The organism is Brevibacterium sanguinis, assembly GCF_039528855.1.
In the GTDB taxonomy this organism is placed as follows: Bacteria; Actinomycetota; Actinomycetes; order Actinomycetales; family Brevibacteriaceae; genus Brevibacterium; species Brevibacterium sanguinis.
Genome location: NZ_BAAAMB010000006.1, coordinates 114,304 through 155,590 on the forward strand (window position 1 = coordinate 114,304; position 41,287 = coordinate 155,590).

The 41,287-nt window shown below is 68.4% G+C and carries 35 protein-coding genes, 1 pseudogene and 1 riboswitch; of the genes and pseudogenes, 27 read left to right on the top strand and 9 right to left on the bottom strand.

Annotated elements, in window-relative coordinates; all coding sequences use genetic code 11:
* Positions 1–92 precede the first annotated feature (92 nt).
* The 3 genes from ABD154_RS07350 to ABD154_RS07360 are packed head-to-tail and all read left to right on the top strand — an operon-like array spanning position 93 to position 2,879.
* Entirely contained in the window at positions 93–1,034 is a 942-nt protein-coding gene (locus ABD154_RS07350; RefSeq protein ID WP_198500869.1) for an ABC transporter permease, read from the top strand.
* Position 1,035: 1 nt separating this feature from the next.
* Positions 1,036–2,127 (top strand): iron chelate uptake ABC transporter family permease subunit, encoded by a 1,092-nt coding sequence (locus tag ABD154_RS07355; RefSeq protein WP_232623817.1) that lies wholly within the window; start codon positions 1,036–1,038, stop codon positions 2,125–2,127.
* The gene (locus tag ABD154_RS07360; protein ID WP_198500370.1) at positions 2,124–2,879 is read left to right on the top strand and encodes an iron ABC transporter ATP-binding protein; all 756 of its coding nucleotides are present in this window, start codon (positions 2,124–2,126) and stop codon (positions 2,877–2,879) included. The genes ABD154_RS07355 and ABD154_RS07360 overlap by 4 nt, the downstream gene beginning before the upstream one ends.
* 15 nt (positions 2,880–2,894) lie before the next feature.
* On the opposite strand, the gene ABD154_RS07365 is transcribed toward ABD154_RS07360, so the two are convergent.
* Together ABD154_RS07365 and ABD154_RS07370 are read right to left on the bottom strand one after the other, a co-directional pair.
* Positions 2,895–3,398, bottom strand: coding sequence for a hypothetical protein (locus tag ABD154_RS07365; RefSeq protein ID WP_198500371.1), 504 nt, complete (start codon positions 3,396–3,398; stop codon positions 2,895–2,897).
* A 71-nt stretch (positions 3,399–3,469) separates the two neighbouring features.
* The gene (locus ABD154_RS07370; RefSeq protein WP_344250851.1) at positions 3,470–4,357 is read right to left on the bottom strand and encodes a CPBP family intramembrane glutamic endopeptidase; all 888 of its coding nucleotides are present in this window, start codon (positions 4,355–4,357) and stop codon (positions 3,470–3,472) included.
* A 22-nt stretch (positions 4,358–4,379) separates the two neighbouring features.
* On the opposite strand from ABD154_RS07370, the gene ABD154_RS07375 reads away from it, so the two are divergent.
* On the top strand, positions 4,380–6,188 hold the full coding sequence (locus tag ABD154_RS07375) for an amidohydrolase (RefSeq protein ID WP_344250853.1): 1,809 nt from the start codon (positions 4,380–4,382) through the stop codon (positions 6,186–6,188).
* A 155-nt stretch (positions 6,189–6,343) separates the two neighbouring features.
* On the opposite strand, the gene ABD154_RS07380 is transcribed toward ABD154_RS07375, so the two are convergent.
* Together ABD154_RS07380 and ABD154_RS07385 are read right to left on the bottom strand one after the other, a co-directional pair.
* On the bottom strand, positions 6,344–6,829 hold the full coding sequence (locus ABD154_RS07380) for a DUF1990 family protein (protein WP_211978294.1): 486 nt from the start codon (positions 6,827–6,829) through the stop codon (positions 6,344–6,346).
* A complete protein-coding gene (locus ABD154_RS07385) occupies positions 6,826–7,422 on the bottom strand; it encodes a TetR/AcrR family transcriptional regulator (RefSeq protein WP_211978293.1) in 597 nt (198 codons plus the stop codon). The genes ABD154_RS07380 and ABD154_RS07385 overlap by 4 nt, the downstream gene beginning before the upstream one ends.
* A gap of 257 nt (positions 7,423–7,679) precedes the next feature.
* On the opposite strand from ABD154_RS07385, the gene ABD154_RS07390 reads away from it, so the two are divergent.
* From ABD154_RS07390 to ABD154_RS07470, 17 genes and pseudogenes are all read left to right on the top strand, one after another.
* Positions 7,680–9,596 carry a class I adenylate-forming enzyme family protein gene (locus ABD154_RS07390; protein ID WP_198500376.1) on the top strand — a complete coding sequence of 639 codons (1,917 nt, stop codon included), beginning with the start codon at positions 7,680–7,682 and terminating at the stop codon, positions 9,594–9,596.
* Positions 9,593–10,372: an SDR family oxidoreductase gene (locus ABD154_RS07395; protein ID WP_344250856.1), complete on the top strand. Its 780-nt coding sequence runs from the start codon at positions 9,593–9,595 to the stop codon at positions 10,370–10,372. The genes ABD154_RS07390 and ABD154_RS07395 overlap by 4 nt, the downstream gene beginning before the upstream one ends.
* The gene (locus ABD154_RS07400; RefSeq protein WP_198500378.1) at positions 10,369–11,727 is read left to right on the top strand and encodes an acyl-CoA dehydrogenase family protein; all 1,359 of its coding nucleotides are present in this window, start codon (positions 10,369–10,371) and stop codon (positions 11,725–11,727) included. The genes ABD154_RS07395 and ABD154_RS07400 overlap by 4 nt, the downstream gene beginning before the upstream one ends.
* Positions 11,724–12,806: a phosphotransferase family protein gene (locus tag ABD154_RS07405; protein WP_198500379.1), complete on the top strand. Its 1,083-nt coding sequence runs from the start codon at positions 11,724–11,726 to the stop codon at positions 12,804–12,806. The genes ABD154_RS07400 and ABD154_RS07405 overlap by 4 nt, the downstream gene beginning before the upstream one ends.
* Positions 12,807–13,043: 237 nt before the next feature.
* Positions 13,044–14,396: an MFS transporter gene (locus ABD154_RS07410; RefSeq protein ID WP_344250859.1), complete on the top strand. Its 1,353-nt coding sequence runs from the start codon at positions 13,044–13,046 to the stop codon at positions 14,394–14,396.
* Positions 14,397–14,595: 199 nt separating this feature from the next.
* Positions 14,596–14,705: riboswitch (glycine riboswitch) on the top strand.
* 142 nt (positions 14,706–14,847) lie between these two features.
* Positions 14,848–17,781: an aminomethyl-transferring glycine dehydrogenase gene (gene gcvP, locus ABD154_RS07415; protein WP_344250861.1), complete on the top strand. Its 2,934-nt coding sequence runs from the start codon at positions 14,848–14,850 to the stop codon at positions 17,779–17,781.
* The gene (gene gcvT, locus ABD154_RS07420; protein WP_344250863.1) at positions 17,781–19,010 is read left to right on the top strand and encodes a glycine cleavage system aminomethyltransferase GcvT; all 1,230 of its coding nucleotides are present in this window, start codon (positions 17,781–17,783) and stop codon (positions 19,008–19,010) included. Before gcvP ends, gcvT begins: the two co-directional genes overlap by 1 nt.
* A 101-nt stretch (positions 19,011–19,111) precedes the next feature.
* Positions 19,112–19,501, top strand: a complete 390-nt coding sequence (gcvH, locus tag ABD154_RS07425; protein ID WP_137826247.1) for a glycine cleavage system protein GcvH — start codon at positions 19,112–19,114, stop codon at positions 19,499–19,501.
* Positions 19,502–19,710: 209 nt separating this feature from the next.
* Positions 19,711–21,312, top strand: coding sequence for an L-serine ammonia-lyase (locus ABD154_RS07430; protein WP_344250865.1), 1,602 nt, complete (start codon positions 19,711–19,713; stop codon positions 21,310–21,312).
* 261 nt (positions 21,313–21,573) lie between these two features.
* The gene (locus ABD154_RS07435; protein ID WP_211978286.1) at positions 21,574–22,812 is read left to right on the top strand and encodes an MFS transporter; all 1,239 of its coding nucleotides are present in this window, start codon (positions 21,574–21,576) and stop codon (positions 22,810–22,812) included.
* Positions 22,813–22,814: 2 nt separating this feature from the next.
* Complete coding sequence (locus tag ABD154_RS07440; RefSeq protein WP_198500384.1) at positions 22,815–23,597, top strand: cyclase family protein; 783 nt, start codon at positions 22,815–22,817, stop codon at positions 23,595–23,597.
* Complete coding sequence (locus ABD154_RS07445; RefSeq protein ID WP_344250868.1) at positions 23,594–24,595, top strand: fumarylacetoacetate hydrolase family protein; 1,002 nt, start codon at positions 23,594–23,596, stop codon at positions 24,593–24,595. The genes ABD154_RS07440 and ABD154_RS07445 overlap by 4 nt, the downstream gene beginning before the upstream one ends.
* Positions 24,596–24,720: 125 nt before the next feature.
* A complete protein-coding gene (locus tag ABD154_RS07450; protein WP_198500385.1) occupies positions 24,721–25,332 on the top strand; it encodes a TetR/AcrR family transcriptional regulator in 612 nt (203 codons plus the stop codon).
* Between the two features lie 438 nt (positions 25,333–25,770).
* Positions 25,771–25,878 (top strand): annotated as a pseudogene (locus ABD154_RS07455) (L-serine ammonia-lyase, iron-sulfur-dependent, subunit alpha); the annotation flags it as partial.
* A 376-nt stretch (positions 25,879–26,254) separates the two neighbouring features.
* Positions 26,255–26,749, top strand: coding sequence for a diaminobutyrate acetyltransferase (gene ectA, locus ABD154_RS07460; RefSeq protein ID WP_282959862.1), 495 nt, complete (start codon positions 26,255–26,257; stop codon positions 26,747–26,749).
* Between the two features lie 200 nt (positions 26,750–26,949).
* Complete coding sequence (gene ectB, locus ABD154_RS07465; RefSeq protein ID WP_344250871.1) at positions 26,950–28,239, top strand: diaminobutyrate--2-oxoglutarate transaminase; 1,290 nt, start codon at positions 26,950–26,952, stop codon at positions 28,237–28,239.
* A gap of 133 nt (positions 28,240–28,372) precedes the next feature.
* Positions 28,373–28,774 carry an ectoine synthase gene (locus tag ABD154_RS07470; protein ID WP_198500388.1) on the top strand — a complete coding sequence of 134 codons (402 nt, stop codon included), beginning with the start codon at positions 28,373–28,375 and terminating at the stop codon, positions 28,772–28,774.
* 360 nt (positions 28,775–29,134) lie between these two features.
* On the opposite strand, the gene ABD154_RS07475 is transcribed toward ABD154_RS07470, so the two are convergent.
* Positions 29,135–30,622: an alanine/glycine:cation symporter family protein gene (locus tag ABD154_RS07475; protein ID WP_198500389.1), complete on the bottom strand. Its 1,488-nt coding sequence runs from the start codon at positions 30,620–30,622 to the stop codon at positions 29,135–29,137.
* Positions 30,623–31,248: 626 nt separating this feature from the next.
* Between ABD154_RS07475 and ABD154_RS07480 the strand changes: the two genes are divergently transcribed.
* Positions 31,249–32,064: a glycerophosphodiester phosphodiesterase gene (locus ABD154_RS07480; RefSeq protein ID WP_198500390.1), complete on the top strand. Its 816-nt coding sequence runs from the start codon at positions 31,249–31,251 to the stop codon at positions 32,062–32,064.
* A gap of 52 nt (positions 32,065–32,116) precedes the next feature.
* Here the strand turns inward: ABD154_RS07480 and ABD154_RS07485 are convergent, their stop codons facing one another.
* Together ABD154_RS07485 and ABD154_RS07490 are read right to left on the bottom strand one after the other, a co-directional pair.
* On the bottom strand, positions 32,117–33,010 hold the full coding sequence (locus ABD154_RS07485) for a hypothetical protein (RefSeq protein ID WP_198500391.1): 894 nt from the start codon (positions 33,008–33,010) through the stop codon (positions 32,117–32,119).
* A gap of 49 nt (positions 33,011–33,059) precedes the next feature.
* On the bottom strand, positions 33,060–33,560 hold the full coding sequence (locus ABD154_RS07490; protein ID WP_344250874.1) for a DUF2000 family protein: 501 nt from the start codon (positions 33,558–33,560) through the stop codon (positions 33,060–33,062).
* 49 nt (positions 33,561–33,609) lie between these two features.
* On the opposite strand from ABD154_RS07490, the gene ABD154_RS07495 reads away from it, so the two are divergent.
* Entirely contained in the window at positions 33,610–34,386 is a 777-nt protein-coding gene (locus ABD154_RS07495) for a helix-turn-helix transcriptional regulator (protein WP_344250876.1), read from the top strand.
* 12 nt (positions 34,387–34,398) lie between these two features.
* Here ABD154_RS07495 and ABD154_RS07500 read toward each other — a convergent pair whose 3' ends face one another.
* The gene (locus ABD154_RS07500) at positions 34,399–34,869 is read right to left on the bottom strand and encodes a pyridoxamine 5'-phosphate oxidase family protein (protein ID WP_344250878.1); all 471 of its coding nucleotides are present in this window, start codon (positions 34,867–34,869) and stop codon (positions 34,399–34,401) included.
* A 177-nt stretch (positions 34,870–35,046) separates the two neighbouring features.
* On the opposite strand from ABD154_RS07500, the gene ABD154_RS07505 reads away from it, so the two are divergent.
* The gene (locus ABD154_RS07505) at positions 35,047–37,446 is read left to right on the top strand and encodes a thioredoxin domain-containing protein (protein ID WP_344250880.1); all 2,400 of its coding nucleotides are present in this window, start codon (positions 35,047–35,049) and stop codon (positions 37,444–37,446) included.
* 21 nt (positions 37,447–37,467) lie between these two features.
* On the opposite strand, the gene ABD154_RS07510 is transcribed toward ABD154_RS07505, so the two are convergent.
* Entirely contained in the window at positions 37,468–39,171 is a 1,704-nt protein-coding gene (locus ABD154_RS07510) for an ABC-ATPase domain-containing protein (protein ID WP_344250882.1), read from the bottom strand.
* A 96-nt stretch (positions 39,172–39,267) separates the two neighbouring features.
* Here ABD154_RS07510 and ABD154_RS07515 point away from each other — a divergent pair, with 96 nt between their 5' ends.
* The 3 genes from ABD154_RS07515 to ABD154_RS07525 all read left to right on the top strand — a co-directional run.
* Entirely contained in the window at positions 39,268–39,777 is a 510-nt protein-coding gene (locus ABD154_RS07515) for a toxin-antitoxin system HicB family antitoxin (RefSeq protein WP_344250884.1), read from the top strand.
* Positions 39,765–40,613, top strand: coding sequence for a DUF4097 family beta strand repeat-containing protein (locus tag ABD154_RS07520; RefSeq protein WP_344250886.1), 849 nt, complete (start codon positions 39,765–39,767; stop codon positions 40,611–40,613). Before ABD154_RS07515 ends, ABD154_RS07520 begins: the two co-directional genes overlap by 13 nt.
* 156 nt (positions 40,614–40,769) lie before the next feature.
* Positions 40,770–41,287: ABC transporter ATP-binding protein (locus ABD154_RS07525; RefSeq protein WP_344250888.1), on the top strand; the 518-nt coding region annotated here is incomplete at its 3' end.

A 41,287-nucleotide genomic window follows, 5' to 3' on the forward strand; every position in this document is an offset into this window, starting at 1 on the left:
CCCCCGCCGAGGCGGTCGCCGCCGTCGCCGGTCCACGCCCTACCCGATCAGCCGGGTCAGCCGGGTCGGCCGGCACCGCGGGCGGGAATCGGCTGCTGAGCTGGAAGCTCGTGCTCGCGACGATCGGGGTGCTCGGGCTCATCGCCGCCTCCCTGCTCACCGGGGTCTACGACATCTTCGGCGCCGCCGACGGTGCGGAGATGTTCCAGATCACCCGGGTGCCGCGCACGATCGCGCTCATCCTCGCGGGCGCGGCGATGGCGATGTGCGGACTCGTCATGCAGCTGCTCACGCAGAACCGCTTCGTCGAACCGACGACGACGGGCACGACCGAGTGGGCGGGCCTCGGTCTCATGCTCACCGTCATCATCTACCCCGACGCGACGATCGTGCAGCGGATGATCGGCGCGATCCTCGCCGCATTCATCGGCACGATCGTCTTCTTCCTCTTCCTCCGCCGCGTCTCGCTCAAGTCCTCCCTCATCGTCCCGATCGTCGGGATCATGCTCGGGGCAGTCGTCGGCGCGGTCTCGACGTTCATCGCGGTGCGCACCGACATGCTCCAGAGCCTCGGCATCTGGTTCGCCGGCAGCTTCACCTCGATCCTCCGCGGCCAGTACGAAGTCCTCTGGGTCGTCGCCCTCGTCGTCGTCGCCGTCTTCATCACCGCCGACCGCTTCACCGTCGCGGGCCTCGGCAAGGACATCTCGACGAGCATCGGACTCAAGTACAACCAGGTCATCCTCATCGGCACGATCCTCGTCGCGATCGCCACCGGCGTCGTCACCGTCGTCGTCGGCTACCTGCCGTTCCTCGGCCTCATCGTCCCCAACGTCGTCTCGATGGTCCGCGGCGACGATCTGCGCTCGAACCTGCCGTGGGTGTGCCTGCTCGGCATCGCGATCGTCACCGTCTGCGACCTCATCGGCCGGGTCATCATCGCCCCGTTCGAGGTCCCGGTCTCACTCATCCTCGGCATCGTCGGCGCGGCCGTCTTCATCGCCCTCCTCCTGCGTCAGAGGAGGCGCGGCTGAAATGAGAGACACGAGCATGAACGCCCCCGACCCCCGTCCCCGACTCAGCGCGGGACCGGTCCCGGGCCCCGCCTCGGCGGCGAGGACGACCCCCCGGCACTCCGGTGCGCTGACGACCCCACGGGCCCGCCGCCGGTACTGGACGATCATCGCAGTCCTCGCCGTCGCCGCGATCGCGATCGCCTTCGGACTCCTCGCATGGGACAACCCGCTGCCGATCACCGACGAGGGATTCTGGCTCATCGCGGGCCTGCGGGGGCGCAGCCTCGTCGTCCTCATCATCGTCGCCCTCTGCCAGGCCTTCGCCACCGTCGCCTTCCAGACGGTGACGAACAACCGGATCATCACGCCCTCGATCATGGGATTCGAGTCGCTCTACGTCGCGATCCAGACCTCGGCGATGTACTTCTTCGGGGTCACCGCCATCGTCGAACTCCGCGGCCTCGTGCCCTTCACCGTCCAGCTCGTCGTCATGGTCGGGCTCTCGCTCGCCCTCTACGGCTGGCTGCTGTCGGGGAAGTACGCGAACGTCGAGGTCATGCTCCTCGTCGGCGTCGTCATCGGCGGCGGCCTGGGATCGGTGGCGACGTTCATGCAGCGGACCCTGACGCCGAGCGAATTCGACGTCCTCTCCGCCCGCCTCTTCGGGTCGATCGCGAACTCCGACGCCTCGTACCTGCCCGTCGCGATCCCGCTGTGCCTGCTCGCGTGCGCGGCGATCTACCTCCGCTCCTCGCGCCTCAACGTCCTCGCCCTCGGGAAGTCCGTGACCGGCAACCTCGGGCTCAGCCATTCCCGCGAGACCATCACGATCCTCTTCTTCGTCTCGATCCTCATGGCCGTGTCCGTGTCGATGATCGGGCCGATGATCTTCCTCGGGTTCCTCGTCGCGATGCTCGCCTACCAGCTCTCCGACACCTACGACCACCGGTACGTCCTGCCGATGGCGGCCCTGCTCGGGTTCGTCATCCTCGGCGGCGCGTACTTCATCCTCAAGAACATCTTCTACGCCGAGGGTGTCGTGTCCATCATCATCGAAGTCATCGGCGGAGGCGTGTTCCTCTTCGTCATCATGCGGAAGGGTCGACTGTGATCACACTGTCCGGCGTTGCCAAGAACTACAGCGAAGCCACGCAGATCGGCCCCGTCGACCTGCAGATCCCCGCCGGCGGAGTGACCGCCCTCGTCGGACCGAACGGGGCGGGGAAGTCGACGCTGCTGACGATGATCGGGCGCCTCCTCGGCCTCGACGCCGGAGCCATCGAGGTCGCCGGCTACGACGTCGCGGCGACGAAGTCGAAGGATCTTGCGAAGATCGTCTCGATCCTGCGCCAGGAGAACCACTTCATCACCCGGCTGACGATCCGCCAGCTCGTCGGCTTCGGCCGCTTCCCGTACTCGAAGGGCCGGCTCACCGTCGCCGACGAGGAGATCGTGTCCCGGGCAATCGACTTCCTCGAGCTCGGCGAGCTCGAGGACCGGTTCATCGACGAGCTCTCCGGCGGCCAGCGGCAGCGCGCGTACGTCGCGATGGTGCTCGCCCAGGACACCGACTACGTCCTCCTCGACGAACCGCTCAACAACCTCGACATGAAGCACTCGGTGCAGATGATGCAGCACCTGCGCCGGGCGGCCACGGAGATGGGGCGCACGATCGTCATCGTCATCCACGACATCAACTTCGCCGGCCACTATGCCGACCACATCTGCGCGGTGAAGAACGGCGCGGTCGTCGAGTTCGGAACGCCGGAGGAGATCATGACCACCGAGGTGCTCAGCCGCGTCTTCGACACCCCCGTCGAGGTCGTCGACGGTCCGCGGGGGCCGCTCGCCGTCTACTTCTGACTCAGCGCAGCTGCGTCAGCGGTCGACAGTTGGGGACGGAGCGGTCGCCTCGGCGGGGATCCGGATCGAGGTCCGCACAGCGAGGATGACGAGGGCGATGAGACCTGCGATGAGGAGACCGTCGGCGGCGATGTAGGCGAGGTGGAGTCGTGACCCGCCGTCGTCGACACCGGCGAGGACGGCATCGGTGCGCTCGTTGAGCAGCGGTCTGATGGCAGCGACCTTGACGATGAGGACGCCGATGACAGTGCAGGTGAGCGCCCGGAACGCGGTGCCGACACCGTCTTTGAGGATCGCCCAGAGAAGGACGGCGGCGATGACGATCTCCACCCAGTTCATCGCCGTGAAGACGAGGCGGCCGATGCCGAGCCCGAGCGGGATCGTGATGCCCGGCGCCTGGAACTTCAGCGGCGCCTCGATGAGCGAGATGCCGATGATGAGGCCGAGCCACACGGCCGGCAGCACGACGCGCGCACCCGCGGACAGCCGCGAATCCTGGGGACCGAGAACATTGACCATGCCCTGGATTCTACTCCGCGTAGAAAACTGGTCGACCTGTGTCTCACAGGTCGACGGCGGGGCACGGACGGTCAGTTCGCAGCGGTCGGCGAACCGCCTCGGCGCCGCCAGAGGACGACGCCGAGGATCACTGCACCGAGCGCGAAGAACGGGGTCGACGCGAGATCGGGGAACGAGAGGTTGTCGGGATCGGCGACGTCGCGGAGGCCGAGGCCGCGCTGGCCGACGGCGAAGAAGACGACGTTGTAGCCGCCGTGCACGCCGATCACACCCCACAGGTGTCCCTGGATGATGACGAGGAGGGCGGCGAAGAGCGCGAAGACGATGACGAAGAGCGCATAGAGCGGGGTCATCGTCGGATTGCCGAGGTGGATGGCGACGAAGAAGAGCGCCTGGACGGCGACGGCGGGCCACAGTCCGATCCACCACGCCGTGCCGCGCAGGAGGAAGCCGCGGGAGACGATCTCCTCGCCGGCGCCCTGGAGGACGTAGGTGAGCAGGTAGAGCAGCGCGACGAGGACGAGGGCGGCGCCGCCGGGCATCACCGCCGGCTGGGTGGGACGGACGAGGTCGCTCGACCATGCGATCGCGGTGCCGAGCCCGCTGACCGCCGCCCCGAGGAGGAGGCCGGTGGCGAAGGCGCCCCAGCGCGGTCGGCTCAGACCGATCGACGCGAGCCCGACCCCCAGTCGCGCCCGCAGGTAGATCGCGATGACGGCGACGGTGCCGAGCACGCCGACGAGATAGCCGATGGCGCGGGCGGAGGCGTCGGTGAGCGACCACGGCAGCGGGTCGATGACCCCGGCGGCGAGGAACGGGATGAGGCCGATCGCGTTGAACGCGAAGCCGAAGACGGAGAGGACGGCGGCGATGATGAGGATCTCGGTGACGCCGAGCACGCGGCGGGGGATTCGAGCGTCGGAGGCGGCCGCGGGGATGGGGAGGGGAGGGGCGGTCATCGGCCCATCATAGACTGAGCGCATGCGTCTGTTCTCCCACGCCGTCGTGCGCACTCTCGACCCTCCGGCGCCGACTCCGACCGCACCGGCGGACGCGATTCTCGTCGACGGGGGAACGATCGTCGCGATCGGGACGCGGGACGAGCTGCTCGCCCTTGCGACCGCCTCGGCGGGGACTGCTGCGGAGGTCGAGGAGATCGACTGCGGTGGACGTGTCATCCTCCCCGGCCTCGTCGATGCGCACATGCACTCCGTCTCGTATGCGGCCTCGCTCGTCGACCTCGACCTGTCGGGGACGACATCGCTCACCGAGGCGGTCGCAGCGATCCGCGAACGCGCGCAGACCCTGCCGGTGGGCACCTGGGTGGTCGGCTCCGGCTGGGACCTCAACCGCTGGGCGGACCCGCGGTATCCCGACCGCGCGCTGCTCGACGCCGAGGTGCCCGACCACCCTGTGGCGATGTGGTCGATCGACCTCCACACGGTGTGGGCGAACGGGCACGCGCTCGAGATCGCCGGCATCGACGAGGCGACCCCCGACCCGTCCGGAGGTGAGATCGTCCGTGACGCCGAGGGCATCGCCACGGGCCTCATCAGGGAGGATGCGGCGGATCTGCTCATTCGCTTCATCCCGGAGGTCTCCCGGGAGGAGCAGGTCGAGATGCTCGACCGGACGCAGCGGCTCTTCCTCTCCCTCGGGCTCACCGGGATCCACGACTTCGACGGCATCGCCTCGACGCTGGGGTGGAACGATCTGCGCGAGTCCGGTCGGCAGGACATCCGGGTGACGAAGTTCCTCCGCGGGCCCGAGGTGCCGTGGGCGATCGAGACCGGGTGGCAGACCGGCGGCGGGGACGACTGGCTGCAGCACGGCGGGCTCAAGCTCTTCGCCGACGGGGCGCTCGGCTCGCACACGAGTCACATGTCCTCCCCGTTTCCCGCACCGGAGCCGGCCGGGGTGGGCATCCACGGCGCCGAGGCGAGGGAAGCCGCAGCCGATGCGGCCGTCGCGTCATCCGGTGCGGGGACGGCGGCACCGGTGGCCGAGACCCACCTCAACTACGGCATCGCGCAGATGAGCGAGGACGAGCTCTTCGAGCAGGCGCGGATCGCGACGGAGGCGGGGATCTCCGTGGCGATCCATGCGATCGGCGATCAGGCGAACCATCATGTGCTCGGTGTCTTCGAGCGGCTGCGGCCGATCACGCTCTCAGTCGAGGAGCGTCTGGGCAGGCGCCTGCGGCACCGGGTCGAGCACGCGCAGTTCATCCAGCCGGCTGATGTCGCGCGGTTCGCCGCGCTCGACGTCACCGCGTCGATGCAGCCGCGCCACTGCATCTCCGACCTCCACCTCCTCCACCTCATCGACGAGTCCGCGCAGCTTGCCGCGTATGCGTGGCCGGATCTCGTGCGGGCCGATGCCGCGGTGATCTTCGGCTCCGACGGGCCGGTCGAGCACGCGAATCCGTTCGCGGCGATCTACGCGGCGATGACGCGGGCCGACATCGGCGGCGATCCGACGACGACGTTCCAGCCCGAGCGGCGGATGTCGGCCGTCGAAGCGCTGCGCCTTCACACCCGGGCACCGGCGGTCGCCGCCGGCTTGGGCGAGCGGCGGGGACGGCTGGCACCGGGCATGGATGCCGACTTCATCGTCGTCGACACCGATCCGTATGTCGCCGACGGCCTCATCGACGCCGAGGCGCCGGCCGGTCCCGTCGGGCTGCTCGGCTATGTCTCGGAGGCCGCGCTCTTCGCCCACGCCGAGGCGATCCGCGACACCCGTGTCACCCTCACCGTCGTCGGCGGCGAGGTCAAATACTCCGCGTGAGGCGCGGTGGCGCGTGAGGCGCGTCGCCACGCCGGCTCATGTCGGCCAAAAGTGAAATTGCCACTCGACTGGTCGAGCGCATTTGCACTTCTGGCCGACAGACACCGCGTGTCGCGCCGCGCCGCCGCTCATGGTTCGTCACCGACCGCCGCCGCTCACCCCGCCGCCCGCTCCACCAGCCGCTCGAGGGCGGCGGCGTAGCGGGCGGCCATCATCTTCTGGGAGGCCACCGACACGGGTTCGACCGCCTTGAGCAGCGGGTTGCCGGGCACCGACCGTGCGGTGATCGAGGCGATGAGGCGCTCGTCGTCATCGATCGAGACGAGGAACGTCTCCACGCCCGTCTCGAGATGACCGGGCAGCGTGCGGTAGACGAAACCCGCCTGCCGGTCGGTGTCGATGACGTCCTCGACGATGCACGAGCCGACCGGCACGATGAGGTCCTCACCGCGCAGCCGCCTCGGCGGGGCGGGCCAGAGCGGATTGAGCCAGAGGTCGACGATCATCCCCTGACGCACGGGCCGCTGCGGGCGGACGATGACGCCGGCACCGGCCTGCAGCTGCCACGAGAGGATCGCCTCGCGCGCGATCGGGAAGCCTGCGGCCGGGCCGATGTCGCGGATGTGCTCGAGAGCGTTCACGGCGCCACCCCGGCCGCGTCGCGGCAGATGTCGCCGTAGCGGGCGGCGACCCCCTCGGCGTCGAGTTCCCCGCCCGGGCGATACCACTGCGCGACACCCGTGCAGATCGTCGTGATCGCCCGCGCGGCATCCCGCGGGAACGGCGTCGTGAACACGCCCGCGGCCACGCAGGCGGCTACGGCATCGTCGAGGAGCTTCTGCTGGCGGTCGCGGGCGGCGATGTGGGACTCCCTGGCATCGGCGGGCAGGCTGCGGATCTCACTGAACGCGATGAACGCGATGTCGGCCTGGTGGGCGTGGAAGAGGAGGAGGTTCTCGACGAGGCGGTCGAACCGCGAGAGCGGATCCTGCGGGCCGTCCGCGAGCGCCGCAGTGCTCCGCGCCCACAGATCGGACATGGCCAGGCGGTCGATCTCCGTCAGGATCGCCTGCTTCGAGGCGAAGTGATGGTAGAGACCGGGCACCGAGAGGCCCGCGGCCTGCGCGACCTGGCGGATCGAGGTGCCGTGGAAGCCGCCGCGGACGAAGCAGTCGAGAGCAGCGGTGAGGAGGGGAGGGAAGAGGGGAGTGTCGTAGGTTCTCCAGGCGGCCACGTCGTCATCCTTGTCTTGAGCCGGCGGGTGGGGCGCCGGCGAGCGTGCGCGAAGCAGCCCGAAGCCGGTGCTGCCTCCGACACCAATCTACGTCCCCGGTGCCCGGTCGGCGGGGTAGGGGACCAGGAATGTCGCCGAGGCGGTCCGGCGGATCCGAGACCGACCCTTGTGCCGGACCGGAATGTGACCTAAGCTACATCAGTAACCGAGCGAGCGCTCGGTCGGGCATTCGCCCGAGACTGCGAAGTGGAAGTTCGATGACGAGTCAGCACAGCGGATCAGCCCTCAGCGCTCCCGTGTGGACGCAGCTCTACCCGGATCGCGTCGATATCGACCTCGACGTCCCCTGGGAGTCGGTGGCCCACGCGTGGAACGCCCGGGTCGCCGCCGTCCCCGCCCAGACTGCCGTCCTCTACCGCGGTCGGGCCATGACGACGACGGAGATCGACACCGACGCCGAGGCGCTCGCCACGGGCCTTGTCGACCTCGGCTGCCGGGCCGGGACGATCGTCGGCATCTACCTGCAGAACGTCCCGCAGTTCGCCATCGCGCTGCTCGCGGCGTGGAAGATCGGCGCCGTCCCGCTCGTCCTCAACCCGATGTACCGCGGACGTGAGCTGCGTGCCCTCATCGACGACTCCGGTGCCGCGGGTCTCCTCTGCGACGCCTCCGACGCCGAGGCGGTCACGACGACCCTGTCGGGCAGCTCCGTGTCGTGGGTGCTCACGACGACCGATGACGAGTACGCACAGGCGACTGTCGATGAGAACGCGGCTGCGACCGGGGCCGAAGTCACGCCGCAGGCCGGAGCCCAATCCACGCCAACAGCCGAGCCGGCGACCGCGACGGTGACCGAGGCTGCGATCGCCGCGATCGCCTGGGCGGATCTCCTCGACCGCCACCGCCCCGCCTCGGCGGGCAGCGCTGCCAACCCCGCCACCGCCTCGGCGAACAGCACTGCGGACTCACCCGAGCACCGGGCCGATCTCCTTCCCGGACTCGACGATCCCGCGCTGCTCACCTACACCTCGGGGACGACCGGCCCGGCGAAGGGATCGGTCGCCACCCACTGGAACGTGCTCTCCGTCGCCCTCGGCTACGGGCAGTGGCTGGGCCTCGATGACGGTGACGTCATGCTCGCCGTCGCTCCCCTTTTCCACATCACCGGCGCCGTCGCCTGTGCGGCGACCTCCCTCGTCTTCCCCGTCGCCCTCGACTTCATCGGCCGCCCCGACGCGGAATCGATCGTCTCCGCCGTCCGCGACGACGGCGTCACCGTGACGATCGGATCGATCACCGTCTTCAACGCGCTCCTCGAACACCCGAGCGCTGCCGCAGCCGATTTCGCCTCCGTCCGCTACCTCTACTCCGGCGGGGCACCCGTCCCACCGGCCACGGTCGAGCGGTTCCGAGAGCGGTTCGGGCACTACATCCACAACATCTACGGGATGACAGAGACCGCCTCGGCGGTCATCGGGGTCCCGCCCGACACCGCCGCGCCGGTCGACCCGGCAACGGACACGCTCGCGATCGGGGTGCCGTTCCCGGGCCTGAGCGCCCGCGTCGTCGACGTCGCCACCGGCGCCGTCATCACCGACGGGACCGCCGGCGAACTCGAACTCCGCGGACCCCAGGTCACCCCCGGCTACCTCCACAACCCCGAGGCGAACGCGCGGGCCTTCGACGACGGCTGGCTGCGCACCGGCGACGTCGCCGTCATCGACGACGCCGGGTGGATCTACCTCGTCGACCGGATCAAGGACCAGATCAACGTGTCCGGGTACAAGGTGTGGCCGCGCGAGGTCGAGGACGTCCTCTACGAACATCCCGCCGTACTCGAAGCCGCCGTCGTCGGCCAGCCCGACGACTACCGCGGGGAGACCGTCGTCGCGTTCGTCTCGCTGCGGGCCGGGGAGACGACGACGCCGGCCGACCTCATCGCCTTCGCCAAGGAGCGCCTGGCAGCCTACAAGTATCCGCGCCGCGTCCACATCATCGGCGACCTGCCGAAGACCCACACCGGCAAGATCCAGCGGCGCCTGCTCCGCGATTCCGGCACCGAGGCTGCCCCACCACCGGACACAACCGCAGACCCGGCCGGCTCAGCCGGCCCAGCCGACCCACCGACATCGACTGCAGCGCCATCGACCCCGACGACAGAGGAGACATCATGACCGAACCCACGAGCGGCCGCCGATTCGACGGCGAGGTCGCACTCGTCACCGGAGCCAGCCGCGGCATCGGACTCGGCATCGCGCAGCGCCTGGCCGCCGAAGGCGCCACCGTCGTCCTCACCGCCCGCAAACCCGACCCCCTCGCCGAGGCGGTCGCAGCCTTCCCAGAGGGCACCGCGGTCGGCATCGCCGGGAAGTCCGACGACCCCGCCCACCGCGCAGAGGTCTACGACACGATCGCCGAGCGCTTCGGCCGCCTCGACGTCCTCGTCACCAACGTCGGCATCAACCCCGTCTACGGGCCGACGATCGACATCGACCTCGACGCGGCGCGGAAGATCCTCGACGTCAACGTCATCGGCACCCTGGCCTGGGTGCAGGGCGCCGTCCACCACCCCGGGCTGCGCTTCCGGGAGAACCGGGGACGGATCGTGAGCATCTCGTCGGTCGCCGGAATCGTCCCGAGCCCCGGCATCGGGTTCTACGGGATCTCGAAGGCCGCGGTCTCCCACCTCACGCAGACCCTCGCCGTCGAACTCGGCCCCGACATCCGCGTCAACGCCGTGGCCCCGGCCGTCGTCAAGACCCAGTTCGCCGCCGCCCTCTACGAGGGCCGCGAAGCCGAGGTCGCACAGACCTATCCCGCCGGTCGCCTCGGCACACCCGAGGACATCGGCGCGGCCGTCGCCTACCTCGCCTCCGCCGACGCCGACTGGATCACCGCCCAGGTGCTCACCGCCGACGGCGGACTCGTCACGGCAGGGGGAAGGGCATGACCACGCTGCCCCCGGACGTCGAAGCGCTGCGGGTGCGGACGCGGAACTTCATCCGCGACATCGTCATCCCCGCCGAACCGAGACCCGGCGTCTACCTCGCCGAGGAGGTGCTCTCCGACCTGCAGGCACAGGCCAAGGCCGCCGGTGTCTTCGCCCCGCACGTGCCGACCGAATGGGGCGGCCAGGGGGTGCCGATCGAGCACTGGTCGCCGATCTTCCAGGAAGCCGGCTACTCGCCGATCGGTCCGGCCGTGCTCAACTGCATGGCCCCCGACGAGGGCAACATGCACATGCTCGCCCGCATCGGCACGCCCGCGCAGAAGGAGCGGTACCTGCGTCCGCTCGCGGCCGGGGACATCCGCTCGAGCTTCGCGATGACCGAACCCCATCCCGGTGCCGGGTCCGATCCCTCGGCTCTGGCGACTCGGGCAGTGAGAGACGGTGACGACTGGGTGATCACCGGCGACAAGCGGTTCATCTCCGGCGCCGAGGTGTCCGGCTTCTTCATCGTCATGGCAGCCACCGACCCCGATGCGCCGAATGGAGGCGCCACCGCCGAGGCGGCTGCCGGGTCCGGGTCCGGGTCTGCGCAGGAACGGCGCGGGCAGGCGGCGACGATGTTCCTCGTCGACCGCGACACCCCCGGCGTCGAGGTCAGACGGTCGATCCGCACCGTCGATCGCACGATCGCCGGCGGACACCCCTATGTCCGCTTCGAGGGTGTGCGGGTGCCGTCGTCCGCCGTCCTCGGCGAACCGGGCAAGGGGTTCGCGTACGCGCAGGTCCGGCTCGCCCCGGCGCGTCTGACCCATTGCATGCGCTGGCTGGGCCTGGCCCGGCGCGCCCTCGACATCGCCCTTGACCGGGCGGAGCACCGGGAGGTGTTCGGCGCGGTCCTCGCTCGTCAGGGGCTCGCCCAGGAGCTCATCGCGCAGTCGGTCATCGACATCGAGACCGCGGACGCGATGATCACGAAGACCGCCCTCGTCCTCGAGGGCGACCAGGCCGAAGCGAACTCGCTGTCGTCGATCGCGAAGGTGTACTGCTCCGAAGCCGTCTACCGCGTCATCGATCGGGCCGTGCAGCTGACCGGCGGGGACGGGGTCTCCGACGAGCTCCCGCTCATCCAGTACCTCAACGAGGTGCGGCCGTTCCGGATCTACGACGGGTCGACCGAGACGCACAAGTTCGCGATCTCCCGCCGTGCGTCCTCGCGGCGGCGCCGAGAGGTCGCCGCCGGCGCCCCGCGGCAGGACCTCGTCGCCGGGCCGGGTGGCGCCGGCACTGACGATGGTGGACCTGGCTCGGTCGGGCCGGAGGCCGCTGATCCGGCCACGGCGGAGGTCGCACGATGACCGCGCAGCTCGTCGATGTCGTCGAGACCTCGGCCCAGGCCGCCGAACTCGACGCCCCGCCGCTGCTCGTCCTCGACGCGGTGACCGATCACCTCGATGCGCGCGGCATCGGCACCGGGCCCGTGCGGTGGGAGCGGATCGGGGAGGGCCAGTCGAACGTCACGTTCCGGATCCGCCGCGACGACGTCGACATCGTGCTCCGGCGCGGGCCGCGGCCGCCGATCCCGCGCTCGACCCATGACATGGTCCGCGAGGCGAGGATCCAGACCGTGCTCGGCGGGCAGGGCATCGCGGTGCCGACGATCGTCGACGTCTGTGAGGACGAATCCGTCCTCGGCGTGCCGTTCTACCTCATGGACTTCGTGCCCGGGACTGTCGTCACCGACACCCTGCCGGCAGTCCTCGAGACCCCGGACCGGCGCCGTCGGTTCGGCGAGGCGCTCGTCGACCAGCTGGCGGCCCTCCACGACGTCGACGTCACCGTGCCTGAGGTCGCCGCTCTCGGCCGACCCGAGGGCTACCTCGAGAGACAGGTCGCGCTCTTCTCCTCCCTGTGGGAGAAGAACACCCGGCGTTCGCTGCCTGCGGTCGGCCGCCTCGGCGCCTGGCTCGAGGCGAACCGCCCGGACACGCAGCGTCATTCCGTCGTCCACGGCGACTATCGGGCGGGCAACGCGATGATCGCGGCGCATCCGCCGGTCGCCGTCGCGGCGATCCTCGACTGGGAGATGTCGACGCTCGGGGATCCGCTCGCCGATCTCGGGTACTTCCTCGCGACGTACTCCGACGGGCGGCATCCGCGCACGGTCATGGACCTCACCCCGGTGACCGGGCAGCCCGGCTTCCCCTCGCGGGCCGACCTCACGGCGCGCTACCGGGACCGGACGGGCCTCGATCTGGCGAGCCTGCCGTGGTACCAGGCGCTCGCCCTGTGGAAGGCGGCGATCTTCTCCGAGGCGATCTACACGCGCTGGCTCGCCGGTGAGGCCCCGGCGGCCGGGGACTTCACGGGCACGCTCGAACACGGGGTGCCCGCCCTCCTCGACGCGGCATCGGAGGTGGCGGCGACGCTGAGGTAACCCGCGCACCACCGCACCGTCACCACCTCGGCGCCGCTGCCGCACATCACCACCGCGGTACACCAACACCGCCGGGCACCACCTCGGCGCGCACCACCTCGGCGCGCACCACACCAGCACGACGGCAGCTGCGTCGCGCCCACGCACATCGCATGCACCACCTCCGCGCCCCGAGCACCCCGTGCCCGGGCGGGGACGGCGGCCGACCGAACCGGAACACCCACTGGAAGGACAGACATGACCGCACAGATGGCGGGGACGACGGTGTCCCTGCGCGAGAAGAGGAAATCGGTGGCGGCGAGCACCGTCGGCAACATCCTCGAATGGTACGAGTGGAGCGCCTACGCGGTCTTCACACCGTTCATCGCCGCCGCGATGTTCAACAGCGAGGACAGCGTCTCGGCGGTGCTCGCGACCCTCGGCGTCTTCGCCGTCGGCTTCCTCATGCGACCCCTCGGCGGGATCGTCTTCGGACGCATCGCCGACCGGAAGGGGCGCAAATTCGTCCTCATCACGACGATGCTCATCATGGCAGCGGGATCGCTCATCATCGCGGTCATGCCCGGCTACGCGCAGATCGGCGCCGCAGCCTCCTTCGTCCTCCTCCTCGTGCGCGTCGCCCAGGGCTTCGCCCACGGCGGGGAGTCGGCGACGGCGAACTCCTACATCGCCGAGATCGCGCCGGCCCACCGCCGCGGCCTCTGGGGCAGCATCGTGTTCATCGCGATCTTCGGCGGCTCCGTCCTCGCCTACACCGTCGGCGGGGCCGTGACCAACCTCTTCTCCGCGGACGCCGTGTCCGAGTGGGCGTGGCGGATCCCCTTCGCCCTCGGCGCACTGCTCGCCCTCGTCGCCCTCTACATGCGGCGCGGAATGATCGAAAGCGACGTCTTCGCGGCCGCGGGCGTCGGCGGTCAGGACGGCGCCGCTGCCGCAGTCGGCAGTGCGGGTGCCGGTGACGCCGCTGCCGGTCGTTCCGTCACCGAGGCGGCTCCGCTCGATCGCGGGCGCGTGACCCGGTCGATCATCCTCATCGTCCTCATGACCTCCGGCATCACCGCCGCCCACTACACCTGGTCGTCCTACGCCTCGACGCTCGCGATCACCGAGCGCGGCATGGATCCGCAGGCGGCCTACTGGGCGACGGTCGGGGCGCAGGTCATCGCGCTCATCTCGCTGCCGTTCTGGGGTGCGCTGTCCGACCGGATCGGCAGGCGTCCCGTGCTCATCGGATTCGGGGTCCTCATGGCGGTCCTCCAGTACCCGCTCATGGGCATGATCACCTCGGCGGGATGGACGCTCTTCGCCGCCTCGGCGATCGCCCTGCTCGTCGTGTCGATGGCAGGCGCCCTGCTCTCGGCGGTGCTGTCCGAGGCGTTCCCGACGAAGGTGCGCACGCAGGGGATCGGCTTCGCCTACTCCGTGTCCGTCGCCGTCTTCGGCGGCACCGCGCCCTACCTCAACGGGCTCTTCAACTCCCTCGACCTCCGGTGGCTCTCGAGCGGCTGGGTCATCCTCCTGTGCCTGGCCACGATCATCGCGGTCGCGCTCCTGCCCGAGACGAAGGGCAAGGACCTCGGCGAGATCTGACCCGTCACCACGTGAAGGGTGCTCTGCGCGGCGGTTGCGGCAGAGCACCCTGCGGGGTGCCGGGAGACCCGCGCCGTCACGTGGATGGGTGGCCGTGCGGGACGGCTGCGGCAGGTGCTCGCGTCCGTGAGCGCGCACCCCGGTTGTCGCCGCGTGCTCCGGGTCATACAATGGGTGCGGACAATTTCATACGCCGTTACGACATGACGTGGGAGAGCTGCCGGAGCTCCGCAAGGAACTCGCCAGGGCAGCGCCGTAGGTGCAATTCCCTCCCCGGGAAACTCTCAGGCCCAGTACCACCGAATGCAGGCATATCTGGAGGACTGCCGCACGCCGCCGCGCAACCCGCGACCGCGTCGCTGCAGAGCAGATCCGACAGATCGGGGAGGACTCTGCACCGCTCAGTGCGTCCTCCCACCGGAGGGCGCCGGACCGAAGGACCAGAACGGCAATGACCAGTTCACTCGCCCACACCACGCAGGCCACGGGAGACACGGCGCGACCGTTCTCCGACCGTCACATCGGACCCCGCGCCGACGACACCGCGGAGATGCTCGCCGAACTCGGCTATGACTCCCTCGAAGCACTCTCCGAGGCGGCCGTCCCCGCCTCCATCCAGATCGACGGCCTTGATCTGCCCGGCGGTAAGACCGAGACCGAGGTGCTCGCCGACCTCCGCGACCTCGCCTCCCAGAACGTCATGCGCAAGCAGATGATCGGCCAGGGCTACTACGACACGGTCACCCCCGCCGTCATTCGCCGCAACCTCGTCGAGAACCCCGCCTGGTACACCGCGTACACCCCCTACCAGCCGGAGATCTCCCAGGGCCGCCTCGAAGCGCTGCTCAACTTCCAGCAGGTCGTCGAGGACCTCACCGGCCTCGACATCGCCAACGCCTCCCTCCTCGACGAGGCGACCGCCGTCGTCGAAGCGGTTCTCCTCATGCGCCGGTCCGTGAAGAAGGGCTCGACGGTCGTCCTCGACTCCGAGCTCCACCCGCAGGTCATCGCCAACGTCCACGTCCGCGCCCGCGCGCTCGACTTCAACGTCACGGTCGCCGACCTCTCCCAGGGACTCGTCGGCGAGGACGTCTTCGGCATCGTCTGCGCCCAGCCCGGCACCACCGGCGTCATCCGCGACTTCTCCGCCGCAGTGGCAGGCGCGCACGAGCGCGGCGCCCTCGTCACCTTCGACTCCGACCTCCTCGCCCTCACCCTGCTCAAGGACCCGGCCTCGCAGGGGGCCGACATCTCCGTGGGCTCGGCCCAGCGCTTCGGCGTCCCCCTCTTCTTCGGCGGACCGCACGCGGCGTTCATGGCCGTGAAGTCCTCCCTCCAGCGCCAGCTGCCCGGCCGTCTCGTCGGCGTCTCGAAGGACGCCCAGGGCAAGCCCGGGTACCGCCTGGCCCTGCAGACCCGTGAGCAGCACATCCGCCGTGAGAAGGCGACGAGCAACATCTGCACCGCCCAGGCCCTGCTCGCCAACGTCGCCTCGATGTACGCCGTCTACCACGGCCCCATCGGCCTGACCCGCATCGCCTCCCGCATCCACCGCCTCGCGCAGGCGTTCGCGACCGCCGCCGACACCGCCCCCGGCGCCGAGGTGGTCTCCCGGGAGTTCTTCGACACCGTGGCCCTGCGCGTCGCCGACGCCGAGGCGGCCCGCACCGTCGCCGAGGCCGCGGGCTTCAACATCCGCGTCATCGACCCGACGACGGTCGGCGTCTCCTTCGGCGAATCCCACACCGTCGCCGATGCCAACGGCCTGCTCGAGGCCCTCGGCATCATCGCCCGGATCGATGCCGATGACTACGAGGCCGCCTCGGCGGGAACCTTCGGAGCCAACCAGGTCCCGGCCCCGCAGTTCGCCGCCGACCTCCACCGGGACACCGAGTTCCTCACCCACCCGATCTTCAACACGCACGGCTCCGAGACGTCGATGATGCGCTACCTGCGCACCCTGGCCGACCGCGACCTCGCACTCGACCGGACGATGATCCCGCTCGGCTCGTGCACGATGAAGCTCAACTCGGCCATCGAGATGGAGCCGATCACGTGGCCGGAGTTCGCGACGATCCACCCGTTCGCCCCGATCGAGCAGACCCAGGGATGGCGCACGCTCATCGGCCGCCTCGAGGACTCCCTCGTCGAGGTCACCGGCTACGACCGGGTCTCCCTCCAGCCCAACGCCGGCTCCCAGGGCGAGTTCGCGGGCCTGCTGGCGATCCGCCTCTACCACCGTGAGAGCGGCAACCCGCAGCGCACCGTCTGCCTCATCCCGCAGTCGGCCCACGGGACGAACGCCGCCTCCGCGGTGCTCGCCGGACTCGAGGTCCAGGTCGTCGCGACCGCCGAGGACGGGTCGATCGACCTCGACGACCTCGACGCGAAGATCGAGAAGAACGGCGACCGCCTGGCCGCGATCATGATCACCTACCCGTCGACGCACGGCGTCTTCGAGTCCGAGGTTCGCGAGGTCTGCGACAAGGTCCACGCCGCCGGCGGTCAGGTCTACGTCGACGGGGCGAACCTCAACGCCCTCGTCGGACTGGCCAAGCCCGGCGAGTTCGGCGGCGACGTCTCCCACCTCAACCTCCACAAGACCTTCTGCATCCCGCACGGCGGCGGCGGTCCCGGCGTCGGTCCGGTCGCGGTCCGCGAGCACCTCGCCCCGCACCTGCCCGGCAACCCGGTCAACCCCGACCTCGTCTCCGGGGACATGTCGACGACCGACCTCCCGGTCTCCGGATCGCTCTACGGCTCGGCCGGAGTCCTGCCGATCAGCTTCGCGTACCTCGAGCTCATGGGCGGCGAGGGTCTGCGCGAGGCGACCCGGGCGGCCCTCCTCGGCGCGAACTACATCGCGAAGAAGCTCGGCGACGTCTTCCCGGTCCTCTACTCGGGTGAGAACGGGCTCGTCGGCCACGAGACGATCCTCGACCTCCGGGAGATCACCGCGAAGACCGGTGTGACCGCCGAGGATGTCGCCAAGCGCCTCATCGACTTCGGCTTCCACGCCCCGACGCTCGCGTTCCCCGTGCCCGGCACCCTCATGGTCGAACCGACCGAGTCCGAGGACAAGGTCGAACTCGACCGGTTCATCGAGGCGATGCGGACCATCCGCGCCGAGATCGACGCGATCGGCACCGACTACGCGTACGCGGAGTCACCGCTCAAGGCGGCCCCGCACCCGGCGACCGTCGTCATGGACGACTGGGACGGGAAGTACTCGCGCGAGACCGCGGTCTTCCCCGTGCCCGGCCTGCGCCTGACGAAGTACTTCCCGCCGGTCAGCCGCATCGACGGCGCGTACGGCGACCGCAACCTCGTCTGCTCCTGCCCTCCGCCGGAGGCCTTCGAGACCACCGACACCGAGGAGAAGTGATGACAGAGACCGACACCCAGGCAGCCGGCCAGATCAAGGAGACGCCGCTGCATGATGCGCATGCGGCGCTCGGGGCGAGCTTCACCGACTTCGGCGGCTGGGACATGCCCCTGAAGTACGGCTCCGAACTCGCCGAACACCGCGCCGTGCGCGAAGCGGCCGGCATCTTCGACCTCTCCCACATGGGCGAGGTGCGGGTCACTGGCGCCGGTGCCGCGGCCTTCCTCGACTACGCGCTCGTCGCGAAGTACTCGACGATGAAGGTCGGCAAGGCGAAATACGGGGTCATCGTCAACGCCGAGGGCTACCTCCTCGACGACCTCATCACCTACCGGATCGGTGAGGAGGAGTTCCTCATCGTCCCCAACGCCTCGAACACGCCGGTCGTCGTCGCCGCCCTCACCGAGCGTCTCGAGACGTTCCTCACCGAGGTCGAGCCCGGCGCGGACGTGCGCATGGTCGACGAATCCGGGGACACCTCCCTCATCGCGGTGCAGGGACCGAACTCGCAGGACATCATCCTCACCGCCCTCGACAAGGGTGCGGACGGAACCTTCGGGCCGCGGACCACCTCGGCGGATGCAGCCGATGATGCCGAGACCCGCACGGTCGGCGAGGCTGTGGCCGAACTCGGGTACTACGCGTGGATGCCGGTGACGATCGCCGGCATCGACCTCGTGCTCGCCCGCACCGGCTACACCGGCGAGGACGGGTTCGAACTCTACGTCCCCAACATCGCCGCGACCCGCCTGTGGGACACGCTGATGACCGCCGGTGCCGGCCACGGACTCGTGCCCGCGGGCCTCGCCGCCCGCGATTCGCTCCGCCTCGAAGCGGGCATGCCGCTCTACGGCAACGAGCTGACGCTCACGACGACACCGTTCGACGTCGGCCTCGGCCGGATGATCGGCTTCAAGTCCAAGGGCGATTTCGTCGCCCGCGAGGCACTCGCCGCGCTCGGGGAGACCGAGCCCAGCCGCGTCCTCGTCGGGCTCGTCTCCGAAGGCAGGCGCGCCGCGCGGTCGGGATCGGCGATCATCTCCGACGGTGCGGAGGTGGGTGTCGTGACCTCGGGGCAGCCCTCGCCGACGCTCGGCCATCCCATCGCGCTCGCATTCGTCGACCGTGAGCTCAGTGCTCCCGGCACCGAGGTGGCCGTTGACATCCGGGGCAAGTCCCACGATTTCACCGTGGTCGAACTGCCGTTCTACAAGCGTTCGGGAAACTGATGCTTATCGACCAGTGAGACTTGTCCGGATGACTCGTACACTGGTCACACCTGCTCGCCACAACCGCTGTCCCACAGCAGAAAGGGAAGATCATGGCTGATCTGCCAGCACTTCCGAAGGACTTCTCCTACTCCGCCGAACACGAATGGGTCAACCAGGGTCCCGACACCATCGCCGGACAGACCGTGAAGATCGGCATCACCGCGGTGGCCGCCGACGCCCTCGGCGAGGTCGTCTACCTCAACCTGCCGAGTGTCGGCGACGGCGTCAAGGCCGGGGAGACCTGTGGTGAGGTCGAGTCGACGAAGTCGGTCTCCGACCTCTACTCGCCCGTCGGCGGCGAGGTCACCTCGATCAACGAGAAGGTCCTCGACTCCCCGGGTCTCGTCAACTCCGATCCCTACGGCGAGGGCTGGCTCTTCGAGGTCAACGTCGACGAGGTCGGCGTCGTCATGGACGCCGACAGCTACGCGAAGAACAACTCGCTGTAACGCGTCCTCGCCGCCTCGTCGTCGCTGGTGACGGCGTTGGTGGCTCAGCAGTGTGACATACCGACGGGGTCGGTCATATCCGAAGAAGTCCGGATGGGACCGACCCTGTCGTCTGTCCGAAACGCCCTCCCCTCACCCGTCATCCCCTCCCGTCCCGCCCCTTCTTCCCTGTCACGAATGCTCCCTCCTCAAGAAACGGTGGACCCACCATGCCACTGAGCGTCTTCGATCTCTTCACCGTCGGCATCGGCCCCTCGAGCTCGCACACCGTCGGCCCGATGCGCGCGGCCGTGAGCTTCCTCGATCTCATCGGCGATGACCTCGACTCCGTCGCGAGCCTGCGCGTCGACGTCTTCGGCTCGCTCGCCGCGACCGGCGCCGGCCACGGCACCTTCGACGCGATCCTCCTCGGCCTCGAGGGCTGCCGCCCCGACGCCGTCGACGGCAACGAACTCACCGCCCGCCGCACCCGCATGGCCGAGACCGGTGAGATCATCCTCGGCGACTCGACCGGCAACGGCGTCGAACTCGAGTTCACCGAGGCTGACATGGTCAAACGCCCGCTGACCGTGCTGCCGCGTCACACGAACGCCCTCACCCTGACCGTCTTCGACGAGGCGGGTCAGACCCTGGCCGAGGAGACCTACTACTCCGTCGGCGGCGGCTTCGTCACCTCGGAGACCGAGTTCGTCGAGAAGGAGCAGGCCGCCGAGGCGCTCGTGTCCACCGAGACCGCGCTCGCCGAGGCGGCCGCCGACGAGGGCGCCGCGGCGCTCACCGACGATTCGCTCTACGTCGAGGACGCCGACGATGCCGATGAGGGGTTCGACGACGATCCCGATGACCCGTCGAATGCCGATGAGGATCAGGAGTTCGCCGTCGCCGAGGCGGTCGTCGACGCCGAACTCGAAGCCGCGAGCGAGGAGCTGCCCTTCCCGTTCCACTCCGGCGTCGAACTCCTCGAGCAGTGCCGGACCAATGAGCTGTCGATCGCCGAGCTGATGCTCGCCAACGAGCGGACGATGCGCGACGAGGACGAGATCCGCCACGGCCTCCTCCACATCTACTCCGTCATGGAGGAGTGCGCGTCGAACTCGCTCGACCGGTCGGGTCACCTGCCGGGCGGGCTCAAGGTGCGCCGACGCGCCCACGACTGGTACCTCAAGCTCAAGGCCGAGGATCCCGACCGCGATCCGAAGTTCTACCTCGAATGGGTCAACCTCGTCGCGATGGCCGTCAACGAGGAGAACGCCTCGGGCGGTCGGGTCGTCACCGCCCCGACGAACGGCGCGGCCGGCATCATCCCCGCCGTCCTCCACTACGCGCTCAACTACGTCGACGAGGTGACCGCCGGGGGAGAGGCCGCCAAGCACGACGCGATCATGACGTTCCTTCTCACGGCCGCCGCGATCGGCGTCCTCTACAAGGAGCGGGCCTCGATCTCCGGCGCCGAGGTGGGCTGCCAGGGCGAGGTCGGATCAGCCTCGTCGATGGCCGCCGGGGGATTGGCCGCGGTCATGGGAGGCACCCCGGAACAGGTCGAGAACGCCGCGGAGATCGCGATGGAGCACAACCTCGGGCTGACCTGCGACCCGATCGCCGGACTCGTCCAGGTCCCGTGCATCGAACGCAACGCGATCGCCGCGGGCAAGGCGATCAACGCCTCCCGGATGGCGCTGTGGGGCGACGGCCAGCACCGAGTCAGCCTCGACGAGGTCATCGAGACGATGCGCCAGACCGGTGCCGACATGTCCTCGAAGTACAAGGAGACCGCGCTCGGCGGGTTGGCCGTCAACGTCGTTGAATGCTGAGGACAGAGCGCTGAGAGCAGCGAGTTGAGGGCAGCGGACTTGCGGGCGGCGTGCTGAGGACGGCCGGTAGCGCGGGGGCGTCCGCCTGTCGTTTGTGGTCACAGAACCAAGGAGATGGAGCCGATTCGCACCGTCGGCCTCGGTTCTGTGAGCACAAACGGGGCGGCAGCCTCGACGCGAATACCGCACCCCTCGGGAGGATATTGACTTCTAAACTGGACGTACGTACAGTTGGAGAACTTTCTTCCACAGAAGGACTCAATGATGCATTCTTCTTACAAATGGGTCGTGCTCTTCGGCTCATTCATCGTCTACCTCTTCGATGCCCTCGAGATCTCGATCCTCTCGTTCGCCATTCCTGCCGTCTCTCAGGAGTTCGGCCTCGAACCGTTCCAGGCTGGACTGCTGGCGACTGCGACGCTGCTCGGCATGGGTGTGGGCGGCCCGCTCATGGGCTGGCTCGCCGATGCCAGGGGGCGCAAGACCGCGCTCATCGTGTGCCTGACGATCTTCGTCGTGCTCACCAGTGCTGTCGCCCTCGCACCGAGCTACGCAGTATTCCTCGTGCTGCGGTTCTTCGCCGGGATCGGCCTTGGCGGTGTGTGGAGCATCCTCTCCGCGTTCGTCCACGAGGCATGGCCGCCGGAACGCCGGGGAATCGCCGTCACCTTCGTCCTCTCCGCGTTTCCATTCGGCGCGCTCGTCGCCGCCCAGCTGAGCGGTCTGCTCCTCCCCGACTGGCGCCTCCTCTTCCTCATCGCCGGCCTCGGCGGAATCCTGCCCCTGCTCATCATCGTCTTCCTCTTCGTCGAATCCGCGGTCTGGCGCACCGATCGTCAGAAGGCTGCCGCGGAACCAGGCGGTCAGGAGACTGCGGCGATCGGTGAGATCTTCACTGGTCCGCAGTTGCGGATCACCATCATCGCCAGCTGCGTCGCGGCCCTGGCCTTCATCAGCTACTACGGGGTGACCACCTGGCTGCCGAGCTATCTCGAGCTCGAACGCGGACTCGACGCGAAGGCGGTCGGGCAGTACATGACCTGGCTCAACCTGGGAATGTTCGTCGGCTATCTCGTCTTCGGCTGGCTCGCCGACAAGGTGGGCAAGCGGTCCGCGCTGGTCGCCTCGCTGCTTGGCGCGGGAGTGCTCATGCCGGTCTACGGCCTCGTCACCGATCAGTCCGCGCTGCTGTGGCTCGGGCCGCTCTATGCATTCTTCATGACGTTCGCCGGCCTCTTCGGCCCCTACCTCGGCAGCCTCTATTCGACCCGGATGCGGGCCACCGGCGCCGGATTCTGCTTCAATGTCGGACGGGGAATCTCGGCCTTTGCCCCGATGATCTTCGGCGCCATCGCGGCCGTCGCCTCGTTGGCGGCAGGACTGGTCATCAGCGGCGGACTCTTCCTCATCGCCTCCGTCCTTGTGCTCTTCCTCCCCAAGATCCCCAACGACCACAACCGCGCACAGGATGCGCCCGCGACCGCACTGCAGAAAGGCTGACAATGCCCGAGATCATCGACCTCTCCGTCGCTCTCACCGCGGGAATCGCCTCCGACCCGCCCGGTTACGAGCCGAAGATCACCTACATCGACCACCAACAGTCGGCCGACGATGTAGTCGCTTTCTTCCCCGGCGCCTCGACAGAGGATTTGCCCGACGGTGAGGGTTGGGCGATCGAGAAGATCGAGGCGAGCACCCACACCGGCACGCACCTCGACGCTCCCTACCACTTCGCGACGACGATGGACGACGGTCAGCGTGCTATCACCATCGACGAGGTGCCGCTGGAGTGGTGCTTCCAGGACGGAGTCAAGCTCGACTTCCGGCACTTCGACGACGGCTACGTCGTCACCCCCGACGACATCGACGCCGAGTTGGAGAGGATCGGATATAAGATCAAACCGCTCGATATCGTCGTCATCAACACTTCGGCGGGCGTCCGCTACGGTGCGGAGGACTACGTGTCGAAGGGCTGCGGCATCGGACGAGAAGCGACCCTGCACCTGCTGCGCCAGGGTGTTCGCGTCACCGGGACCGACGCGTGGAGCTGGGATGCGCCGTTCGTCTTCACTGCCGCCCGCTTTGCCGAGGACGGCGATCCGAGTGTCATCTGGGAAGGTCACAAGGCCGGCCGGGAGATCGGCTACTGCCACATCGAGAAGCTGCACAACCTCGAATCGTTGCCGCCCTTCGGCTTCCGCATCTCGTGCTTCCCGGTGAAGATCGATGCGGCATCGGCGGGGTGGACCCGAGCAGTGGCGATCGTGGAAGGAGGCGGAGAATGAGGTTGGCATCGATGATCGTCGGTGGTCAGCGCCGGTTCGGCCGGTTTGACCCCAGCGGTGCCGGGACCAGTCAAGCCGAATCTGGTGGGGGCAACCTCGGCAGCTTTGCACCGCTTGAGCGTGGTCTCGACCCGCGCATGCTGCTCGACCCGGATGCGGAATCAGCCCTCGCGTTCGACCGTTCGGTTCAGGTCGACGCAGGCGAGCCGTTCGAGGTGCCGGTGCCAGTCGCTTCGGTAAGGGACTTCATCACATTCGAACAGCACACGGCGGGTTCGCTGCGGGCGGTCTCAGGCACGAGCGACATCCCGTCAGCCTGGTTCGAAGCACCGGTCTTCTACTTCACGAACCCGCACGCGCTCATCGGCTCGGGGCACCCGGTGCCGATGCCGCCGGGCAGTGAGCGTCTGGACTTCGAACTCGAGGTTGCCGCGGTGATCAGCCGCGACGGCTTTAACCTCAGTGTCGACGAGGCGTGGGACCACATCTTCGGATTCACCGTGTTCAACGACTGGTCGGCCCGTGATTTGCAAACGCGTGAGATGAAGGTCGGGCTGGGGCCAACGAAGGGCAAGGACACGGCGACCACGGTCGGTCCGGTGGTCGTCTCGCTCGGCGAACTCGCACCTCGGCGTCAAGGTGATCGCTTCGATCTGCGCATGGACGTCGCCGTCAACGGCACGCCGATCGCCGCCGATTCGCTGGCGAACATGGCGTGGTCGTTCGCCGAGCTCGTCGCCTACGCAAGCCGAGGGACCTGGGTGCGACAGGGGGATCTCATCGGCAGCGGCACCGCCGGTGGGGGCTGCCTCGCCGAATTCTGGGGATGGTACGGACAGGATGTGCTGCCGGCCATCGGTGTGGGCGACACCGTGACGATGACCGTTGAGGACATCGGCACGATCAGCAATCAAGTCGTCGCCGGACCCGAACTCCACCCGATTCCCGAAGCGCGGCGGATCCCGTGGAAGCAGCCGCCGCTGCCTGAACAGGGTTAGGGGGAGCGGGGTAGGGCGATTCAGCGACGCCGGCAATGCAGGGATGGGAGCCACTTAGGGAATCGCCTCGGCGACGGTTCAGTACCTGCGCATGGGTGTCTCCTCTCAGATGAGACACTGGGTCAATGGCTGCAGTGAATCGCAAGGACCTCGCTCTCCAAAGTGCTGAGAAGATCTTCGCCGACTTCGGCTACGACCGTGCGACAATGCGGATGATTGCCGACGACGCGGACCTCAAGCTTGCGCTGCTCACCTACCACTTCACGACAAAGCTCAATCTCTACCGGGCGGTCTTCGAGGAACATCAACACCTCAATGAGCTGCGCCGGGAGCGGCTGCGGGAGGTCGATCTTGCAGCGCCCCAAGCACTGGAGGAGATCGTCGATGCCTTTCTCGTTATCGGCGATGCCGCCGAGGAAGGAGTCCGGAAGGAGCGGTATCTCAAGCTTGTCCTGCGTGAGGCCGCGGATCCGCGCGCTTACGAGCGCGGCATCATCGCGGACCTCTTCGATCCGATGGCCGCAGAGTTCATCGAGGCGCTGGGAGCGGTTCTGCCCGGGAAACCAAAGTCGTTCGTTCGGTGGGACTATCTCTTCTCGGTCGGGGCACTGATCATGTCCAATTCCGATGACCGGGCGCGCGCGCTCGGTGGCGGCGAAAGCGACGCCGTTCATCGCTTAGAGCACCTCAGGGAGTTCATCGTTGCGGGCCTGCGAGCCGGTACAGCCGGAAGCTGAATTCGTGCGGAAGAGGGTAACGCCGGACGCAGGGCTCGCGCTCGGAAGGACAGTCGTCGCTCAGCTGGCCCTATCGCGGGTGAGCAGTCTATGAGCTGGCGGGTCGCGGCTTCGACCCGAACCGGATTCTGGCTATCGAGTGCACCGGAGTGCACCACCTGAGCGACGTTGTCTTCTCGACCGTCGCCGTAAACGACGGAGCGGTCGAAGTTGGCGGCCCCGCCGTGTTCTCGCGGAGAGAATCGAGCTCGGACTTCTTCAATGCGACGAAGTCCTCGAGTCCGGGGAGTCGACGTCAATGCCGTTGTTGCCAAGCACGTGGGCTTCGTGGCCACCGGCATTCTCGCGACGATTCCGGAACGCCTCTCTACGCGACCAGGTGAAGTTGACCGCGCAATTCACGGAATCCGGACACCCGAAAGGCGGCCACAGGGGTACAGCCTCGACGAGGTCATCGAGACGATGCGCCAGACAGGTGCCGACATGTCCTCGAAGTACAAGGAGACCGCGCTCGGCGGGCTCGCCGTCAACGTCGTCGAGTGCTGAGGACAGAGCGCTGAGGGCAGCGCGCCGAGGGCATCGGGCTGCGGGCGGCGTGCTGAGGACGGCCGGTGGCGCGGGGGCAACAACCTCGGTGGGGTGACCGTGGACGGGACTGCAACGTCTCGGTCGGCGGATCGCCGTTCCTCATTCGGCTGGAACTCGTGTTCCACGTCTTGTGAAATGTAACGAACGGATAACGAAGGGTGCTTCGCCACGCAGCCGTAGTGGTGAGCACGACGATCCCCAGAGATGCCACGGGGAAACCCCGGGACCGCCTCGGCGAGGTTCTTATCCCCACCCCCGCGCTGCGGGTGCGGAATCGGGGTGAAATCGCCGAAGTGAGATTGACGCTCATGCTCATCTCGTTAGGTTTGTGGGCGTGAGAAACGCACTCGCTCAACCGAAGACGGAAACCGACGTCCGCCCTCCCTCGCTCGAGGACGGACAGCATCTGTGGCGGCTGGCGAAGGACTCGGCCGTGCTCGATCTCAACTCCTCCTACTCGTACCTGCTGTGGTGTCGTGACTTCGCGGACACCTCGGCGATCGCCTGGATCGACGGCGAACCCGCAGGGTTCGTCACGGGCTACACCCGTCCGGACAACCCGGACACCCTGATGATCTGGCAGGTCGCCGTCTCCGAGGCGTTCCGCGGACGCGGTCTGGCCTCGACGATGCTGCACGCGCTCGCCGACCGGACCGGAGCGCTGCGGCTGGAGACGACGATCACCGACGACAACGCGGCCTCGAACCGCCTGTTCCAGGCGTTCGCCGAGCAGCGCGGAGCCGGGCTCGACCGGCGCCCGCTGTTCACCCCGGACCTCTACCCGGACGGCCACGACACCGAATACCTCTACGAGATCGCCCCGCTCTGAGCGCGAGTCGGGACCGGCCCCTCCTCTGATGGAGTACGGGGCGTTCCTTTGTCTGCTCGACTCCAGCTCTCAACGGACGATCTCCCGCGGAACCCGTACGGGCGGGTCCGCACCCGCAGGCTGACCAGCTCAGCTCTGCACCTCGCAGGCGCGCCCTGCATCCGCAGTCGAATCTGCACCATGTCGAAAGGAATCATGCGATGACTGACACCACGACGACCACCCCTGACATCTTCGAGACCCGCGAATCCGCGGTGCGCGGCTACTCGCGTTCGTGGCCGGCGACCTTCGCCAAGGCCCAGGGCCCGCGGCAGTGGGACGAGGACGGCAACGAGTACCTCGATTTCTTCTCCGGGGCCGGTGCCCTCAACTACGGGCACAACAACCCGGCGCTGATGAACCCGCTTGTCGAATACCTCCAGTCCGGTGCCGTGCTCCATTCGCTCGACATGAAGACCCCGGCCAAGCGGGAGTTCCTCGAGACGTTCGAGAAGCTCATCCTCGAGCCGCGGGGACTCGACTACACGGTGATGTTCCCCGGACCGACGGGGACGAACACCGTCGAGGTGGCGCTCAAGCTCGCCCGCAAGGTCACCGGTCGCCAGCACCTGCTCTCGTTCACGAACGCGTTCCACGGCATGACCCTCGGGTCGCTGTCGGTGACCGGCAATTCGATGAAGCGCGAGGGTGCGGGCATCCCGCTGACGAACAGCTCGAAGATCCCCTACGACGACTACTTCGACGGGGAGACCCCCGACTTCCTCTGGCTCGAGAAGGTCCTCGAGGACTCGGGCTCCGGAGTCGACAAGCCGGCGGCGATCATCGTCGAGACGGTCCAGGGCGAAGGCGGCGTGCGGGCGGCTCGGGCCGAATGGCTGCGGGAGCTCTCGGCGCTGTGCAAGAAGCACGACATCCTCCTCATCGTCGACGACGTCCAGGCTGGCTGCGGTCGCACCGGCACGTTCTTCAGCTTCGAAGACGCCGGCATCGAACCCGACATCGTCTGCCTGTCGAAGTCGATCTCCGGGTCGGGACTGCCGATGGCGCTCACCCTCTTCCGCCCCGAACTCGACGCGTGGGAGCCTGGCGAGCACAACGGCACCTTCCGCGGCAACAACCCCGCGTTCGTCACCGCGACCGCTGCGCTGAAGACCTTCTGGGCCGACAACGCGTTCCAGAACGAACTCGCCGAGACGATCGCCCACCTCCATCAGCGCCTCGACGCCATCGCCGCGAAGGCCGAGGGAGCGACGGTGCGGGGACGCGGTCTGCTCGCCGGGCTGCTCTTCGACGACTCGGAGGCTGCCGGGAAGATCGCCGCCGAGGCCTTCGCCACCGGCCTCCTCATCGAGACCTCGGGCCCGCGCGACGAGGTCGTGAAGATCATGCCGCCGCTGACGATCACCGAACACGATCTCACCGCCGGACTCGACATTCTCGAAGCCGCCGTGCTCAAGGTCGCCCCGGCCGCGACGCCGGCGATGGCCTGAGCCTCGCCGGCGCCTCGCTCGACGCGGGGGGAGGGGGCCGTCTGCCGAGGGACCGCCTCGGCGAGAACGGGGTGGGCAGCCTCGGCGAGGAGTTCAGGGAGACCACCCCACTGACGATACGAAGGGACACGATATGTACGTAGTCAATCGCGATGACCTCAACGGAACCGACCGGGACGTCCAGTCGGAGACGTGGCGGAGTCGGCGGATGGTGCTCGGCCGGGAGGGAGTCGGATTCTCCTTCCACGACACGGTCATCTACGCGGGCACGCGCTCGACGTTCCACTACCAGAACCACATCGAAGCCGTGTACTGCGTGCAGGGCGACGGCACGCTCACCGACGAGGAGACGGGCAAGACGTACCCGCTCACCGACGGGACGATGTACCTGCTCGACGGGCACGAGAAGCACACCGTCGTCGCGAACACCGAGCTGCGCATGGCCTGCGTGTTCAACCCGCCGGTCACCGGCCGCGAAGTCCACGACGAGAACGGCGTCTACCCGCTCATCATCGAGGAGACCGCCGCGGTCTGAGCGGCGGGCGGGCGGCCTGCTGGCGTCCGGGGGCGCGGTCGGACGGCCAGTTGGCTTCCCCGCCGGTGGCATCAGGCCGACCTGCTGGCGTCTCGACCGACTGCGGCTCCCTTCAGTTTGAGGGGCTCACGTTTTGGCGTGAGCCCCTCAAACTGAAGTGAGCCCAACCCTGCGAACCGGCGGCTCGAACTCTCTGCTCGGCCTCACGGCCGGGCCCTACCCACGAAAATGGCCAGTCTGATCTGAGATGGACACATATTTACCTGTCCATCTCAGATCAGACTGGCCAATTCGATGCCGAGGTTGAACCGAGAGGCGCGGGGGAGGCTGGTTGAGCCCGCCCCCCCGCGGCCCCTCGCCTCACTGGGTCTTCGCTGCCTTCTTGGCGTCCTTCTTCGCGTCCCAGTAGGCGCGGGTGGTGACCTCGTCGGAGCCGTCCCAGGCGTCGATGCCGTCGACGCCGGGCAGGTCGTCGCGGTTGAAGACCGGCTCGAGGCCCTGCTTGCGCTGGTTCGTGTAGTTCTTCAGCACCTTGAGCGCGATCCCGCCGAGGAGGAAGACGGCGACGAGGTTCGTCAGCGCCATGACCGACATGAACACGTCGGCTGCGGACCACGCGAGCGGCAGGGCGATGACCGAGCCGGTGAACACGGCGGCCATGACGATGATCCGGTAGATGATGATCGCCGGACGCGCGTTCTTCTTGAACAGGTAGGAGATGTTCGCCTCGCCGTAGTAGTAGTTGCCGAGGATCGAGGAGAACGCGAAGAGGAAGATCGCCACGGTGAGGAAGTGGACCGCCCACGAACCCAGCTGGGAGGCCAGCGCGGTCTGCGTCAGCGACGCACCCTGCGCCTCGTCGTAGACGGGGTTGGAGAGCAGGACGATGAACGCGGTGATCGAGCAGACGAGGATCGTGTCGAAGTAGACCCCGAGGCTCTGCACGAGGCCCTGCTTGGCCGGGTGGGAGACCGACGAGGTGGCGGCGGCGTTGGGCACCGAACCCATGCCGGCCTCGTTGGAGAAGAGACCGCGGCGGATGCCCTGGAGGATGACGATGCCGATGCCGCCGCCGACGACGGATTCGATGCCGAACGCGTTCCTGATGATGAGCATGATCATGTCGGGCACCTCGGTGATGTTCATCGCGACGACGAGAACACCGAGGAAGAGGTACGCGACGGCCATGACCGGGACGATGACCGAGGACCAGGCCGAGATCCGCTGCACTCCGCCGAGGAAGACCGCCCCGGTGACGAGCGCGAGGAAGATGCCGAGGCCGACGGGCAGCCAGAAGCTCTGCGTGGTGTCGATGTTGAGGCTCGTGGCCGTGGCGTCGACGATCGAGTTCGCCTGCAGCGAATTGAAGACGAGGCCGTAGGTGACCGTGATGATGACGGCGAAGAACGCTCCCATCAGCGGCTTCTTCAGTCCCACGCTCATGTAGTAGGCGGGGCCGCCGCGGTAGGAGTCCTTGTCCTTGACCTTGTAGAGCTGGCCGAGCGTCGACTCGACGAAGGCGGTGGCGGCACCGAAGATCGCCATGAGCCACATCCAGAAGACGGCTCCCGGGCCGCCGATGGAGATCGCCAGGGCGATGCCGGCGATGTTGCCGGTGCCCACGCGGGAGGCGGCGGAGATCCAGAACGCCTTGAACGACGAGATCGACTTCGTGCCGTCCTTGTTGCTGCCGGGGCTCTCGCCAATGACGCGGAACATCTCCGGCAGCAGTCGCAGCTGGACCATGCCGGTGCGGATGCTCAGGTAGAGGGCGACGCCGATGAGGACGACGATGAGCACCCACCCGAGTCGGTCATTGACGAATGCGATGAGGTCTTCGAGGGACATGCCGATCGTTCCAATGCTTGTGCGGTGTTGTGCGTTTTCACAACTCATTGTGCCACCACTCACATCATCGGGTGCGCGGCAGGGGCGTGCGCAGTGCGGCAAGAGGGATTGCATCGCCGAGGCGGTTCGCCGCGACCGCGTCCACCCCACTTCAGACGTGGTACTATTCCTGTGATCTGCCGCACTTCGAAAGACCTGTACCGTGCCGACGACGCTGACTGGGATTCCTGCTCCCTGGGCCGCAATCGCCCGTTCCCCTGTGGAGGAGTCTCGTTGAGGACCGTTCGTCGCGCGCCCGCCGCTGAGCCTGATGCTCGCGGATCCGCCGGTTCAGCATTCGTGCGCCCACGCACCCTGTCGCGTTCGCCCTCCTGTCCCGCACCGAGGCGGTTCGCCGTCACCGCGCACCGAGGCACTCAGCGCGGGGTTCCCTGGGGCAGATCCGTGCACAGCGAACTCCCGACGGAAATCAGCCGACTCCGATCCCGGATTCACCGGCACGCAACCCTGACAACACCCGGGCATTGCCCGCAGCGCCTAGGATAATCCGCAATCGCCCTTGAGGTAACACGTTGACGGCTCCACCGGCACCGCCTCGGCGAACATCCCCATAAGGAGTACCCACCATGCCGATCACCGTTCTCACCCATCCTCCCGCAGGCGGCGTCAGGACCCCGGTCCCGCCGCTCGTCATCGCGCACCGCGGCGCGTCGCAGGGGTGGCCGGAGAACACGATCCCGGCGTTCGTCGCCGGCATCGACCAGGGCGCGGACATGATCGAGGTCGACGTCCACATGAGCGCCGACGGCGAACTCGTCGTCGTCCACGACATCACGTTCGATCGCACGACCGATGTGCGCACGGTCTTCCCCGACCGCGCCGACACCCACGTCTCCCAGATGACCGCTGCCGAGATCGCCCGGCTCGACGCGGGCAGCTGGAAGCACGAGGCATTCGTCGGTCTGCAGGTGCCGACCCTCGCCGAGGTGCTCGCCCTCGTCCATACGACGCGCACCGGGCTGCTCCTCGAGGTCAAGCATCCCGAGCTCTACCCCGGGATCGCCGAGGCGATCGTGGCCGCCTGCGACAACGTGCCCGACTACCTCGACCGGTCGCTGGCCGCGGGGCTGCTCGTCGTCCAGTCCGCCGACTGGGACTTCGTCCGCGAGTTCCACGAGCTCGCTCCCGAGGTGCCCGTCGGGCTCCTCGGCCGTCCGACGCCCGAGCAGCTGCGGGACTTCGCCGCGTGGGTCGATCAGATCAACCCCGAGTACGTCGACGCCGACGCCGAGTACCTCACGCTCATCCACGAGCTCGGCATGTCGAGCCTCGTGTGGACGATCGACGCCGTGCCCGACATGGAGACGGCGATCGAGAACGGTGCCGACGGCATCATCACGAACGTGCCCGACGTCCTCGTCGAGGTCGTCGAGGAGCTGTAGCCGGGCGCACAGATTTATGCACAAGCGCCGGGAGTCTATGTGACGCAGCGGCTCAGGGAATGAAGCGGTTGGGCGATGCGGTCGCGAGTCTGCTGCGCAGCTGGGGCCCGACGATGCCGAGGTACGTCGCGCCGATGACGTAGCCGGCGAGCGCGCAGAGCAGAAGCAGGATGTCGCCGATGCCGGTGCCGATCGTGTCGAATCGCGTCGCCGTGGCGAGGATGCACAGATGCATGCCGCAGACGAGTGCGACGAACCCGGCGATGCGGTAGATCGTCGTCGCGGTGCCTCCCGGTGGGAACTTCTCGTAGGCCCTGAGGGCGACGATGGCGACGAGAAGTCCGAGGAACGCGACCGCGGACACCAGCGCCGAGAGTGCGATCCCAGACGAGTCCCAGTCGAAGGCCGTTGCCATCATCGAAGAGAGAAACGGACTGAAGACGAGCACGAGCACGGTGGCGATGAGGGTCAACCCACTCGCCCGGTTCGCTGGCACGGGCTGATTCGGCACCGCGCGTCGGTCGGCCGTTGCCGATTCGTGAGCTCGGCGGAGGACGGCGGCTGCAATGAGGAAGGGAACGATGAGCGTCGCCGCGTACGGGAACGGCTGCCCGATGGTCCACACCCAACTGTCCTGAGATGCTGGAACCAAGCTGTAGGCCGCCTCGGCGATTCCGGAGATCCCGTACGCGGCGACGATGACGACGGTGACGATGATTCGCGGCAGCGGCGGTTCGCGGCGAACGATGAGGACGGCGGCGACCAGGGCGATCAGCGCGAAGGCACAGAGCGCATACCCCGACCATGCCCCGAGGTCGGAGCTGAGCGTTGCCGTCTTGAGCGAGCAGAACGCCGTCCACGCGATGAGGTGGATGGCGAACGCAGCGAGGAGAGGTGCGATCCGACTCGACGGCAGCCGCGTTCGGGTCGGGGAAGTCTCAGCCATGCGGCTATCGTCTCACGGCGCTCCTCGCCGAGGAGGCGTCTCGGCAACGTCACGGGTGCATGCGTGCGCCCTTGACCGTGCGGTCGACGGCGTTCTTCGGTCCGTGCAGGGCAACGCCGACGAGATTGAGGTCGACGGCGGCGACGGAAGCGACGGCGGCGCGGTTAGCGGCGTCATGGCCGGTGGCGAACAGCTCTTCCGTGTAGACGGCGAGCGGAATGCCGCGGTTGACGGCTTTGGTGCGGATCGAGGCGAGCCGTGAAGCGTCCGCGGTCATGACCATGACGGGTTGGCGCAGCATGGGCAGATAGTCGTTGCCGTCGGCGTCTCGGTAGCGGTCTCCGACGAGGTCGTCCGTGTTCGTCGCGACTCCGGAGATGAGGAACGCGGTGACGTTGAGCTCTTGCCAGGGCAGCAGGTCGTCACGGAGGACGACGACGACCTTCGTATCGAAGCGCACCGCCGTCTCCGGGGCGTTCGACGGCTCGGGTGCGGTCGCCTCGGCGCTGTGGTCGGTCGGTCTCGGATGCAGGGTATCGATGGTGTCCATGCCTCCAGACTCCACGCGCGACGATGTCCCGGTCTTGTACATTTGTTGCATGGCCGAGGTGATCCGTGCTTGGCACCCGCCGGTGCCGCTCGTGCAGGAGGTCCTCCATGCCCGGTTCGAGCACCACGCCTACCCGTCGCACACCCACGATTCGTGGGCGGTTCTGCTCGTTGACGACGGCGCCGTGACCTACGATCTCGACCGCCATGACCACCTCGCCACTCCGGCCGCCATCACCCTGCTTCCGCCGCAGGTGCCCCATGACGGGAGGTCGGCGATACCGGAGTGCGCGTTTCGCAAGCGCGTCCTCTACCTGGAGTCGGACTGGCTGCCGGAGGATACAGTCGGCGCTGCGGCGGACTCGCCGACGCTGATCGGCGCCGACGTCCTCTCCGCCGTCGAGGAGATCCACGCGTCACTGGGTCACCCGGCGGATGTGCTCGCCGCCGAATGCGGGGTGCTGGCGCTGCGTGACCTCGTGCTTGGTCGGCTGCAGTCCCCGACCGATGTGCCCGCTGACGTTCCGCTCGCCCGGCGGCTCCGTGACATGCTCGATGATCGTCTGGCTGAGACCGTCACCATCGCCGAGGCGGCTGCCGAATTCGGAGCCAACCGCAGTCACCTCGTCCGTGTCTTCACCAACGCCTACGGCATCGCCCCGCACCAGTACGTCGTCGGGCGCCGGGTCGATCGCGCTCGTCGGCTCCTGCTCGCCGGCCTCACGCCCACCGAGGTGGCCACGGCGGTGGGGTTCCATGACCAGTCACACCTCACCAGGCATTTCCGGCGGACTCTGGGCGTGACTCCGGGGGCCTTCGTCGCATGAGATGAGGGCACCTCACTCCCGAGGGGCGCGCTGGGTGCCCGTCAGCGGAGAATCCCAGGTTCCGGGCTCGGTCACGGGGAAGCGGCGGCCGGAGACCTCCTCGGCGAGGATGCGCACGAACCGATTCTTCTTCCCCGCCTGCCACGGGGTGACGTCGAGGGAGATCGTGTCGAGCAGCTCATCGGTGCGGTTGATCGGCTTCGCCGTGCCCTTGACGACGACGCTCCACGCCTCCCCGGCCTCAGGGTCGAAGCCGTCGACCTCGAAGGCCACCTGCGGGTGGTCGTGGATCGCGTCGATCTTCGTGCCCTCCCCGGAGCGGAAGACGATCGACGAATGCTCGAGAGCGTAGTTGACGGGGAAGATCTCCGGGTGGAGGTCCTCGCCCTCGCCGACGATGACGGCGAGGCAGCCGATCGTCGTGCTGCGCAGGCTCTCCCAGGCTTCGTCCGCGTCGAGGACCATATTCGGATCAGCGTTCATCGCGTTGCCTTCCCTTCGGCGCGGGCGGCGGGACGTCGGAATCGCTCGCCATCGCCGCGCTTTTCTACAGAGTGTAGAAGAGTTGGCGGCGGAGCGACAGTGAATGCCGCGATGCGACCTCAAGAGTCTCGAAGTCGCCCCCTCGCGGTCTCCGGCGCGAAGTGAGAGGGTGGAGACATGGCCAACGAACTTGCCGCATCGACGAGCCCGTACCTCCGTGCCCACGCCGACAATCCCGTCGACTGGCGGATGTGGACGAAGGAGTCCCTCGCCGAGGCGGCCCGCCGCGACATCCCCCTCCTCATCTCAATCGGCTACTCCACCTGCCACTGGTGTCACGTCATGGCCCACGAGTCCTTCGAGGATCCCGCCGTCGCCGAGATCATCAACGCCGGATTCCTCCCCATCAAGATCGACCGCGAAGAGCTGCCCGACGTCGACTCCCACTACATGAACGCCCTCCAGGCGATGCGCGGGCAGGGCGGCTGGCCGATGACGATCTTCGCGACCCCGACCGGCAGCCCGTTCTACGCCGGCACGTACTTCCCGCCGTCCCCGCGCGGCAACGTCCCCTCGTTCACGCAGGTCCTCGACGCGGTGTCCCAGACGTGGACGGACCGCCGCGCCGAGGTGACCGGGATGTCCCAGCGCATGGACCGCGGCCTGGCCGACATGGCCACCGCCGTCACCGATGCGATCCCCGCCGAGGCGGCTGCCGAGGCCCTGACGCCCGAGGAGCTCGACGCCGCCGCCTCGGCGCTGCTCGACTCCTATGATCCGGCGTGGGGCGGGTTCGGCACTGCGCCGAAGTTCCCGCCGTCGATGAACCTCATGCACCTGCTCGCGACGTTCGTCCGCCACGGCGGAACCACCTCGGCGAAGGAGACGGAGGGGCTCGCCGTCCTCGGCGCCGACGGCCATCTCACCGGCGACCTCGCTCTCGACTGCCTCATCGCCGCCCGCAGCACCTTCGCCCACATCGCCTCCGGCGGCATGCGCGACCAGGTGCGCGGCGGCATCGCCCGCTACAGCGTCGACCGGCAGTGGTTCGTCCCGCACTTCGAGAAGATGCTCTACGACAACGCTCTCTACCTGCGGGCAGTCGTGCGCTGGGCCGAGGTCGAACGCGCCCTCAACCCGGCATCGAAGTGGCTCGCGCTTGCCGAGCGGGAGCTCGCTGACACCGCCGATTTCATGATCGCCGACCTCTCTGCTGGGGACCGGTTCATCGCCGCCCTCGACGCCGATTCGCCCGGCGCCGACGGGCGGCTCGAAGAGGGGGCTGCCTACGTCGTCACGCACGACGAATTCGCCGAGGTGGGTGGGGCGGGAGTGCTCCAGCTCGTCGATTCCCCGGCGGGCGCAGACCTGCCCGGCCTCGTCGTCGCGGCACCGCGGATCGTCGACTGGCTCGGCATGGACGACGTGCCCTTCGACGCCGACCATCCCGCACCGTGGGCGACCGAGGCGACGCAGGCGCAGGTCACAGCGCTGCGGACGCTCCTCGACGCGCGGCCCCAGCCGGCCAGGGATGAGAAGACGATCACCGAATGGAATGCGCTCGCCGTCACCGCACTCGCCGAGGCGGCCCTCTACTCCCATCCGAGTGCGGCGTCGACGGCGTGGGGGAGCGTCGCGACGATCTTCTGGGAGTCGATGGTCAACCGCTTCATCACCGGGTCCGGCGATATCGAGTCCGAACCCGCCGAGATCGTGATCCCCGGCGTTGGCGACCTGCCGGTGCGGCGCAGCTTCACGGGTGCCGATCCGGGCCCGGGGGCGGCGGGGCTGACGGACTGGGCGCAGATGATCGTCGCCGGTGCCACCGTGCTGCAGCTGCGCAGCGCGGGCCTCGCCGAGGGTGCCGGCAATCGCGCCGACACCGGTGTCGGACTCGACGACACCCTTCTCACTCCGGCCGGGCTCGCCGAGCTCGGCACCGAAATGCTGCGGAGGTTCACGAACTGGGACACCGAGGCGGAGGCCGGGCGCGCGGCACCGGAGGTCGATGCAGGTGCTTCGGGCGGCCGGGGAGAGGCGGTCGAGACGCTCGAGGTCTTCGATGCTGAAGCCGACGACATCCTCGGCGTGCGCGGATCCGATCCCGTCGACAACGCCACGCCCTCGGGGCGCGCGGCCGCTGCGGAGGCGATGCTGCTGATCGGCGAGCTGGGAGTTGACGGCGGCACCCCTGCTCGGGGCCGCCTCGGCGAGGAAGAACCGAGCGTCGGTCAGGCCGAGGGAACGCTCACGAGCAGTCAGGCGATCGATGTGCGCGATCGTCTGCTCGGGGTCTACCGGGCGCTGGCCGGTCGGGCGCCGCGCGGAGCCGGGCATGCGCTGTGGCAGGCCGAACGCGCCCTCGCTCCGGTCCGGGTCGCCAGTCGCGACGACGCTCTGCTCACGTTCGCCGCGAAGCACCCCGCGGTCACCCTCCTCACCGACTCGACCGGTGTGCCCGGGCCCGACGGGGACGAGATCCCCGTGCCCGAGGGGGCGGCGATCGTGTGTCGTGGCACGGTCTGCTCGCTGCCGGTGACGACGACGGCGGAACTCGCCGCGCTGCTCAATGGGTGAGGGCGAGGCGGCCGCGGCCCCTCACTCGGGGATGAGGCTGAGCCCCCGGTAGCGGTTGAGCGCGGCGGCCATCTCCTGTGCGCGCGGCCGGGCGACGTGACCGGGATGCCTCCGGTGCCCGGTGAGGCCGTCGATGCCCTGCGCGTCGAGCATCGCCTCGATCTCCGCGAGCGCCTCGACGACGGAGACCTTCCCGTCGAAGATCCTCGCCATGTACTCGAGCGACTCGGCGATGCCGTTCGTCTGTTCGGGGTCGACGAGCTGGGAGACGGCGGCGAGGTCGATGAAGCTCTTCCCGAACTGGATGAGGTCGAGCCCCTTCGCCTTCGCCGTCTTCGTCTTCCCCGCGGGATGGAGGGCATCGGCCGTGGGGATCCGCGGCGGCGGATCGCCGAAGACATCGGGCCCGGCATCCGAGCTCTCGATGGCCAGCTGATCAGGCGTGACGCCGACGAGTTCGTGGGCCTGCTGCGTGACGTCGGCGGGCACGTAGGCATTCATCGCGATGACGAGGTCGGCGACCTCGAAGAACGCACTCGACCCGCCGGCGACGAGCACCGTGGAGACCTCGCGCTCCCCGAACAGGGGTCGGACCCGGTCGACGAACGGGGTGATCGGCTCCCGGTCGGCGGGGATGAGCGCGCGCATCCGCTCATCGCGGATCATGAAGTTCGTCGCCGAGGTGTCCTCGTCGATGAGGAGGGAATGCGCGCTCGCCTCGACGGCTTCGACGAGGTTGGCCGCCTGTGAGGTCGATCCGCTGGCGTTCGTCGTCGAGAAGAATCTCGTGTCCGTGCCGGATGGCAGATTGTTGATGAACGGTGAGATGTCGTCACCGGTCACTGCGCGTCCGTCCTCGGCCCGGATCGCGGTGGCCGTCGGCTCGGTGATGACCCATTCCCGCCCGTCACCGGCGACGTGCGGATAGACGCCGCGCTCGAGCGCGCGCAGAATCGTCGATTTGCCGTGGTACCCGCCGCCGACGATGACGGTGACACCACGGGGGATCGCCATGCCCGTGACTTGGCGTCCGCTCGTCAGGTCGAACGTGCGCTCGAGACTTGCCGGGCTGCGGAAGGGCACGGCCGCCGCAGCGTCCATGGGCCGATCCGAATCACCCGAGCGGCGGGGCAGGAGCGCGCCGTTGCCGACGAACCCGACCAGGTCATCCTCGCCGAGGCGGTCCCGCAGCTCCGTCTGATCGCGCAGGAGCTGCACGTGGTCGGCCAGCGCCTGGCCGTCGATGTTGTCGTAGAGGAACATCGCCCGGGCGAGATCGATGACGTCGCGGGTGACGGTGTCGGCGGCCTGATGACCGAGGATGCGGCGTCCGCGGGCCGGCAGATTGACGAGCAGGCGGGCCTCGAAGCCGTCATCGTCGATGATGACGTTCGTCCGTTCGAGCACTTCCTGGCCCGGACGGCCGAGGTTGATCGACCGCCCGTGGTCGCGCCGGATGACACCATTGCCCACCCGCAGGAGGTAGTCGGAGGCGGCGATCCGATCGAGGCGGCCGGTCGTGAGATCCGCGGGGAACCCGGCATCGGCGCGGCTGACGCGCACACGCACCTTCGACGGAGAGGCGAAGGGATCGACCTGGACGCGATCGACGATGAGGGTGACCGGGCCGAACGTGTACTGCCCGGTGATCTGCTTGTAGTTGCCGTAGCTCTTGCCGTCGAGACGATGGAGGGTGTCTGCCAGCTGCGATCGTTGGGGACTCATCTTCGCCATGCTACGCGACAACTGTCGTTGCGCACCGAGAAATTTCTGGTGTCATCGGCCTTGCATATGACACCATAATGGTGTCATCATGGATCCATGAACATCACGCGCCATGTCGAGCAGCTTCAGAACCAGCTCACCGCCGCAGCCGCAGCCGGCGATGACACCACTCGCGATGTCGCCGAGCGACTCGTCACCGCCCTCGAACCTGCGGCGCGCGTGACGATTCTCGATGCGCTCACCGATGCCAGTGCGGAACTCACCTCGGCGATCGCCCCGGCCGTCATCGATGTCCGCCTCCGGGGGCGCGACATCGACTTCGTCGTCGATGGGCTGCCCGCGCCTCGGGGAGACGAGGGCGATGCGACGATCGCGCAGCCGGGGGCTGAACAGGCCGCCGCCGACGTTCCCGTCGACCTCGACGACGCCAGCACCTCGCGGACGACGCTGCGGCTGCCCGACTCGATCAAGGCGCGCGCGGAGCAGGCGGCGAAGGCCGAGGGCATCTCGCTCAACGCATGGCTCGTCCGTGCCGTCGCCGCAGGTCTCGACACTCGCGGCACCGAGCGAACCCGAACCAGCAGAATCTCAGGATGGATGCGATGACTCAGTACACGACCATGACACGACCGGCGATCACCGTCGACATCCCGGCCGGCGCTCTCCTCGTCACCGCCGGTGAGCGCGACGGCGTCGACGTCACGATCGAACCGACGAACCCCGACCGCGCCGTCGACCGCGAGGCCGCTGAGCGGATCTCCGTCACCGAGGGCGATGGCACTCTCGGCATCGTCGGGGAGAAGCGGCTCCTCCTCGGCGGCAAGGGCTCGGCCGATGTCCGGCTCGAGGTCCCCACCGGGACCGACCTCGACGTGGCGATCGGTGCGGGATCCATCCGGCTGCGCAACCACGTGGGCGCCGTGAGGGTGAAGGCCTCCGCCGGCGACGTCACTGGTGACACCATGGTGTCACTCACGGCGAAAGTCAGCGCGGGAAGCCTCTCGGTCGACGAGGTGACCGACGGCGTCGATGTCCGACTCACCTCCGGGGATGCCCAGCTCGGACGGATCGGCGGGGAGGCGCACATCAGGTCGGCTCACGGGTCGATCCGCGTCGGCGAGTTCGCCGGCACGGGAGAGCTCGCCACCGCGACCGGCACCATCAGCCTCGACGGTGTCGACGGCGATGTCAGGGCCGCCTCGGGGCACGGCTCCGTGCGGGTGCGCCGGGCCGGCAGTGGCCGCCTCGATCTCGAATCGTCGTTCGGCACCATCGAGGTCGGCGTCGCGGCCGGCGCGCCGGTGTGGATCGACGCGGACTCGAAGAACGGCGTCGTGCGCACCGACCTCGAAACCGACTCCGGACCGCTCGGCGACGAACTGCCCGTCGAAGTCCGCGCGCACACGAAGTTCGGCGACATCATCATCGACCGCGCCCAGTAACCCGCCGACCTCCCCGAGGTCGAACGCATCAGCCGCTGTCGCGGCACATCATCACAGCGCACCAGGTCAAGCGACCGGGCGTGGCGTCGTGCGCCCGAAAACAGGTCGGCGCACCGCCGCCGGCCCACAGAAGACCATGAGAACAAGGAGGATCCCATGTCGGATCTCGCCACCGAATCCGGAACCACACCGACCACCAGACCTGCCATCAGCGTCAGAGACCTGCGGAAGGCCTACGGCGACAAGACCGTCCTGGCAGGCATCGACCTCGAGGTCGCCCGCGGCGAAGTCCTCGCCCTGCTCGGTCCCAACGGGGCCGGGAAGACGACGACGGTGAACATCCTCTCCACACTGCAGCGCCCCGACAGCGGACGCGCCGAGGTGTTCGGTCGTGACGTCGTGTCCGCAGGGGCCGATGTGCGCCCGCTCATCGGTCTGACCGGGCAGTTCTCCGCCGTCGACGGTCTGCTCACCGGCCGGGAGAACCTCGCCCTCGTCGCTGCCCTCGCCCACCTTCCGGCAGCGGAGCAGAAGGCGCGGGTCGACGAGATGCTCGAGCGCTTCGACCTCGGTCCCGCGAGTCGACAGCAGGCATCGACGTACTCCGGCGGCATGCGCCGCAGACTCGACCTCGCGATGACGCTCATCGCCCGGCCCCGGCTCGTCTTCCTCGA

Coding starts and splice junctions, on each gene's coding strand:
- ABD154_RS07355 (WP_232623817.1), top strand. CDS start 1,036: ATGAGAGACACGAGCATGAACGCCCCCGACCCCCGTCCCCGACTCAGC.
- ABD154_RS07365 (WP_198500371.1), bottom strand. CDS start 3,398: ATGGTCAATGTTCTCGGTCCCCAGGATTCGCGGCTGTCCGCGGGTGCG.
- ABD154_RS07370 (WP_344250851.1), bottom strand. CDS start 4,357: ATGACCGCCCCTCCCCTCCCCATCCCCGCGGCCGCCTCCGACGCTCGA.
- ABD154_RS07375 (WP_344250853.1), top strand. CDS start 4,380: ATGCGTCTGTTCTCCCACGCCGTCGTGCGCACTCTCGACCCTCCGGCG.
- ABD154_RS07390 (WP_198500376.1), top strand. CDS start 7,680: ATGACGAGTCAGCACAGCGGATCAGCCCTCAGCGCTCCCGTGTGGACG.
- ABD154_RS07395 (WP_344250856.1), top strand. CDS start 9,593: ATGACCGAACCCACGAGCGGCCGCCGATTCGACGGCGAGGTCGCACTC.
- ABD154_RS07400 (WP_198500378.1), top strand. CDS start 10,369: ATGACCACGCTGCCCCCGGACGTCGAAGCGCTGCGGGTGCGGACGCGG.
- ABD154_RS07405 (WP_198500379.1), top strand. CDS start 11,724: ATGACCGCGCAGCTCGTCGATGTCGTCGAGACCTCGGCCCAGGCCGCC.
- ABD154_RS07410 (WP_344250859.1), top strand. CDS start 13,044: ATGACCGCACAGATGGCGGGGACGACGGTGTCCCTGCGCGAGAAGAGG.
- gcvP (WP_344250861.1), top strand. CDS start 14,848: ATGACCAGTTCACTCGCCCACACCACGCAGGCCACGGGAGACACGGCG.
- gcvT (WP_344250863.1), top strand. CDS start 17,781: ATGACAGAGACCGACACCCAGGCAGCCGGCCAGATCAAGGAGACGCCG.
- ABD154_RS07430 (WP_344250865.1), top strand. CDS start 19,711: ATGCCACTGAGCGTCTTCGATCTCTTCACCGTCGGCATCGGCCCCTCG.
- ABD154_RS07435 (WP_211978286.1), top strand. CDS start 21,574: ATGATGCATTCTTCTTACAAATGGGTCGTGCTCTTCGGCTCATTCATC.
- ABD154_RS07440 (WP_198500384.1), top strand. CDS start 22,815: ATGCCCGAGATCATCGACCTCTCCGTCGCTCTCACCGCGGGAATCGCC.
- ABD154_RS07445 (WP_344250868.1), top strand. CDS start 23,594: ATGAGGTTGGCATCGATGATCGTCGGTGGTCAGCGCCGGTTCGGCCGG.
- ABD154_RS07450 (WP_198500385.1), top strand. CDS start 24,721: ATGGCTGCAGTGAATCGCAAGGACCTCGCTCTCCAAAGTGCTGAGAAG.
- ectB (WP_344250871.1), top strand. CDS start 26,950: ATGACTGACACCACGACGACCACCCCTGACATCTTCGAGACCCGCGAA.
- ABD154_RS07470 (WP_198500388.1), top strand. CDS start 28,373: ATGTACGTAGTCAATCGCGATGACCTCAACGGAACCGACCGGGACGTC.
- ABD154_RS07475 (WP_198500389.1), bottom strand. CDS start 30,622: ATGTCCCTCGAAGACCTCATCGCATTCGTCAATGACCGACTCGGGTGG.
- ABD154_RS07480 (WP_198500390.1), top strand. CDS start 31,249: ATGCCGATCACCGTTCTCACCCATCCTCCCGCAGGCGGCGTCAGGACC.
- ABD154_RS07485 (WP_198500391.1), bottom strand. CDS start 33,010: ATGGCTGAGACTTCCCCGACCCGAACGCGGCTGCCGTCGAGTCGGATC.
- ABD154_RS07490 (WP_344250874.1), bottom strand. CDS start 33,560: ATGGACACCATCGATACCCTGCATCCGAGACCGACCGACCACAGCGCC.
- ABD154_RS07495 (WP_344250876.1), top strand. CDS start 33,610: ATGGCCGAGGTGATCCGTGCTTGGCACCCGCCGGTGCCGCTCGTGCAG.
- ABD154_RS07500 (WP_344250878.1), bottom strand. CDS start 34,869: ATGAACGCTGATCCGAATATGGTCCTCGACGCGGACGAAGCCTGGGAG.
- ABD154_RS07505 (WP_344250880.1), top strand. CDS start 35,047: ATGGCCAACGAACTTGCCGCATCGACGAGCCCGTACCTCCGTGCCCAC.
- ABD154_RS07510 (WP_344250882.1), bottom strand. CDS start 39,171: ATGAGTCCCCAACGATCGCAGCTGGCAGACACCCTCCATCGTCTCGAC.
- ABD154_RS07515 (WP_344250884.1), top strand. CDS start 39,268: ATGAACATCACGCGCCATGTCGAGCAGCTTCAGAACCAGCTCACCGCC.
- ABD154_RS07520 (WP_344250886.1), top strand. CDS start 39,765: ATGGATGCGATGACTCAGTACACGACCATGACACGACCGGCGATCACC.